The 57,671-nt window shown below is 61.2% G+C and carries 47 protein-coding genes, 2 tRNA genes and 2 pseudogenes (1 of these 51 cut by a window edge); 37 read left to right on the top strand and 14 right to left on the bottom strand.

Annotated features, from left to right (window positions below; all coding sequences use genetic code 11):
- The 4 genes from HX815_RS17980 to HX815_RS17965 form a co-directional block, all read left to right on the top strand.
- Window positions 1–941, top strand: partial view of an esterase-like activity of phytase family protein gene (locus HX815_RS17980; protein WP_177028653.1) — the 3' portion only. 55 nt of this gene lie to the left of the window's left edge; only the last 941 of its 996 coding nucleotides appear in the window; the start codon falls outside the window, past its left edge; it ends in the stop codon at window positions 939–941.
- Complete coding sequence (locus tag HX815_RS17975) at window positions 938–1,459, top strand: TIGR02281 family clan AA aspartic protease (protein ID WP_177028652.1); 522 nt, start codon at window positions 938–940, stop codon at window positions 1,457–1,459. The genes HX815_RS17980 and HX815_RS17975 overlap by 4 nt, the downstream gene beginning before the upstream one ends.
- Before the next feature lie 10 nt (window positions 1,460–1,469).
- On the top strand, window positions 1,470–3,734 hold the full coding sequence (gene parC / locus HX815_RS17970) for a DNA topoisomerase IV subunit A (protein WP_003217539.1): 2,265 nt from the start codon (window positions 1,470–1,472) through the stop codon (window positions 3,732–3,734).
- Window positions 3,735–3,911: 177 nt separating this feature from the next.
- Window positions 3,912–4,619, top strand: coding sequence for a membrane integrity-associated transporter subunit PqiC (locus HX815_RS17965; protein ID WP_003217538.1), 708 nt, complete (start codon window positions 3,912–3,914; stop codon window positions 4,617–4,619).
- 187 nt (window positions 4,620–4,806) lie between these two features.
- Here the strand turns inward: HX815_RS17965 and HX815_RS17960 are convergent, their stop codons facing one another.
- Window positions 4,807–6,339 (bottom strand): AhpA/YtjB family protein, encoded by a 1,533-nt coding sequence (locus HX815_RS17960; protein ID WP_008439111.1) that lies wholly within the window; start codon window positions 6,337–6,339, stop codon window positions 4,807–4,809.
- A 134-nt stretch (window positions 6,340–6,473) separates the two neighbouring features.
- Between HX815_RS17960 and serB the strand changes: the two genes are divergently transcribed.
- Window positions 6,474–7,688, top strand: a complete 1,215-nt coding sequence (gene serB / locus HX815_RS17955; protein WP_003217536.1) for a phosphoserine phosphatase SerB — start codon at window positions 6,474–6,476, stop codon at window positions 7,686–7,688.
- A gap of 120 nt (window positions 7,689–7,808) precedes the next feature.
- On the opposite strand, the gene asd is transcribed toward serB, so the two are convergent.
- From asd to HX815_RS17940, 3 genes are read right to left on the bottom strand one after another with little or no spacing between them, the layout of a single operon-like run.
- On the bottom strand, window positions 7,809–8,669 hold the full coding sequence (gene asd, locus HX815_RS17950) for an archaetidylserine decarboxylase (RefSeq protein ID WP_177028651.1): 861 nt from the start codon (window positions 8,667–8,669) through the stop codon (window positions 7,809–7,811).
- A 16-nt stretch (window positions 8,670–8,685) separates the two neighbouring features.
- A complete protein-coding gene (locus HX815_RS17945) occupies window positions 8,686–9,501 on the bottom strand; it encodes a rhodanese-like domain-containing protein (protein ID WP_102367974.1) in 816 nt (271 codons plus the stop codon).
- A gap of 58 nt (window positions 9,502–9,559) precedes the next feature.
- Window positions 9,560–11,095: an HDOD domain-containing protein gene (locus tag HX815_RS17940; RefSeq protein WP_177028650.1), complete on the bottom strand. Its 1,536-nt coding sequence runs from the start codon at window positions 11,093–11,095 to the stop codon at window positions 9,560–9,562.
- 166 nt (window positions 11,096–11,261) lie between these two features.
- Between HX815_RS17940 and motA the strand changes: the two genes are divergently transcribed.
- The 3 genes and pseudogenes from motA to HX815_RS31955 all read left to right on the top strand — a co-directional run.
- The gene (gene motA / locus HX815_RS17935; RefSeq protein ID WP_003217532.1) at window positions 11,262–12,113 is read left to right on the top strand and encodes a flagellar motor stator protein MotA; all 852 of its coding nucleotides are present in this window, start codon (window positions 11,262–11,264) and stop codon (window positions 12,111–12,113) included.
- A gap of 3 nt (window positions 12,114–12,116) precedes the next feature.
- On the top strand, window positions 12,117–13,139 hold the full coding sequence (gene motB / locus HX815_RS17930) for a flagellar motor protein MotB (RefSeq protein ID WP_003217531.1): 1,023 nt from the start codon (window positions 12,117–12,119) through the stop codon (window positions 13,137–13,139).
- Between the two features lie 20 nt (window positions 13,140–13,159).
- Window positions 13,160–13,291 (top strand): annotated as a pseudogene (locus tag HX815_RS31955) (outer membrane lipoprotein carrier protein LolA); the annotation flags it as partial.
- Between the two features lie 2 nt (window positions 13,292–13,293).
- Here HX815_RS31955 and rsgA read toward each other — a convergent pair.
- Complete coding sequence (gene rsgA, locus HX815_RS17925) at window positions 13,294–14,325, bottom strand: small ribosomal subunit biogenesis GTPase RsgA (RefSeq protein ID WP_177028649.1); 1,032 nt, start codon at window positions 14,323–14,325, stop codon at window positions 13,294–13,296.
- A gap of 106 nt (window positions 14,326–14,431) precedes the next feature.
- On the opposite strand from rsgA, the gene orn reads away from it, so the two are divergent.
- Window positions 14,432–14,974, top strand: coding sequence for an oligoribonuclease (gene orn / locus HX815_RS17920; protein WP_003217529.1), 543 nt, complete (start codon window positions 14,432–14,434; stop codon window positions 14,972–14,974).
- 208 nt (window positions 14,975–15,182) lie between these two features.
- A complete protein-coding gene (locus HX815_RS17915) occupies window positions 15,183–15,797 on the top strand; it encodes a trimeric intracellular cation channel family protein (protein ID WP_003217528.1) in 615 nt (204 codons plus the stop codon).
- Here the strand turns inward: HX815_RS17915 and queG are convergent.
- Window positions 15,776–16,858 (bottom strand): tRNA epoxyqueuosine(34) reductase QueG, encoded by a 1,083-nt coding sequence (gene queG, locus HX815_RS17910; protein WP_003217527.1) that lies wholly within the window; start codon window positions 16,856–16,858, stop codon window positions 15,776–15,778. The genes HX815_RS17915 and queG overlap by 22 nt on opposite strands.
- A 62-nt stretch (window positions 16,859–16,920) precedes the next feature.
- Here queG and HX815_RS17905 point away from each other — a divergent pair, with 62 nt between their 5' ends.
- The 12 genes from HX815_RS17905 to HX815_RS17850 all read left to right on the top strand — a co-directional run bounded on the left by HX815_RS17905 (window position 16,921) and on the right by HX815_RS17850 (window position 31,276).
- On the top strand, window positions 16,921–17,781 hold the full coding sequence (locus HX815_RS17905; RefSeq protein ID WP_003217526.1) for an NAD(P)H-hydrate dehydratase: 861 nt from the start codon (window positions 16,921–16,923) through the stop codon (window positions 17,779–17,781).
- A complete protein-coding gene (tsaE, locus tag HX815_RS17900; RefSeq protein WP_003217524.1) occupies window positions 17,769–18,239 on the top strand; it encodes a tRNA (adenosine(37)-N6)-threonylcarbamoyltransferase complex ATPase subunit type 1 TsaE in 471 nt (156 codons plus the stop codon). Before HX815_RS17905 ends, tsaE begins: the two co-directional genes overlap by 13 nt.
- 3 nt (window positions 18,240–18,242) lie before the next feature.
- On the top strand, window positions 18,243–19,676 hold the full coding sequence (locus tag HX815_RS17895; protein ID WP_202948682.1) for an N-acetylmuramoyl-L-alanine amidase: 1,434 nt from the start codon (window positions 18,243–18,245) through the stop codon (window positions 19,674–19,676).
- Window positions 19,677–19,690: 14 nt separating this feature from the next.
- Window positions 19,691–21,589: a DNA mismatch repair endonuclease MutL gene (gene mutL, locus HX815_RS17890; RefSeq protein ID WP_173883027.1), complete on the top strand. Its 1,899-nt coding sequence runs from the start codon at window positions 19,691–19,693 to the stop codon at window positions 21,587–21,589.
- Window positions 21,589–22,560 (top strand): tRNA (adenosine(37)-N6)-dimethylallyltransferase MiaA, encoded by a 972-nt coding sequence (miaA, locus tag HX815_RS17885; RefSeq protein WP_177028648.1) that lies wholly within the window; start codon window positions 21,589–21,591, stop codon window positions 22,558–22,560. Before mutL ends, miaA begins: the two co-directional genes overlap by 1 nt.
- 93 nt (window positions 22,561–22,653) lie before the next feature.
- Window positions 22,654–22,917, top strand: a complete 264-nt coding sequence (hfq, locus tag HX815_RS17880; RefSeq protein ID WP_003217515.1) for an RNA chaperone Hfq — start codon at window positions 22,654–22,656, stop codon at window positions 22,915–22,917.
- A gap of 12 nt (window positions 22,918–22,929) precedes the next feature.
- Window positions 22,930–24,231, top strand: a complete 1,302-nt coding sequence (gene hflX / locus HX815_RS17875; RefSeq protein WP_003217514.1) for a ribosome rescue GTPase HflX — start codon at window positions 22,930–22,932, stop codon at window positions 24,229–24,231.
- 96 nt (window positions 24,232–24,327) lie between these two features.
- The gene (hflK, locus tag HX815_RS17870; RefSeq protein WP_177028647.1) at window positions 24,328–25,503 is read left to right on the top strand and encodes an FtsH protease activity modulator HflK; all 1,176 of its coding nucleotides are present in this window, start codon (window positions 24,328–24,330) and stop codon (window positions 25,501–25,503) included.
- Window positions 25,503–26,369: a protease modulator HflC gene (hflC, locus tag HX815_RS17865; RefSeq protein ID WP_003217510.1), complete on the top strand. Its 867-nt coding sequence runs from the start codon at window positions 25,503–25,505 to the stop codon at window positions 26,367–26,369. The genes hflK and hflC overlap by 1 nt, the downstream gene beginning before the upstream one ends.
- A gap of 301 nt (window positions 26,370–26,670) precedes the next feature.
- Entirely contained in the window at window positions 26,671–27,858 is a 1,188-nt protein-coding gene (locus HX815_RS17860; protein WP_177028646.1) for an ATP phosphoribosyltransferase regulatory subunit, read from the top strand.
- Window positions 27,859–27,912: 54 nt separating this feature from the next.
- Window positions 27,913–29,202, top strand: a complete 1,290-nt coding sequence (locus tag HX815_RS17855) for an adenylosuccinate synthase (protein WP_003217505.1) — start codon at window positions 27,913–27,915, stop codon at window positions 29,200–29,202.
- Between the two features lie 139 nt (window positions 29,203–29,341).
- Window positions 29,342–31,276, top strand: coding sequence for a methyl-accepting chemotaxis protein (locus tag HX815_RS17850; protein WP_008439098.1), 1,935 nt, complete (start codon window positions 29,342–29,344; stop codon window positions 31,274–31,276).
- Between the two features lie 108 nt (window positions 31,277–31,384).
- Here the strand turns inward: HX815_RS17850 and HX815_RS17845 are convergent, their stop codons facing one another.
- The 4 genes from HX815_RS17845 to HX815_RS17830 form a co-directional block, all read right to left on the bottom strand.
- A complete protein-coding gene (locus tag HX815_RS17845; RefSeq protein WP_177028645.1) occupies window positions 31,385–32,950 on the bottom strand; it encodes an iron ABC transporter permease in 1,566 nt (521 codons plus the stop codon).
- Complete coding sequence (locus HX815_RS17840) at window positions 32,950–33,975, bottom strand: extracellular solute-binding protein (protein WP_008439094.1); 1,026 nt, start codon at window positions 33,973–33,975, stop codon at window positions 32,950–32,952. Before HX815_RS17840 ends, HX815_RS17845 begins: the two co-directional genes overlap by 1 nt.
- A 145-nt stretch (window positions 33,976–34,120) precedes the next feature.
- Window positions 34,121–34,207: transfer RNA gene (locus HX815_RS17835), tRNA-Leu, on the bottom strand.
- A 173-nt stretch (window positions 34,208–34,380) separates the two neighbouring features.
- Window positions 34,381–34,467, bottom strand: a tRNA-Leu gene (locus HX815_RS17830).
- 224 nt (window positions 34,468–34,691) lie between these two features.
- On the opposite strand from HX815_RS17830, the gene rnr reads away from it, so the two are divergent.
- The 14 genes from rnr to HX815_RS17760 all read left to right on the top strand — a co-directional run bounded on the left by rnr (window position 34,692) and on the right by HX815_RS17760 (window position 53,489).
- On the top strand, window positions 34,692–37,325 hold the full coding sequence (gene rnr / locus HX815_RS17825) for a ribonuclease R (protein ID WP_003217496.1): 2,634 nt from the start codon (window positions 34,692–34,694) through the stop codon (window positions 37,323–37,325).
- Complete coding sequence (rlmB, locus tag HX815_RS17820) at window positions 37,322–38,077, top strand: 23S rRNA (guanosine(2251)-2'-O)-methyltransferase RlmB (RefSeq protein ID WP_003217493.1); 756 nt, start codon at window positions 37,322–37,324, stop codon at window positions 38,075–38,077. The genes rnr and rlmB overlap by 4 nt, the downstream gene beginning before the upstream one ends.
- A gap of 307 nt (window positions 38,078–38,384) precedes the next feature.
- A complete protein-coding gene (gene rpsF, locus HX815_RS17815; RefSeq protein WP_003217491.1) occupies window positions 38,385–38,807 on the top strand; it encodes a 30S ribosomal protein S6 in 423 nt (140 codons plus the stop codon).
- A 28-nt stretch (window positions 38,808–38,835) separates the two neighbouring features.
- The gene (gene rpsR / locus HX815_RS17810; protein WP_002551829.1) at window positions 38,836–39,066 is read left to right on the top strand and encodes a 30S ribosomal protein S18; all 231 of its coding nucleotides are present in this window, start codon (window positions 38,836–38,838) and stop codon (window positions 39,064–39,066) included.
- 36 nt (window positions 39,067–39,102) lie between these two features.
- Window positions 39,103–39,990 (top strand): hypothetical protein, encoded by an 888-nt coding sequence (locus tag HX815_RS17805; RefSeq protein ID WP_003217488.1) that lies wholly within the window; start codon window positions 39,103–39,105, stop codon window positions 39,988–39,990.
- A gap of 18 nt (window positions 39,991–40,008) precedes the next feature.
- The gene (gene rplI / locus HX815_RS17800; RefSeq protein ID WP_003171376.1) at window positions 40,009–40,455 is read left to right on the top strand and encodes a 50S ribosomal protein L9; all 447 of its coding nucleotides are present in this window, start codon (window positions 40,009–40,011) and stop codon (window positions 40,453–40,455) included.
- A gap of 120 nt (window positions 40,456–40,575) precedes the next feature.
- A complete protein-coding gene (gene dnaB, locus HX815_RS17795) occupies window positions 40,576–41,970 on the top strand; it encodes a replicative DNA helicase (RefSeq protein ID WP_003217484.1) in 1,395 nt (464 codons plus the stop codon).
- A 99-nt stretch (window positions 41,971–42,069) separates the two neighbouring features.
- Complete coding sequence (locus HX815_RS17790; protein ID WP_008439091.1) at window positions 42,070–44,373, top strand: YgiQ family radical SAM protein; 2,304 nt, start codon at window positions 42,070–42,072, stop codon at window positions 44,371–44,373.
- Between the two features lie 221 nt (window positions 44,374–44,594).
- A complete protein-coding gene (locus tag HX815_RS17785; RefSeq protein ID WP_008439090.1) occupies window positions 44,595–45,515 on the top strand; it encodes a hypothetical protein in 921 nt (306 codons plus the stop codon).
- A complete protein-coding gene (locus HX815_RS17780) occupies window positions 45,512–45,964 on the top strand; it encodes a hypothetical protein (RefSeq protein ID WP_008439089.1) in 453 nt (150 codons plus the stop codon). Before HX815_RS17785 ends, HX815_RS17780 begins: the two co-directional genes overlap by 4 nt.
- A gap of 45 nt (window positions 45,965–46,009) precedes the next feature.
- The gene (locus HX815_RS17775) at window positions 46,010–46,459 is read left to right on the top strand and encodes a hypothetical protein (protein ID WP_102367983.1); all 450 of its coding nucleotides are present in this window, start codon (window positions 46,010–46,012) and stop codon (window positions 46,457–46,459) included.
- A gap of 187 nt (window positions 46,460–46,646) precedes the next feature.
- Complete coding sequence (locus HX815_RS17770; protein WP_177028644.1) at window positions 46,647–49,937, top strand: transglutaminase family protein; 3,291 nt, start codon at window positions 46,647–46,649, stop codon at window positions 49,935–49,937.
- Window positions 49,938–50,112: 175 nt separating this feature from the next.
- Complete coding sequence (locus HX815_RS17765; protein WP_102367985.1) at window positions 50,113–52,599, top strand: circularly permuted type 2 ATP-grasp protein; 2,487 nt, start codon at window positions 50,113–50,115, stop codon at window positions 52,597–52,599.
- Complete coding sequence (locus HX815_RS17760; RefSeq protein ID WP_003217471.1) at window positions 52,599–53,489, top strand: transglutaminase family protein; 891 nt, start codon at window positions 52,599–52,601, stop codon at window positions 53,487–53,489. The genes HX815_RS17765 and HX815_RS17760 overlap by 1 nt, the downstream gene beginning before the upstream one ends.
- 130 nt (window positions 53,490–53,619) lie before the next feature.
- Here the strand turns inward: HX815_RS17760 and HX815_RS17755 are convergent, their stop codons facing one another.
- Both HX815_RS17755 and HX815_RS17750 read right to left on the bottom strand, forming a co-directional pair.
- Window positions 53,620–53,799 carry a hypothetical protein gene (locus HX815_RS17755; RefSeq protein ID WP_003217470.1) on the bottom strand — a complete coding sequence of 60 codons (180 nt, stop codon included), beginning with the start codon at window positions 53,797–53,799 and terminating at the stop codon, window positions 53,620–53,622.
- A 68-nt stretch (window positions 53,800–53,867) separates the two neighbouring features.
- Window positions 53,868–54,454: pseudogene (locus HX815_RS17750) on the bottom strand (TIGR00730 family Rossman fold protein).
- 337 nt (window positions 54,455–54,791) lie between these two features.
- On the opposite strand from HX815_RS17750, the gene azu reads away from it, so the two are divergent.
- Complete coding sequence (gene azu / locus HX815_RS17745) at window positions 54,792–55,238, top strand: azurin (RefSeq protein WP_008439083.1); 447 nt, start codon at window positions 54,792–54,794, stop codon at window positions 55,236–55,238.
- Between the two features lie 251 nt (window positions 55,239–55,489).
- Here azu and nadE read toward each other — a convergent pair whose 3' ends face one another.
- Window positions 55,490–56,317, bottom strand: a complete 828-nt coding sequence (nadE, locus tag HX815_RS17740; RefSeq protein WP_003217462.1) for an ammonia-dependent NAD(+) synthetase — start codon at window positions 56,315–56,317, stop codon at window positions 55,490–55,492.
- Window positions 56,318–56,320: 3 nt separating this feature from the next.
- Complete coding sequence (gene pncB / locus HX815_RS17735) at window positions 56,321–57,535, bottom strand: nicotinate phosphoribosyltransferase (protein ID WP_003217456.1); 1,215 nt, start codon at window positions 57,533–57,535, stop codon at window positions 56,321–56,323.
- Window positions 57,536–57,671: the final 136 nt, after the last annotated feature.

The following is a 57,671-nucleotide window of genomic DNA, read 5'->3' as shown; positions in this document are numbered from 1 at the left end:
CGGTGGTCGCAGCGCCTGCGGCTGAGCTGAAGCTGTTGTCGGAACACCCGGTGGAAGGCATGCGCGGCGGTAACCTGTCGGGCCTGGCCATGTGCGGCAAGGAGTTGTGGACGGTGTCCGACCGCGACGACGATCAGATCTACCATCTCGATATCAGTGCCGATACCTGGCAGGCCGAAACGGTGAAGATCGACGTACCGCCGGTGCCGGAGTCCGGCTTGCCCTTTGGCTTGCGCTCGCGCACCAAGGCGGCGTCGTTGATTCGCGGTGGTGACCTGGATTTTGAAGGCATCAGCTGCGATGCGGCGGGCAACCGTTACATCGTCAGCGAAGCCCATGCGGCGGTGCTGCAAGTGCCGGTGAGCGGTGCGCCGGAGTGGTTGAAGATCGCCCCGGGCATGGTGCGTGAGGCTCGGGCCAGTGGCATGCTGCTGCACTTCAATGCGTTGTTTGAAGGCCTGGCGGTGAACCCTGAGGGCAATCAAATCTGGCTGGCGGCTGAACGCGAGCGGCGCGGGTTGATTTCGATCAAGCGTCCGCAATCGCTCTGGGATTGCGACGGTCCTTGTGTGTTGTTGAGCGAGGCGGGCACCGAGATGCAGCCGGCACAGATGCCCAAGGCCAAGGCGGTTTCGCGCAATTTCTCTGACGTCGCGCTGTTCGAGGGCAAGCTGTTCACCCTCGAAAGCAGCCAGTTTCAGTTGTGCCGTCGTGATCCCGTGACGGCGAAGGCCGAACAATGCTGGTCCTACGCCGATGAAATGCTGGCGCCGCAGCGCCAATACAACCAGCCCTACGGCCTGGCCGAAGCGTTGGTGGTGGAGGCCGATGGCGCGTGGATCGGCCTGGACAACAACTTCGGTGCCCGCGCCGATGGCGAAAAGCGGCCGGTGGTCTATCGTTTCGCCGCCCCTGCGGGTGGCTGGAGCGCCAAGCCATGAGTGCGCAACCACCCGGCAAGCGCGCCGGGCGTGTGTTGATGTTCGTCGCGTGGGGTGCCGGCCTGTTTTTGGCGACACGATTTTTTGGGCAGTGGGAAGCGCGACAGGAAAACCCCAATGCCGTGGTGACCTCGGAGCAGCACGAGGGTTATATCGAAGTAAAACTGCTGGGCAACGGCCAAGGGCATTTTGTCGCCACTGGCCAGATCAACGGCAAGCCGGTGCAGTTCATGCTCGACACCGGGGCCACCGACGTGGCGGTTCCGGCTGAATTGGCCGACCGTCTCGGGCTTGAACGCGGCATGCCGGTTGGCGTGAGTACGGCCAACGGGCGAACCCAGGGCTTTCGGACCGAGTTGGGCCGCCTGCAACTGGGCAATATCGTCCTTCGGGACGTGCGCGCCATCGTGGTACCGGGTTTGGGCGATGAACAGGTATTGCTGGGCATGAGTGCATTGAAACAACTTGAATTTACCCAGCGCAGCGGCACTTTGCTGCTGCGCCAGACCAAACAATGATGAGGCCCGCATGAGTGACATCCTTGCAGACAGCTTAGATGGCGTTGAACGCCGGTCGCTGGCTGACTTCACCGAAAATGCCTACCTCAACTACTCGATGTACGTGATCATGGACCGTGCCTTGCCGCATATCGGCGACGGCCTGAAGCCCGTACAGCGGCGCATTATCTATGCGATGAGTGAGTTGGGCCTGGACGCTGACTCCAAGCACAAGAAGTCGGCGCGTACCGTCGGTGACGTGCTCGGTAAATTCCACCCTCACGGCGACTCGGCGTGCTACGAAGCCATGGTGCTGATGGCCCAGCCGTTCAGCTACCGCTACACGCTGGTGGACGGCCAGGGTAACTGGGGTGCGCCGGATGATCCGAAGTCCTTCGCCGCCATGCGTTACACCGAAGCGCGTCTGTCGCGGTATTCGGAAGTGCTGCTCAGCGAACTGGGCCAGGGCACGGCCAACTGGGGCCCGAACTTTGACGGGACCCTCGACGAGCCGCTGGTGTTGCCGGCACGTTTGCCGAATATCCTGCTCAATGGCACCACGGGTATCGCCGTGGGCATGGCCACTGACGTACCGCCCCACAACCTGCGGGAAGTGGCCAGCGCCTGCGTGCGCCTGCTGGATGAGCCGAAGGCTACGGTCGAACAGCTCTGCGAGCATATCCAGGGCCCGGATTACCCGACCGAAGCAGAAATCATCACGCCTCGCGCCGACCTGCTGAAAATATACCAGACCGGTAAAGGCTCGGTGCGCATGCGCGCCGTGTACCACATCGAAGACGGCGACATCATCGTCACCGCGCTGCCGCATCAGGTATCCGGGGCCAAGGTGCTGGAGCAGATTGCCGCGCTGATGCAGGCCAAGCCGTCGAAGCTGCCGCAAGTCGCCGACCTGCGTGACGAGTCCGACCACGAAAACCCGTGCCGCATCGTGATCATCCCGACCAACAGCCGGGTCGACCATGAAGTGCTGATGCAGCATCTGTTCGCCAGCACCGAGCTGGAGTCCAGCTATCGGGTCAACATCAACATCATTGGCCTGGACGGCAAGCCGCAGTTGAAGAACCTGCGGGCTTTGCTGGTGGAATGGCTGGAATTCCGGGTGCAGACCGTGCGTCGCCGCCTGCAATTCCGCCTGGACAAGGTCGAACGCCGCCTGCACCTGTTGGACGGCTTGCTGATCGCTTATCTCAACCTGGATGAAGTGATCCATATCATCCGTACCGCCGAGCACCCGAAGGCCGAGCTGATCGCGCGCTTCGAACTCAGCGAAATCCAGGCCGACTACATCCTCGACACCCGTCTGCGTCAGTTGGCGCGACTGGAAGAGATGAAGCTACGGGACGAACAGGACGCGCTGCTCAAGGAACAAGCCAAGCTCCAGGCCCTGCTGGGCAGCGAGGCCAAGCTGAAGAAGCTGGTGCGCACCGAGCTGATCAAGGACGCCGAAACCTATGGCGACGACCGCCGCTCGCCGATTGTCGAGCGCGCCGAAGCCAAGGCCCTGACCGAAACCGAGCTGCTGCCCAACGAGAAAATTACCGTCGTTCTGTCGGAAAAGGGTTGGGTTCGCTCAGCCAAAGGGCATGATATTGACGCCACCGGCCTGTCTTACAAGGCTGGCGACGGTTTCAAAACCGCGGCGGCGGGGCGTTCCAACCAGTTTGCGGTGTTTATCGACTCCACCGGTCGCAGTTACTCGGTGCCGGCGCACACCTTGCCATCGGCGCGGGGGCAGGGCGAGCCGTTGACCGGGCGCCTGACACCGCCGCCGGGTGCGAATTTTGAATGCGTGCTGCTGCCGGACGATGACTCGTTGTACGTTATCGCTTCCGATGCGGGCTATGGGTTCGTGGTCAAGGGTGAAGACCTGCAGGCCAAGAACAAGGCGGGCAAGGCGTTGTTGAGCCTGCCGAACAACGCCAAGGTGATCCTGCCGCGTCCGGTGGAAGACCGTGAAGGCAACTGGCTGGCGTCGGTGACGACCGAAGGGCGCCTGCTGGTGTTCAAGATCAGCGATTTGCCGCAGTTGGGCAAAGGCAAGGGCAACAAGATCATTGGTATTCCCGGGGAGCGGGTGGCCAGTCGCGAAGAGTACGTGACCGACATCGCCGTGATCCCGGAAGGCTCGACCCTGGTGTTGCAGGCCGGCAAGCGCACGTTGTCACTGCGCCCTGACGACCTCGAGCACTACAAGGGTGAGCGGGGTCGTCGTGGCAATAAACTGCCGCGCGGCTTCCAGCGAGTGGACGCTTTACTGGTGGAAACGCCCGTTTAAGGCGATATAGAGCGCCCGATCTACGATTTAACCCGTAGATCGACGCTTTCGCGCTGGAGTCATGGCGCATATTCACGGATGATATGGCCTTTCCAGCGCCGGCGTGGCTGAGCGCGTACAGGTTATTTTTGAGTATTACATTGTGGTTCGCCTTGTGGCAGCCACCTGGATGGGATGATGACTGCTCCGCGCCTTCCTTTATTTTTGTTGCTCGCTGGCCTTTTGGGCCTGGCGGGTTGCAGCACACACCAACCGGTGTCGCTGTATCAGCTGGACAGTGGAAGTCCGGCTCAGCCTGCACAAAGTGCCGGCATGGCTGTATTGCTTGGCCCTGTTGTAGTGGCCGACTACCTGCAACGTGAAACCCTGCTGCAACGTCAGAACGACGGCAGCCTGCAAGGTTCCACCGATGGCCGCTGGGCCGGTAGCCTTTCGTCCGACATCAATCAGTTGATGTTGCGCCAGGTGGCTGGCCACCTGGACAGCCAGCGTGTGGTATTGGCGCCGGCGCCGTTGGGTTTTGCCCCGGACGTACAGGTGCTGCTGACCATTACGCGACTGGACTCGGGCGTTTCGCAGCCCGCTATCCTCGACGCGCAATGGCGCTTGATCGACCGTCGTGGCCAGGTGCGGGATAACCGCATCGTGCACTTGCAGGAAGAGCACAGCGGCAGCACCGCGTCCCAGGTCCAGGCCCAGGGTGTGTTGCTGCAACGTTTGGCTGACCAGCTGTCGGTGGCCCTCAAGCCATTGGCCAATCAGCCAGCGGTGGCAGAAGCGCCACGCAAACAGGCCCCGGCGCAGCCCAAGGCTGCGGCACCGGAGAAGCCGAAGATGCCGATGGCCGTGCCGATTCGCACCGATATGGAAGTGTTCAGGTTCTGACCTGAATACAGACCAACAAAAAGGCCCGCTTATGAGCGGGCCTTTTGTTTGTGCGGGATTTGAGCGGTACGCAGATCTAATGTGGGAGCGGGCTTGCTCGCGAAGGCGGCGGATCAGTCGATACATAGGCTGACTGACAGGCCGCTTTCGCGAGCAAGCCCGCTCCCACATTGATTTGCGTTGTTCTTTAGTTCTTCGCCCGCGTCTCATGCATCCGCGCCAGCTGGCGCTCAAGCATCGACGGGTAAGGCTCCATCAACCGCTCCACACAGCACGCACCTTCAGGGCTGGCAATCGGGCGGATCCGCGCACGCTGGCGAATCAGCACGTCGTCACTGATCTTGCGTTCCACCAGCAGCAGGTTGCGGCTGTGTTGCGACAAGGCCAGCGCATCCTGGGCAATCTCGGTCAGCAGCAGATCGATCTGGCTCATGCCATACAGATCGTCGCCCACCGTCAGGCCCAATTGCAGTTGCAGAGTGATGCCGCTGTCGGCCACTTCGATTTGCAGCGCATGGCCCAGGGCCCGCAGCAGTTCACCGCAGCAGATGGCGTTGGTCAGGTAGTCTTCGCCGCTGTCTTCGCTGTGGAACAGCATCAAGGTGCTGCCGTCGTTCAGGGTGTGCAGTTCGCTCTGATACAGCGAGGCCGCCTGGTCGAGGCAGTCACGATAACGTTCCAGCAGCTCGGTCAGGCGTGCCCGCGGCAAGCGACGCAGTTGATCCTGTGCGCCCAGTTGCACGGCCAATACGGCGCTGTGCTGGGGCTGGGTGCTGCGCACCGGAGCAGGCTGCACAGCAGGAGCGGTTGGCACTGAAGTATCGCGAAGATCGGCGAACGGGTCTTCTTCGTCCAGTTCGTCTTCTTCTGCCTTGATCACATGACGGGTCGCCGGCTTTTGGGCCGCCACCGGCGCAGACTCGTCGAAGCTCGGGTCCCGCAGGTTGCGCACTTCAAACTCGGGCTCGTCGTCTTCGTAGTCGGTGTCGTCGAACTCGGGCTCGGGTTCAACCTCGGGCACTACGGGCTCCGGCGCGAAGCTGGTGTGCAGTTGGCGGGCGAGGTCGCCGATTTCGTCCTGGCGGTCGGTGGCCGGGGTGTGTTCATCGATATCCCGCAGCCAGATGCGCAGTTGCATCAGTGGCGTGGAGATATGCCGGCCCAGGCGCAGGCTCAAGGCCAGGGACAGTGCCAGCAGGATCGCACTCAAGATACCCATGCTTTGCAGGCTGATGGTCATCGGCTGCTGGAACTGTTGCATGTCCAGGCTGATGCGCAGTTGGCCGGCCTTCACGTCCTGAAACGTGATATTGCTCTGGTACAGGCCTTCGGCTTCACCCAGCAGGCCGTTTTTCGGGCGTTGCCCGGCTTCGGCCATGATCCGGTTGTCCACGCTATAGATAGCGGCGTGGGCCACCAGCGGGTTCTTGGTCAGGTTGTTGAGCAGCACGTTGAGGCTGAGGATGTCGTTGGACACCAACAACTCAGTCGCCGAGGTGGCGGTCTGGGTGGTCAGGCTCTCGCCCAAAGCGTCGGCTTGCTCGTGCATGGCCTGCTTGAACTGCAAACCCATCACGCAGGCGTAGATGACCAGGGCCAGGGCGACCAGGATCACGTTATGGCTGGCGATGCGTAATGCGATCGGTACACGGCGGTGGCGCAGTGCCCGGAAGATCAGCAGGAAGAAGTTATCGGTTTTTACTGGCGTGGGCCGGTTCACTTAAGCTCGGCTCTTTAGTCCGTGAAGTTGACGCGCAGTATAGCGACAGGCCCAAGACCGGCAAAGCGCTGGCTGTGCCCGATGGTCACTGAAAGTGGGTAGAATGCGGTTTTTTTCCAGCTCGGGGGTGCGCTTTGCGCGAAATTGTCCTGATTAACATCACAGGTGAGGACCGTCCGGGTCTCACCGCAGCCATTACCGGTGTTCTGGCCCAGGGTGGTGTGAACATTCTCGACATCGGCCAGGCAGTGATTCACGACACGCTGTCGTTCGGCATCCTGGTGGAAATTCCCAGCACCGAGCAGGCCTCGTCCGTGCTCAAGGACATCCTGTTTACGGCGTATAAGCTGGATCAGCAGGTGCGTTTCACCCCGGTGTCCGAAGAGGATTACCAGAGCTGGGTGGCCGGCCAGGGCAAAAAACGCCACATCGTGACCCTGTTGACCCGCAAGGTGACGGCCGAGCAATTGCAGCGTGTCAGTTCGATCACGGCTCAGTACGGTTTGAATATCGACCACATTGACCGTCTGTCGGGTCGTATGCCGTTGGACACGCCAGCAGACAAGGGCAAGGGCTGCATCGAGTTCTCCGTACGCGGTGAGCCGGCAGATCCCCAGGCCCTGCGTGCCGAATTCCTGAGCGTTGCCCAGGAGCTGAATGTCGATATCGCCTTCCAGGAAGACTCGCTGTTCCGCCGCAATCGCCGCCTGGCGGTGTTCGACATGGACTCGACGCTGATCGAAGCCGAAGTCATCGACGAATTGGCCAAGGCTGCCGGTGTAGGTGAGCAAGTCTCGGAAATCACCGAGCGTGCCATGGCCGGTGAGCTGGATTTCCGTGCCAGCTTCAAGGAGCGCCTGGCGCTGCTCAAGGGCCTGGATGTGAGCGTACTGGACTCCATCGGCGCCTCGCTGCGCCTGACCGAAGGCGCCGAAACCCTGTTCGCCGAACTCAAGCGCCTGGGCTACAAGACCGCGATCCTGTCGGGCGGTTTCACCTACTTCGCCAAGCAATTGCAGGCCAAGCTGGGTATCGACTATGTGTTCGCCAACGAGCTGGAAGTGGTAGACGGCAAGGTGACGGGCGTGGCCGTGGAGCCGATTGTCGACGCACAGCGTAAGGCTGACCTGTTGCGGGAATTGGCGCACAAGGAAGGGTTGCGTCTGGAGCAGACCATTGCGGTCGGCGACGGGGCAAATGACTTGCCGATGCTGGCGATTGCCGGGTTGGGTGTGGCGTTCCGGGCCAAGCCGCTGGTCAAGCAATCGGCCAAGCAGGCGATTTCGACTTTAGGGCTGGATGGCGTGTTGTACCTGTTGGGCTTTCGCGACCGCGACGGTCAGCTCTGAAGATCGTTCCCACGCTCTGCGTGGGAACGCCGCCCTGGACGCTCCGCGTCCGATTTTGAGGTTGGGACGCGGAGCGTCCCGGGATGCATTCCCACGCGGAGCGTGGGAATGATCGCTAGGTCAGGCTTTCGGCAAACCCATGCCCTGGCCCATCTGCACCGGCGAACCCGCCAACAGTGCTTCCGACCATTGCACCTGGTCCGGCCCAAACAGCACGATTGCCGTCGAACCCAGCTTGAAGCGCCCCAGTTCCGCACCTTTTTCCAGGTGGATCGGCCCACGGGCAGCTTCGTCATAACGGAAGGTTTTCAGCTCGCGTTTTGGCGGCGTTACCAAGCCTGCCCAAACCGTTTCAATCGACGCCACGATCATCGCGCCAACCAGCACCACGGCCATCGGGCCGCGTTCGGTGTCGAAGATGCAGGCAACACGCTCGTTACGCGCAAACAGTTCCGGCACATTTTCGGCCGTGGTCTGGTTCACCGAGAAGATTCGGCCAGGGATATAAACCATTTCCCGCAGGGTGCCGGCCAATGGCATATGCACCCGGTGGTAGTCCTTCGGCGACAGGTAAACAGTGGCGAAATCGCCGCCCATGAACGGCGCAGCCACCGCCGCATCGCCGCCCAGCAATTCCAGCACGCTGAAGCTGTGGCCCTTGGCCTGGAACACCCGGCCATGTTCAATCGGGCCCAACTGGCTGACCGCGCCATCGGCCGGGCTCAACACCGCGCCTGGGGTCTGATCCAGCGGGCGTGCACCGTCTTTCAGTGCGCGGGTGAAGAAGGCGTTGAAGTGCTCGTAAGCGGTCACGTCTTCAACCAGGGCCTGGGACATGTCCACTTGATAACGCTTGGCAAACCAGCTGGTGAACGCATTCTTGAACCAGCGCACGCGGCATTCGGCAATGCAACCGGCCAGACGCGACAGCAGGTGGTGGGGCAGCAAGTACTGGCTGAGGATGAACAACTGCTTTTTCATTAACTGTCCTTAAACCTTAAATCTCAACGGGGGTGTCGGGGTGGTTGCCCCATTCGCCCCAGGAACCGGCATAACCTTTGACTCGCGGATAACCGAGCGCCTTGGCCACCAGGTAGGTGAAGCCAGAACGATGGTGAGTCTGGCAGTGGGTGATGATTTCTTTGTCGCGGGTCAGCCCGAGGTCTTCGAGGATCTGCGGCATGTCGCGGCGGATGCGCAGTTGGCGTGCCTTGTCCATGCCGGCGGTCCATTCGAAGTTCACCGCGCCCGGGATGTGTCCACCCTTGGCCGCGAGGACTTTCTCGCCGGAGTATTCCAGCGGGCCACGGGCGTCCCAGATGCCGAGGTCGGCAGCGCCGAGACGGCTTTGCAGGTATTCGCGGGTGGCGGTGGGTTCTTCATGCAACGTCAGGCTGACCGGGCCGCCGGCGCTGGCCGGTACCTCGGTGGACACTGGGTGTTTTTCTTCCAGCCACGCCAGCAGGCCGCCGTCGAGGTAGTGGTATTTCTTGTGGCCGATGACGTCGAGCATCCAGATGAATCGCCCGGCCCAGCCACCGCCTTCGTCGTCATACACCACGTAAGTGGCATCCGGGGTGTGGCCCAGTTCGCCGAACAGCTTTTCAAGATCGGCCTTGCCCGGCAGCAGGCCCGGCGCTGGTGGCTGGCCCAGTTGAGTGCGTTTTGGATCAACGAAACGTGCGCCGGGGATATGCCCTTCGGCGTAACGCGCAGCGCTGGTGAGGTCCACCAGGATCAGGTGTTCGGCATCGAGGCGACCGAGCAGGTCACTGGCCTCGATGACCAGCGGCAAGCCAGAGAAGTCAGGCATGTGAGGTCTCCTGGGCATAAAAATTGGGCGCTAAGGGAGGGCGATTGTAGCGCAAGCGTCAGGCACTGCGGTTGGTAAAGCTGTGCAGGGCCTTTTCGATGCATTGGGCGGTTTTGCCGAAGGCCTGCACGGTGGTTTCCGAGAACGGCCCGCCGCCCTGGTCGGCCACCATCAGCATCACCACCCGGCCATTGCAGCTCAGGGAGCGCAGCAGCAGGTGTTCGCCCTTGAACAGGCGGCGCAGTTCCGGCGGCAGCAGTGCCGAGAACTGGGCGTGGTTGTCGGGGTTGAGGCGCACCTGGGCAGACTTGGCCAGCAGGCGTTGCAGCAGGGTGCTTTGCGCCACGTCGAGGCTCATGTGGTCGGCGTCCTTCGGCAGGCCGTCGACTTGATGCACACGCAAGGTGCTCAGGGTTTTGTCCGCCATCAGCAGCATCACCCGTTGCATGCCGCAGGCCACGAGGGCTTCCTTGGCGCAGGTGGTCAGGTGCATGGCATTGGCAAAGCGGCTCGGCTCTACGAGCAATTCGGTGCAGCGCTTGCGCCAGATCGCCAGGGCTTCGGCGGTGGGCGGGGGGGCCGGCAGCAAGCCGTGGTGAACGCGCTGCACATCCCATGGCCAGATCAACGACAGCGCCGGGTGCCACAGGTCGCGCATCAGGGTGCTGCGGGCGCTGATCGCCGCGTGTTGGTGGGACTGTTGCTGCACTTCGGCCAACGGTTGTTGAAGGTAAAGCGCAGTGAGGTATTGCCAGCGCTGGGTGTGCGGGCAGGTCCAGGACTCCTGCGCCGCCAGCGCCAGGCCGTTGGCCAACAGCACAGTGTTGGCCGGCTGGTTCAGCCAGCGGCGCAGGTTCGGGTCGGCATCCAGCAACTGCTGTTGGCGCAACGGCTCGTCTTCACGGGCAATGCTCAGCGCCTTGACCAGCAAGCGTTGTTCCGTCAGCAGTAACGTATAACCCTGAGATACCCAGATCGGCAGGCGCCAGGTGTTGGTCAACCCGAGGCACAGGTCCAGCAGGCGTACGCCGAACAGCTCCTGTTCGACTGTGCGGGCCGATTCACCCTTGTGGATCACCCGCAGCTCCCATTCTTCCAGCAGCTTGGGATAGGCAATCGCCATCGGCCACAGCGGCGAAAGGAACAGCAGGCTGCCCCAGTGAATGTCTTGCCATAATCGCGCCAGGCGGCTGGCGAACAGGCCGCTGGCTTGTTGCGAAGCGTGCTGGCTGATCATCTGCAGCTGGCGCAGGGCCACGGGGATCTCATTCAGCGGCACGGAAGGCAGGCGCCGCAGCAACTCCTCGGTGCGCTTGAGGCCGAGGCGATTGATCGCCACTTCGAGGTTTTCTGCCGGCTCCGCGAGGCTGCCGTGGGCCTGGTTGTTGGCCTCGCGCATCACGCTCAGCACCAGCGCCGGGCTGTTCTGCATCAGCTCTGCAATATCCCGCAACGAACTGCGGTTGTCGCCGATGGCCTTGCAAACCCGGTCGTGGCTCGCCTGTGGAACAGGCAACAGCACATCGTCCAGGCGCTTTATCCAAGCGGCGAGGGTGGCGGGTTTTTGAGTTGGGACTGTCGTTTCATTTGCCATGATTGGGGCGCGATCATCACTTGCGGTCAACACGCCCGGGACGGGCCGAACTGGTTTTTCGCCATAACGGGCTATAGTCTGGCGCAGATTTGCCGATAAGTAGAACAAGAGTTTTCAACTCTTGCGAATATGACCCTGAACCCGACGGCGCAAGTACTCATCCCCTATGGCTAAAATTATCGGCATCATCGTCGTCATCGCGAGCGTGCTCGGCGGATACGTCCTTTCCCACGGCAAGATTGCGGCGCTGATCCAGCCTTTCGAAGTGCTGATTATCGGCGGTGCGGCGTTCGGCGCATTCCTGCAGGCCAACCCCGGCTACATGACGATGCACGTGATCAAGAAGTCGCTGGGCATGTTCAGCTCGCGCTTCTCCCACACCTTCTACCTGGAAGTGCTGGGGCTGATCTACGAGATCCTCAACAAGAGCCGCCGCGAAGGCATGATGGCCATCGAAGGCGACATCGAGGACGCCGCGGCGAGCCCGATTTTCGCCAAGTACCCGGCCGTGCTCAAAGACGAGCGCATGACCGCCTACATCTGTGATTACCTGCGCATCATGTCGTCCGGCAACATGGCGCCCCATGAGCTGGAAGGCCTGTTCGACATGGAACTGTTCAGCCTCAAGGAAGAGCTGGAGCACCCATCCCACGCCGTGACCGGCATCGCCGACGGCATGCCCGGTTTCGGTATTGTTGCCGCGGTGCTCGGGATCGTGGTGACCATGGCCTCCCTCGGTGAAGGCGACCAGAAAGCCATCGGCATGCACGTAGGTGCGGCACTGGTAGGTACCTTCTTCGGTATTCTCGCGGCCTACGGTTTCTTCGGCCCGCTGGCCACGTCCCTGGCCCACGATGCCAAGGAAGAAGTGAATCTGTACGAAGCCATCAAGGCCTGCCTGGTGGCTTCGGCTTCCGGCATGCCGCCGTCGTTGGCAGTGGAGTTCGGGCGCAAGGTTCTGTATCCGAAGCACCGTCCAAGCTTCGCTGAGCTGGAACAAGCGGTTCGCGGTCGCTAAGCCATGGAAAACAACCAGCCGATCATCATCAAGCGCGTCAAGCGCTTCGCTGCGGGGCACCATGGCGGCGCCTGGAAAATCGCCTTCGCCGACTTTGCGACGGCGATGATGGCGTTCTTCCTGGTGCTGTGGCTGATGTCCACTGCCACGCCGGAACAGAAGATCGCCATCGCCGGTTACTTCAAGGACCCCATCGGTTTCTCCGAGAGCGGCACGCCTTTTGTGATCGACCTCGGTGGTTCGCCGCAACTGGCGCCCGAGCGCACCATCAACCCGGAAATCAAGACCGACTCGCCCCAAGAAAAGATCCCGATCGAGCGCGACACCGTCGAGAGCATGGCCGAACAGGTCGAGCAGGAACGCCTGGAATTGCTGCTGCAGGAACTGCAAACCAAGGTTGAGGAAAACCCGCAACTGCTGAAGTTCAAGGACCAGATTTCCTTCGAGATCACCCCGGATGGCTTGCGCATCCAGATCACGGACGCCGCCAACCGGCCGATGTTCGATTCCGGCAGTGCACGCTTGAAGCCGTACTTTGAAGACATCCTGCTGGCCATGGCCGACACCATCAAGGCGGTGCCGAACAAGATCAGCATCAGCGGCCACACCGACGCCAAGCCGTATGCAGGCCAGGGCGACTTCGGCAACTGGGAGCTCTCGGCCAACCGGGCCAATGCCGCGCGTCGTGCACTGGTGGCCGGCAGCTATCCGGACCCGCAAGTGGCACGGGTGGTGGGGTTTGCTTCCTCGCAGCTGTTTGATCCCAAGGATCCGTTCAATCCGATCAACCGACGCATCGATATCGTCGTGCTGACCAAAAAGGCCCAGCGTGCAATTGAAGGTGACCCGCCTGCGACGCCACCGGTACCGACCCAGGGTGAAGGCGCGCCGGGCGAGGTGCCGGCAGACCCGAACGCACTGCCGCCGGAGCAGGAGCCTTTGCCGGCCCATGAGCTGCGACAGAAGCTGAACCTGTTTGACGATGGCGGTGTGAAGGATCCGACTCAGCCAGCCACTGGCTCGTAAGCAGGTACAAAAAGGCCGCGATGATCGCGGCCTTTTTGTATCTGCTACATCCTGTAGGAGCGAGCTTGCTCGCGATGGACGTTAACGATGACGCGTGCTCTCTGAATGCACGCGGCGCCCTCAAGCTTTTCGCGAGCAAGCTCGCTCCTACATGTTAATAGCTGGTCTCGGGCAAGCTGGCGATGATCGAGCGATAGCTGTTCATTCGCTGCTGCTGCACGCGGCCGTCTTCCAGTGCCTTGAGCAGGGCGCAACCCGGCTCGCGGTCATGTTTGCAGTCACGGAAGCGGCAGGTGCCGATCAAGTCGTTGAACTCGATAAAGCCCGCTTCAACATCGGCACGGCTCACATGGCCCAGGCCGAATTCACGGATGCCGGGGGAGTCGATCAGTTCACCGCCGCCCGGGAAGTGGAACAATCGCGCGGTGGTGGTGGTGTGGGTGCCCTGGCCGGACAGCTCCGACAATGGACCCACACGGGTTTCGACCTCCGGCAACAGGCTGTTGACCAGGGACGACTTGCCCACACCCGACTGGCCGACGAACACGCTGATGCGCCCGTCCAGTTCAGTCTGTAACTGTTCCATGCCATTGCCGTGATGCGCCGAGACTTCCAGCACCGGGTAGCCGAGGGTGCGGTACACCGCCAGCAGCGCGTTGAGCGCCGGGGCGTTCTGTTGGTCGATCAGGTCGAATTTGTTCAGCAGCAACAGCGGGCGAATGCCGGCGTGTTCGGCGGCTACCAGGTAGCGGTCGATCAGGTTGGCATGGGGTTCGGGCAGTGGCGCGAAGACAATGACGATCATGTCGACGTTGGCCGCTACCGGCTTGAGCTGGCCACGGCTGTCGGGGCGACGCAGTTCGGTGGTGCGCGGCAACTGGGCGACGATCACGCCGATGCCCTGGTTGCCGGCACGCCATACCACCTTGTCGCCGGTCACCAGCGCAGGCAGGTTGGCGCGCAGGTGGCAACGGAACACCTGGCCGGCGTGATCGCCTTCGGTGGCCTCGACTTCGACCTGCACACCGAAGTGCGCGATCACCAGGCCCGTTTGCTCGGGGCCCAGGTCGCCGCCCTCAAGCGCTTCCACGGCGGAGGATTCACGTTTGGCGGCGCGGGCAGCGCGTTCGCCCTGAATCTTTTCGATGCGCCAGTTTTGGCGACGGTTGAGCTGGCGTTTGGCCATTGGTGTTCCGTGTCGATAATGCAAAGGTTAGGTGAAACGGTCGCGAGTCTAGCACGCCCTGCCTGCTAAACTGCGCAGCTACGCCAAGGTGCCAAGGAACCACGACATGCAAAACCCACAGAACCTGATTTGGATCGATCTGGAAATGACCGGTCTGAACCCTGACACCGACGTCATCATCGAGATGGCGACCATTGTCACCGACAGCAACCTCAACACCTTGGCCGAAGGTCCGGTGATCGCCATTCACCACAGCGACGCGGTGCTGGCCACCATGGACGAGTGGAACACCCGCACCCACGGCAACTCGGGCCTGACCCAGCGTGTGCGCGACAGCCGCGTGAGCATGGCCGAGGCTGAAGCCGAAACCATCGCCTTCCTGGAAAAGTGGGTGCCCAAGGGCAAGTCGCCGATCTGCGGCAACAGCATTTGCCAGGACCGCCGCTTTCTCTATACCCACATGAAGGCGCTGGAAAGCTACTTCCACTACCGCAACCTGGACGTGTCGACCTTGAAGGAGCTGGCCGCGCGCTGGGCGCCGGAAGTCAAAGACAGCTTCCACAAGGGCAGCACCCACCTGGCGCTGGACGATATTCGCGAGTCGATTGCCGAGCTGCAGCATTACCGCAAGCATTTCATCAAGTTCTGACTTGAGGCGTGGTGAGGCGTTTTTGTGGCGAGGGAGCTTGCTCCCGCTGGGCTGCGAAGCGGCCCTGAAAAATGGGACTGCTGCGCAGTCCAACGGGAGCGAGCGCCCTCACCACATCAGCAAGAGCTTTAAACTCTTCAGCGCTCGCCCCCTTTTGGTGCCATCACCAAATGATTAGACTGCGCGCCTCTTTGCAAGGATCGCCACCATGCTGCTGATGCTCTACCTCATCGCCATCACCGCCGAAGCCATGACGGGCGCCTTGTCCGCCGGGCGGCGCGGGATGGACTGGTTCGGTGTGGTGCTGATCGCCTGCGTGACGGCGCTGGGCGGCGGTTCGGTGCGTGACGTGTTGCTCGGCCACTACCCGCTGACCTGGGTCAAACACCCGGAGTACCTGGTGCTGACCTCCGTCGCGGCCCTGGTGACCATCTTCATCGCTCCATTGATGCGCCACCTGCGGTCGCTGTTCCTCGCGTTGGACGCCGTGGGCCTGGTGGCCTTCACCCTGATCGGCAGCATGACCGCCCTGGAAATGGGCCACGGCATGCTGGTGGCGTCAGTCAGCGGTGTGATCACCGGGGTATTCGGCGGCATCCTGCGGGATATCTTCTGCAACGACATTCCGTTGATCTTCCGCCGCGAGCTGTACGCCAGCGTGTCGTTCCTGGCCGCCTGGTTCTACATGCTGTGCATCTACCTTGAGCTGCCAAGTGAGCAATCGATCCTGCTGACGCTGTTCAGCGGCTTTCTATTGCGCCTGCTGGCGATCCGTTTTCACTGGGAAATGCCCAAGTTCGTCTACAACGACGACGTGCACTGACGTTCGGCGTGCTGGTTCAGCGCCCATTCCACATGTTCGCGCACCAGTTCCGAGGGGTATTCCCGACGCGCCTTCAGCGCTTCCAGCACCGGAATGCTTGATGGCGCATTGCCCAGGCCCACCGCCAGGTTGCGCAGCCAGCGCTCATAGCCGGCGCGGCGCAGGGGAGAACCTTCGGTGCTGCTGAGGAATTTGTCCTCGTCCCACATAAACAACTCGGCGAGCTCTGCGTTATCCAGATTGTGCCGTGGCTTGAAATCGCCTTCGTCGGTAGGCCGCGCGAAACGATTCCACGGGCAAACGATCTGACAGTCATCGCAGCCGAATACCCGATTGCCGATCAGTGGGCGCAGTTCTTCGGGGATCGCGCTTTTCAGCTCGATGGTCAGGTAGGAAATGCAGCGCCGGGCGTCCAGCACGTAGGGCCCGACGAAGGCGTTGGTAGGGCAGATATCCAGGCAGGCGGTGCAGCGGCCACAATGTTCGGTGGCGTGGGGTGGGTCGACCGGCAACGGCAGGTCGACAAACAGCTCGCTCAGGAAGAAGTAACTGCCCGCCTTGCGATTGAGTACCAAGGTGTTCTTGCCGATCCAGCCGAGCCCGGCTTGCTCGGCGATGGCTTTTTCCAGCACGGGGGCGCTGTCGACAAAGGCGCGGAAGCCGAACGGGCCGATTTGCGCCTGGATGCGGTCGGCCAGTTGCTGCACGCGCTTGCGGATCAGCTTGTGGTAGTCGCGGCCCAAGGCGTAGCGGGAGATGTAGGCTTTTTCGGGTTTGGCCAGCAGTTGGGCCATTTGGGTGTCGCCCGGCAAGTAGTCCATGCGCAGTGAGACCACGCGCAAGGTGCCGGGTACCAGCTCCTCCGGGTGTGAGCGCTTGCTGCCGTGGGCGCCCATGTAGTCCATTTCGCCGTGGTAGCCGGCGTCGAGCCAGCGTTGCAGGTGCTGTTCATGCTCGGCGAGGTCGAGGCCGCTGATGCCCACTTGTTGAAAGCCCAGCTCGCGGCCCCAGTCTTTGATCGATTGGGCGAGGGCGGGCAGGTCGTAGGTAATAGCAGGCATGAACAAGAGAAACCGCAGGTTAGATGCGTATAATTCTGCCAGACATCGGAGCTTGAAGACGCATGCCGCAGACAAAACACGAAATACCCGACGTTCAGCACCTGTTGCCCGGCCAATTGCCGCAACTCGCTGCGCGTTCCCCGGACGCCCATAAAGGCCAGTTCGGCCATGTATTGCTGATCGGCGGCGACCGAGGTTTTGGCGGCGCCGCCTTGCTCAGTGCTGAAAGTGCCCTGCGCAGTGGTGCCGGCATGGTTTCCCTGGCGACCCGTAGCGAACACGTCGGTGCGGCGCTGGCGCGGTTGCCGGAAGTGATGACGGTGGGCGTGCACTCGGCCAATCAATTGATGGGCCTGCTGGAAAAGATTTCCGTGATCGTCATCGGCCCGGGCCTGGGCGAGGTCTCCTGGGGCAAAAGCCTGCTGTCGGTAGCGGCCAATGCCAGGCAGCCGCAAGTCTGGGACGCCGATGCCTTGAACCTGCTGGCGGCGGGCAGCGTCAGCTTGCCGGCCAATTGCGTGATCACTCCGCATCCTGGCGAAGCGGCCCGCTTGATGGGTATTTCGACAGCCGAGGTTCAGGCCGACCGCCTTAACGTGGCGCGCGCCTTGAGTCAGAAATTCAATGCGGTGGCCATCCTCAAGGGCGCCGGCAGCTTGATCGCCAGCCCGGACGGTCGGGTTGCCCGCTGCGATCAGGGCCATCCTGCAATGGCAACCGCTGGCCTTGGCGATGTGTTGGCCGGCCTGGTCGGTGCTTTGCTGGCGCAAGGCATGCCGGCATTTGATGCCGCCTGCCTGGCGGTCTGGCTGCATGCCACTGCCGGAGATCGCCAGGGTACCTACGGTCGCGGGCTGGCCGCCAGTGACCTGATTCCTGCCATTCGTCAGTTGCTGGAGGAGCAATCGCCGTGTCTGAAGTAGTCCTTTTCCTGCCTGATGAAGACGCCATGGTCGCCTTGGGCAACCGTATTGCCCGGGTCACTCAAGGCTCAGGGCTGATCTTTCTGGAAGGCGATCTCGGCGCCGGAAAAACCACCTTGTCCCGGGGCATCATTCGCGGGTTGGGGCACGCGGGTGCTGTGAAAAGCCCTACGTTCACCTTGGTAGAACCCTACGAAATCGGTGACGTACGAGCGTTCCACTTCGACCTGTATCGCCTGGTGGACCCGGAAGAACTGGAATACATGGGCATTCGTGATTACTTCGATGAGGACGCCTTGTGCCTGATCGAGTGGCCAGATAAAGGCACAGGCTTTTTGCCAAAGCCGGACCTGACCATTACCATTACCCCGCATAAGCAAGGACGTCAGCTGAAGTTGTTGTCCCAGAGCGCGCGCGGCGAGTCGTGGTGCGCCGCCTTGGCATTGGAATTCAAATAATTGATGGGGTTAGGTATGCGCTTTCGCGCGTTGGTTACTGTCGTAGGGGTGTTGCTTGCGGCAATGACTTTCAATGCACTGGCGGCCTCACAGGTGAAAAGTGTTCGCCTGTGGCGGGCACCGGATAACACGCGACTGGTATTCGACCTGTCTGGCCCGGTTCAGCACAGCGTCTTCACCCTCACGGCGCCTGATCGCCTGGTGATTGATATCAACGGTGCGACCCTGGCCGCGCCGTTGAAAGTCGCCATGGCCAATACCCCGATTACCGCGATGCGCTCGGCCCAGCGTACGCCGACCGACCTGCGGGTGGTCATCGACCTGAAAAAGGCCGTGACCCCGAAAAGCTTCGTGCTGGCGCCCAACGCGCAGTATGGCAACCGGCTGGTGGTCGACCTGTTCGACAACGCCGCCGATGCCGCGCCGCCGCCTGCGCCAACTCCAAGCGTCGCGACGATACCTGCGGTGCCGGTCAACCAGTCGCAACCCCAGGTCAAATTGCCGCCGCTGCCACCGGCTCCGGCGGGCAAACGTGACATTATCGTGGTCATCGATGCCGGTCACGGCGGCGAAGACCCGGGTGCCTCGGGCTCGCGCGGCCAGCATGAAAAAGACGTAGTACTGGCTATCGCCCGCGAACTGCAGCGCCAGATCAATGGCATGAAAGGCTACCGCGCCGAGCTGACCCGGACCGGCGACTACTTTATTCCGCTGCGTGGCCGTACCGAAATCGCCCGCAAGAAGGGCGCCGACCTGTTCGTCTCGATCCACGCCGACGCCGCACCTTCGGCCGCGGCGTTTGGTGCCTCGGTGTTTGCCCTGTCTGATCGCGGCGCTACGTCCGAGACCGCCCGCTGGCTGGCGGACAGTGAAAACCGTTCCGACTTGATCGGCGGGGCTGGCAACGTATCCCTCGACGACAAGGACAAGATGCTCGCTGGCGTATTGCTCGATCTGTCGATGACTGCCTCGCTGACCTCCAGCCTGAACGTGGGGCAGAAAGTCCTGAGCAACATTGGTCGCGTCACCTCGCTGCACAAACAGCGCGTGGAACAGGCCGGGTTCATGGTGCTCAAGTCGCCGGATATTCCGTCGATCCTGGTGGAAACCGGGTTTATCTCCAACTCCAACGAAGCTTCGAAACTGGCCTCGGCCAGCCACCAGCAGGCGTTGGCGCGGTCCATCAGCGCCGGTGTTCGCCAGTTCTTCCAGCAGAACCCGCCGCCGGGCACTTATATAGCCTGGCTGCGTGACTCCGGGAAAATCGCCCAGGGCCCGCGTGACCATCGCGTGCAGCCGGGCGACACCCTGGCGATGCTGGCGGTGCGCTTCCAGGTGTCAGCGGCAACCTTGCGCAGTGCCAACAACCTCAAGACCGATGAATTGAAGGTCGGCCAGGTGTTGACCATCCCGGGCACTGAACTGGCGGCGCAATAATGAGCGAAACAGTCTTGAGCAATACCTCGCGCATCGAGCTGCTAAGCCCGCGTCTCGCCAACCAGATCGCGGCGGGTGAGGTGGTCGAGCGGCCAGCGTCGGTGATCAAGGAGTTGCTGGAAAACAGTATCGACTCCGGCGCCAGGCGCATTGATGTCGATGTTGAGCAAGGCGGCGTCAAGCTGCTGCGAGTGCGCGACGACGGCAGCGGGATTTCCTCCGATGACCTGCCGCTGGCCCTGGCCCGTCACGCCACCAGCAAGATTCGCGACCTGGAAGACCTGGAACGGGTGATGAGCCTCGGGTTTCGTGGTGAGGCCCTGGCTTCCATCAGCTCGGTGGCTCGCCTGACCCTGACGTCCCGCACCCGCGACGCCGATCAGGCCTGGCAGGTTGAAACCGAAGGCCGCGACATGGCGCCCCGGGTCCAGCCGGCGGCACATCCGGTGGGCACCTCGGTGGAAGTGCGCGACCTGTTCTTCAACACCCCGGCCCGGCGTAAATTCCTCAAGGCCGAAAAAACCGAATTCGATCACCTGCAGGAAGTCATCAAGCGCCTGGCCCTGGCGCGGTTTGATGTGGCTTTCCACCTGCGCCACAACGGCAAGACCATCCTCAGCCTGCACGAGGCCCATGATGATGCGGCCCGTGCGCGGCGTGTCTCGGCCATCTGCGGCGCGGGGTTCCTGGAGCAGGCGCTGCCGATCGAGATCGAACGCAATGGCCTGCGACTGTGGGGTTGGGTGGGTTTGCCGACTTTCTCCCGTAGCCAGGCGGACATGCAGTATTTCTTCGTGAATGGCCGGGCGGTGCGCGACAAGCTGGTGGCCCACGCGGTGCGCCAGGCGTATCGCGACGTGCTGTTCAACGGGCGGCATCCGACGTTTGTGCTGTTTTTCGAGGTCGACCCGTCGGTGGTCGACGTCAACGTGCACCCGACCAAGCACGAAGTGCGCTTCCGTGACGGTCGCATGGTCCACGACTTTCTTTACGGCACCCTGCACCGCGCCTTGGGCGATGTGCGGCCGGATGATCACCTGGCGGCGCCGATTGTCACGGCTGTTGTCCGTCCTTCAGGGCCGGAAGCCGGCGAGTTCGGGCCTCAGGGCGAAATGAGCCTGGCGGCCAACCTGCTGCAATCGCCGCAAGCCCAGCCGAGCTATACCGCACCAGGCTCAGGCGCCGGCGCCGGTTATCAATACCAGTACACCCCGCGTCCGCAATCGGCGGTGCCGGTGGCCGAGGCCCAGGCGGCCTATCGCGAGTTTTTCGCGCCGCTGCCCGGCGCCGAGCCAGGTGCTGCCGCGTTGCCGGAAGGCCAGGGCGACGTGCCGCCGTTGGGTTACGCGCTGGCACAGCTCAAGGGTATCTATATTCTTGCGGAAAACGCCCATGGCCTGGTGTTGGTGGACATGCACGCCGCCCACGAGCGGATCATGTACGAGCGCCTGAAGATCGCCATGGCCAGCGAAGGCCTGAGCGGTCAGCCGCTGCTGGTGCCGGAATCCCTGGCGGTCAGCCAGCGGGAAGCGGATTGCGCCGAAGAGCACGTCAGCGTGTTCCAGAAGCTGGGCTTTGAGTTGCAACGCCTGGGGCCGGAAACCCTCGCTATCCGCCAGATTCCGGCTTTGCTCAAGCAGGCAGAGGCCAACCGGCTGGTGGCCGACGTCCTGGCGGACCTGATGGAATACGGCACCAGTGACCGGATCCAGGCCCACATCAATGAACTGCTCGGCACCATGGCCTGTCACGGCGCCATCCGCGCCAACCGCCGGCTGGCCTTGCCGGAAATGAACGGCCTGCTGCGGGACATGGAAAACACCGAGCGCAGCGGCCAGTGCAACCATGGCCGCCCGACCTGGACCCAGATGGGCCTGGACGACCTGGACAAACTGTTCTTGCGCGGCCGTTGATGAGTGCCTTGCCCCCCGCAATCTTCCTGATGGGCCCGACGGCCGCCGGCAAGACCGACCTGGCCATCGAGCTGACCAAGGTCTTGCCGTGCGAGTTGATCAGTGTCGACTCTGCACTGGTTTACCGGGACATGGACATCGGCACTGCCAAACCTTCAAAAGAGCTGCTGGCCCAGTATCCGCACCGGTTGATCGACATTATTGATCCCAGCGAGAGCTATTCGGCGGCGGATTTTCGCACCGATGCGCTGGCCGCCATGGCCGATATCACCGCGCGGGGCAAGATTCCGCTGCTGGTCGGCGGCACGATGCTCTACTACAAGGCCTTGCAGGAAGGTCTGGCTGATATGCCGCCAGCTGATCCACAGGTGCGCGCCGAACTTGAAGAAGAGGCTGCGCGCCTTGGCTGGCAGGCCTTGCACGATCAGTTGGCCATTGTGGATCCGGTTTCCGCCGCGCGAATTCATCCCAATGACCCCCAGCGCCTGACGCGAGCGTTGGAAGTCTGGCGGGTCAGTGGCCAGACCATGACTGAACACAGGCTGAAACAAACTGCGCAAAGTGCTGAAGCAGGCGCCTCGGGACACTCACAATTGCCCTATACTGTGGCGAATCTGGCCATCGCTCCGACGGATCGCCAGGTGCTGCATGAACGAATTGCACAAAGATTCACAATTATGTTGGAACAGGGGTTTGTGGAGGAGGTCGTAGCACTGCGTTCAAGAGGTGACCTGCATCCAGGGCTGCCTTCGATACGTGCTGTAGGCTACCGCCAAGTCTGGGATCATCTGGATGGCAAGCTGACGTCAGCCGAAATGCAGGAGCGCGGCATCATTGCCACGCGCCAATTGGCGAAGCGTCAGTTCACCTGGTTGCGCAGTTGGAGCGATTTGCACTGGCTGGACAGCCTGGACAGCGACAATCTGTCACGCGCCTTGAAATACTTGGGAACGGTCTCCATATTGAGCTGAGTCCTTGCAATTGCCGTCTATCCTTGGGGGTGTGACGGCCATGAGCTATCTATTTTCCGATTTTTATTATTGATCCTTAAAGGAGTGCGGCACATGTCAAAAGGGCATTCGCTACAAGACCCTTACTTGAATACTTTACGTAAAGAGAAAGTTGGGGTTTCCATCTATCTGGTCAACGGTATCAAGCTGCAAGGTACGATCGAGTCGTTCGACCAGTTCGTGATCCTGCTGAAAAACACCGTAAGCCAAATGGTTTACAAGCACGCTATCTCGACCGTAGTGCCGGTTCGTCCAATTCGTCTGCCTAGCGCAACCGAAGAACAGGGTGACGCCGAGCCTGCACCAGGTAACGCCTGATAGGAGTCTCCTTTGTTCTTTGAGCGCCACGGTGGTGGTGAGCGAGTAATCCTCGTTCACTTGGATGGACAGGACCCTGAGGCGCGCGAAGATCCGCAGGAGTTTCAGGAGTTGGCAAATTCGGCCGGCGCCGAGACCGTCGCGTTTTTTAACGTGCCGCGTCATCGGCCAACCGCCAAATTCCTGATCGGCAGCGGCAAGGTCGAGGAACTGCGCGACCTGGTCCACGCCGAAAAGGCCGATCTGGTGATTTTCAATCACATCCTCACGCCCAGTCAGGAACGTAACCTCGAACGAGTTTTCGAGTGTCGCGTGATCGACCGCACGGGTCTGATTCTCGATATTTTCGCTCAACGCGCCCGTACCCATGAAGGCAAGCTCCAGGTAGAACTGGCCCAGCTTGACCACATGAGCACCCGGCTGGTTCGTGGCTGGACTCACCTTGAGCGCCAGGGTGGCGGCATCGGCATGCGCGGCCCGGGTGAAACCCAGCTGGAAACCGACCGGCGTCTGCTGCGGGTCCGCCTGCGACAGATCAAGGGCCGCCTGGAGAAGGTGCGCAGCCAGCGCGAACAATCGCGACGTGGCCGTATGCGTGCGGATATCCCGACCGTTTCCCTGGTGGGCTATACCAACGCCGGCAAATCCACACTCTTCAACAACGTGACGAAATCGGACGTGTACGCGGCCGACCAACTGTTCGCGACCCTCGACCCGACCTTGCGCCGTCTGGAACTGGACGACCTGGGGCCGATTGTCCTGGCCGATACCGTGGGTTTCATTCGTCACTTGCCCCACAAGCTGGTCGAGGCATTTCGGTCTACGCTCGAAGAGTCGAGCAATTCCGACCTGCTGTTGCACGTGATCGATGCGGCCGAACCGGATCGCATGTTGCAGATTGAACAGGTCATGGTGGTGCTGGGCGAGATTGGTGCCCAGGACTTGCCGATCCTCGAGGTCTATAACAAACTCGATTTGCTTGAAGGCGTTGAGCCACAAATCCAGCGCGACGAAAACGGCAAGCCCCAGCGGGTCTGGCTGTCGGCGCGTGATGGCAGTGGCCTGGAATTGCTTGAACAAGCCATTGCCGAGCTGTTGGGCAGCGATTTGTTCGTCGGCACCTTGCGCTTGCCGCAGCGTTTTGCTCGACTGCGTGCACAGTTTTTCGAGCTGGGCGCGGTACAGAAAGAAGAACACGACGAAGAAGGTGTCAGCTTGCTGGCCGTTCGATTGCCGCGCTCGGAGCTGAATCGGCTGGTCAGCCGTGAAGGCGTTGTGCCGACAGAGTTCATCGAACAACACACTTTGCAATAAAAGCCTGAGAAAGCGGTTGTGCCGCTGTGACAGGCATTCTGTAGCATTGGTCGGCGCGCCGTGGGTGCGTCTTTGCTTTATCAGATGGAGAGCGCTATGGCTTGGAATGAGCCGGGTGGCAACTCGAATAATCAGGATCCTTGGGGTGGTAAACGCCGCAATAATGGCGACCGCAAGGGGCCACCAGATCTCGACGAGGCCTTCCGAAAGCTGCAGGAAAGCCTGAATGGGTTGTTCGGTGGTGGAAAAAAACGTGGTGGTGACGAAGGCGGTCGTACGAGCAAGGGCGGTGGTTACGGCCTGCTCGGCATCGGCCTCGTCGTGCTGGCGGCCGTCTGGCTGTACAGCGCCGTCTATGTGGTGGACGAGCAGGAGCAAGCCGTGGTGCTGCGCTTCGGCAAGTACTACGAGACTGTCGGCCCTGGCCTGAACATCTACTTCCCGCCGATCGACAAGAAGTACATGGAAAACGTCACGCGTGAGCGTGCCTACACCAAGCAGGGCCAGATGCTGACCGAAGACGAGAACATCGTCGAAGTGCCGCTGACCGTGCAGTACAAGATCAGCAACCTGCAGGACTTCGTGCTGAACGTCGACCAGCCGGAGATCAGCCTGCAACATGCGACCGAAAGCGCCCTGCGCCACGTGGTGGGTTCCACCGCAATGGACCAGGTGCTGACTGAAGGCCGTGAATTGATGGCCAGCGAAATCAAGGAGCGCCTGCAACGGTTCCTCGACACGTACCGCACCGGTATCACCGTGACCCAGGTCAACGTACAGAGCGCAGCGGCACCGCGTGAAGTGCAGGAAGCCTTCGATGACGTGATCCGTGCCCGTGAAGACGAGCAGCGTTCGCGCAACCAGGCTGAAACCTACGCCAACGGCGTGGTGCCGGAAGCCCGTGGCCAGGCCCAGCGCATCCTTGAGGATGCCAACGGTTACCGCGACGAAGTGGTCTCCCGCGCCAAGGGTGAGGCAGATCGTTTCACCAAGCTGGTGGCCGAGTACCGCAAGGCACCGGAAGTCACCCGTGAGCGTCTGTACCTGGACACCATGCAGGAAGTCTTCAGCAACACCAGCAAGGTTCTCGTGACCGGCAGCAAGGGCGGGCAGAACAATCTGCTGTACCTGCCGCTGGACAAGATGATCGAAGGTGGTCGTAGCAGCACCAGCGCACCGGCTACCGGTCCCAATGCTGCTGCCAACGAAGCGAGCGCCCGTGCGGCCGCTGACCTGCTGCAACAGCAAACACGTACCAGGGAGAGTCGTTGATGAGCAATAAATCGCTGACCGCCCTGATTGTGGGCGTCGTCGTGGTCATCGCTGCCTGGAACTGCTTCTATATCGTGTCTCAGACCGAGCGCGCGGTGTTGCTGCAATTCGGTCGCGTGGTCCAGGCGGATGTCCAGCCGGGCCTGCATGTGAAAGTCCCCTACGTCAACCAGGTGCGCAAGTTCGACGGCCGCCTGATGACCCTGGATGCACCGACACAACGCTTCCTGACCCTGGAAAAGAAAGCTGTGATGGTTGACGCCTACGCCAAGTGGCGCGTCAAGGATGCCGAGCGCTTCTACACCGCGACCTCCGGCCTCAAGCAGATTGCCGACGAGCGTTTGTCGCGCCGTCTGGAATCGGGCCTGCGTGACCAGTTTGGTAAGCGCACCCTGCACGAGGTGGTATCCGGTGAACGTGACGCGCTGATGGCGGACATCACGCGTTCGTTGAATGCGATGGCGGAAAAAGAGCTGGGCATCGAGGTGATCGATGTTCGGGTCAAGGCCATCGACCTTCCGAAGGAAGTGAACCGCAGCGTGTTCGAGCGTATGAGCACCGAGCGTGAGCGCGAGGCTCGTGAGCACCGCGCCAAGGGTAACGAACTGGCAGAAGGGATCCGCGCGGATGCCGACCGTCAGCGTCGCGTACTGTTGGCTGAAGCCTATCGCGAGTCTGAAGAGGCCCGTGGTGATGGTGATGCTCAAGCCGCTTCGATCTACGCCAAGGCCTATGGCCAGGATCAGGAGTTCTACGCGTTCTACCGTAGCCTGCGTGCCTACCGTGAAAGCTTCGCGAACAAAACCGACGTCATGGTGCTGGACCCAAGTAGCGATTTCTTCCGCTACCTGGAAAAGTCCAAGTAACCCGCATGTAGTCTGAGAATCACTCCGTCGGGCGGCTAAAATGCCGGGCGGGGTGATCCTTTCAGAAAACGGGTGTATGATGCGGCAGCCGGGAAATTCCCGGCTTTTTTGCGTCTGCATGTTTGATTGTGGTTTTGCTCCGCAGGCGCCACAGGTTTTTCGAGGAAAGTGCCCGACGAGGCCGATTGTTGGTCGTTCGTCACGTCGCTCTTGCGCGTGGTTTATGCAGGGGCCGGGTATTTTCTGCTTCACTCAAGGCTCGCCCGAGGGCTGGCCGCCCGGATCATAGGGGAATGGCGTAATGGCAACGGTAGACCGCTGGCTGCTGCCAGATGGCATCGAAGAAGTACTGCCACCAGAAGCTGCGCGCATTGAAATCGCGCGCCGCCAGGTGTTGGATCTGTTCCAGAGCTGGGGTTACGAGTTTGTCGTGACTCCGCATATCGAGTACCTGGAATCCCTGCTGACCGGCGCGGGCCAGGACCTGGATCTGCGCACCTTCAAGGTCATCGACCCGCAATCGGGCCGGCAAATGGGCTTTCGTGCCGACATCACGCCGCAAGTAGCGCGCATTGATGCGCACACCCTGCGTCGCGAAGGGCCAAGCCGCCTGTGCTACGCCGGCAGCGTGCTGCATGCGCAACCGCGTGCGTTGTCGTCGTCCCGCAGCCCGATCCAGTTGGGCGCCGAGTTGTACGGTGATGCGAGCCCGAGCAGCGACGTGGAAGTCATCAGCCTGATGCTGGCCATGCTGCAATTGGCCGATGTGCCGGATGTGCACATGGACCTTGGGCATGTCGGTATCTACCGCGGCCTGGCCCGTGCGGCCGGCTTGTCGGGTGAAGTGGAACAACAGTTGTTCGATGCCTTGCAGCGCAAGGCCATCGATGAAGTGATTGCCCTGACGGCGAGCGTGCCTGCCGACCTGGCCGGCATGCTGCGTGCGCTGGTGGATCTGTGTGGCGGCCGTGAAGTACTGACCGCCGCCCGTGATCGCCTGGCGAATGCGCCGGCTGATGTATTGGCGGCCCTGGACGATGTGCTGGCGATTGCCGAGCAGTTGTCTGCGCGCTTCCCGCAGTTGCCGCTGTATTTTGATTTGGGTGAGTTGCGCGGCTACCACTACCACACCGGTGTGGTGTTCGCGGTGTTTGTCCCGGGTGTTGGCCAGGCCATCGCCCAGGGCGGTCGTTACGACGATATCGGCGCCGACTTCGGTCGCGCTCGTCCGGCGACCGGTTTTTCCACCGATTTGAAGACCCTGGTGACCCTGGGGCGTGCTGAGGTCGAACTGCCGTCTGGCGGTATCTGGATGCCCGACAGTACGGACGCAGCACTCTGGCAGCAGGTTTGCCAGTTGCGCAGTGAGGGTCAGCGTGTGGTCCAGGCCTTGCCTGGGCAGCCATTGGCCGCCGCCCGTGAAGCGGACTGCGACCGGCAATTGATTCAGCAGAACGGGCTTTGGCAAGTATCGCCACTGGCTTCTTGAGTTTTCCTGCCGGCCACTGCCGGCACCAAGTTTGCGCGAATGAGGACAAGTGTTATGGGTAAGAATGTCGTAGTCCTGGGCACCCAATGGGGTGATGAGGGCAAAGGCAAGATCGTTGATCTGCTGACCGAACATGCTGCCGCCGTAGTGCGCTACCAAGGTGGCCACAACGCTGGCCACACCCTGGTCATCGATGGCGAAAAAACCGTCTTGCACCTGATCCCGTCGGGTGTACTGCGCGAAGGCGTGCAGTGCCTGATCGGCAACGGCGTGGTGGTTGCACCTGACGCCCTGTTGCGCGAGATCACCAAGCTGGAAGAGAAAGGCGTGCCAGTGCGCGAGCGCCTGCGTATCAGCCCTTCCTGCCCGCTGATCCTGTCCTTCCACGTTGCGCTGGACCAGGCCCGTGAAAAGGCCCGTGGCGAGCTGAAGATCGGCACGACCGGTCGCGGCATCGGCCCGGCCTACGAAGACAAGGTTGCACGTCGTGGCCTGCGTGTGGGCGACCTGCTCAACATGCCGCGCTTTGAAGACAAGCTGCGTGAACTGGTGGATTACCACAACTTCATGCTGGTGGGTTACTACAAAGAGCCGGCCATCGAGTTTGAAAAGACCCTGGCCGAGTGCAAGGAATACGCCGAGCTGCTCAAGCCGCTGATGCTGGACGTGACTGCCGAGCTGCACGACCTGCGTCGCGCCGGCAAAGACATCATGTTCGAAGGCGCCCAGGGCTCGTTGCTGGACATCGACCACGGCACCTACCCGTACGTCACCAGTTCCAACACCACCGCTGGCGGCGTTGCGACGGGTTCGGGCGTTGGCCCGATGTTCCTGGACTACATCCTCGGCATCACCAAGGCATACACCACGCGTGTAGGTTCGGGTCCATTCCCGACTGAACTGTTCGACGACGTCGGCGCGCACCTGGCCAAACAAGGCCACGAGTTCGGCGCGACGACCGGCCGTGCCCGCCGTTGTGGCTGGTTCGACGCCGTTATCCTGCGTCGCGCTATCGATGTGAACAGCATCTCGGGCATCTGCCTGACCAAGCTGGACGTACTCGACGGCCTGGAAACCATCAACATCTGCATCGGCTACAAGGATGCGGAAGGCAAGGACGTTGCCCCGACTGACGCGGACAGCTACGTAGGCCTGCAGCCTGTGTACGAAGAAGTGCCAGGCTGGACCGAATCGACCGTGGGCGCCAAGACCCTGGAAGAACTGCCAGCCAACGCTCGTGCTTACATCAAGCGCGTTGAAGAGCTGATCGGTGCGCCAATCGACATTATTTCGACGGGCCCGGACCGCAACGAGACCATCGTTCTGCGTCACCCGTTCGCTTAATAAGCTGTTGATGTAAAAAGCAAAGGGCTCCTTCGGGAGCCCTTTGTCGTTTCCGCCTGGTAAACGGCACGACCCTTGCTATGGTTCTTTCTTTCGCGGTGCTATCAAATTAATGGCACCCGTGGTGGAGGGATTCCCAGTGTCTGCCGTTCTCTCATTGTTACAAAGCCGGCTGTTGCGGCCGGTGTTCGTTACCCTAGGTATCGCTCTTTTGGTGCAAGTACTGGTGGCCGTCGCCCTGACGCGAAGCACCGTCACTGCATTGGAAGCTGATTTGGGCAATCGCCTGGGCGTCGACAGCCAGAAACTGTCCGGCGAGTTGGCGCAAGCCGGCAAGGAAGTGACATCCAGCCTGGACAGTCTGTCTTCCAGCACGCGCCAGCGTCTGACGGCGGGGCTTTCCACGCGCCTGCAGGAAGAGCAGAAGCAACTGCGTGCGACCCTGGAAAAAGACCTGCAGGACTCTGCCAATGACATGGCGCAACTGCTCGCCTCGGTGGCGCCGCGCGCCATGTGGGACAGCGACGTGCCGACGCTGTCTGAGTTTGCCCGCAGAGCCCAGCGCAATCCCAACGTGTTGTTTGTGGTGTATGACGACGCGGCTGGCGAGCACCTGACCCGTTACCTCAACCGTGAGAACCCGATCAACCAGGCGCTGCTGGAAAAGGGCAAGGGCGAACGTGCCCTGGATAAAGTGCTGGATGCGGCGAAGAATGATCCCTCGGTGTTCTACGTCGAAGCGTCCATCAGCCCCAATGGCGTAGAGATCGGCAAGGTCCGCATGGGGGTTTCGACTGCCTCGGTCGAGGCTGACCTGGCCGCGCTGGACAAGCGTTTTGCTGCACTGATTGCCAGCGGTGACCAGTTGGTGGGCGACAGCCTCAAGGGTGCCGCGGCTGACAGCGCGGCGGCCATGGGCGCGCGTTTGCAGTCGGCGCAAGCCACCGCCACCCAGATGACCGCCAATACCACCAGCGCCGTGCAAGAGGCGGCGGGCACCTTGCGCTGGCGCATCGGCATGGGCCTGGCGGTGGTAGGTTTTGGTGTATTGCTGTTGATTGCTGTAGTGCTCGGCCGTCGGGTGGTCAATCGCCTGAAGCTGCTGATTGCAGCGATGGACGATCTGGCGGCAGGCGAGGGCGACCTGACCAAGCGTGTGCAAATCAACAGCCGGGACGAAATCGGCGACATGGCCTCGGCGGTCAATCGCTTTGTGGATAAGTTGCAGCCGATCGTGCGTGAAGCCGGTGATGTGGCCCAGCGTACCGGTGTGGAAATCGGCGCGATGACCCTGCGCAATGCGGGTGCCGATGCGGCCGCCGGCTTGCAGCGTGATGAGGTTGCCGAAAGCCTGCGGGCGCTGTCGCAAATGGCGGATGAGGCCCAGGCGGAAAGCCATGCGATGCAGGCGGCCTTGCAGCAGGTGGTGGATATTCGCCAGGCGACTGATGAAAATTCCCGCACTTCAGCCGAAGTCGGCAGCTTGATCGAGGCGTTGGCGGGGCAGGTGCAGGCCGGTTCCAAGGTGATCGAGCGGCTGGCGCAGCAGAGCGAGCAGATCGAGGTGGTGTTAACGGTGATCCACGGGATTGCCGAGCAAACCAACCTGCTGGCGCTCAACGCGGCTATTGAGGCGGCGCGAGCCGGTGAGACCGGGCGCGGCTTTGCGGTCGTGGCGGACGAGGTTCGCGCCCTGGCCAGTAAAACCCAGAGTTCTACCGGCGACATCCAGGCCCACATCGTGGCCTTGCAGCAAGGCGCCCGTGAGGCTGTGGAAACCATCGGCAAGGCCGGGCGCCAGGCCAGCGAAGGTTTGCTGGTATTACGCGACAGCGTGCGCCTGCAGCAGTCGGTGCAGGCCTCGGTGGAGCAGGTGCATGCAGCGATTGGCCTGGCGACGCGGGCGGCTGAGCATCAGGCGCAGGGTGCGCATGCGGTGCGTGGGCGAGTCGAGATCATTCATGCCCAGGCTGAGCGAGCGGCGCAGGCGGTGGTAGAGACTACAGCCAGTGGCAAAGTGCTGGATGGGTTGGCTGCGCAGTTGAAGGCGAGCTTGGGGCAGTTCCGGGCTTGATGTCGCCTGGTGCGGCCCTTTCGCGAGCAAGCCCGCTCCCACATTCGACCGAGTTCCACTTCTGGAATGCGAGCAAATGTGGGAGCGGGCTTGCTCGCGAAAGCAATTTCAGCGGCTCAGGTACATCCGCGTCGTAAGCAAATACACCGGCAGTCCCGACACCAAAATCAACAATGCCGCATAGGGCGCCGCTGCCGCGAATTCCACATTCGAGGTGTGCGCCCACACGGCAGTTGCCAAGGTGTTCAGCCCGGTAGGACTAAGCAGCAATGTCGCCGTCAATTCCTTCATCGCATCCAGGAATACCAGCGCAAACGCCGCCCCCAATGCCGGGAAAATAATCGGCAGCGTCACCCGGCAAAACGCACTGAACGACGACGCGCCCAGCGTTCTCGCCGCCTCTTCCAGCTGTGGTGCTGCCTTGTTCAGCGCCGTGCGGATCGGCGCCTGGGCCAGGGGCAAAAACAGCAGCGCATAAGCGATCAGCAGCAACGCCGACGTTTGATACAGCGCCGGCACGTAATGCAGGGCGAAATACACCAGTGTCAGCGCAATCACCAGGCCGGGCAGGGCGTGCAGCAGGTACGGCAGGCGCTCGGCCCACAGTGCGAGCTGGCCCTTGTAGCGCACCACCAGCAAGCCCACCGGCACGGCAAACAACAGGCAAAGCGCGGCGCCGCCCAGGGATAGCGCCAACGAAGAAAGCAGCGCCTCGCTGATCTCGGCTATCGGAAATGCCGCCGAACTGCCCACTGCCAGCCAATAACCGAGCATGCCCAGTGGAATGCCGCTGCCGATGATCGCCAGGAGCAGGCAATACAGCTGCCCCAGCGCCGCCCATTTGCCGAGTCGAACCTGTTCGGCATGCCGCGCCGCGCCCTGGCCGGTACGCACGTGTCGGCCCTTGCCGCGCACCCGCAGCTCCAGCCAGAGCAGCGTCAGGCACATCACCAGCAGCACCGCCGAGAGCATCGCCGCATTGGCGTTGCTGAACTCCAGCTCGAATTGCTGGTAGATCGCGGTGGTAAACGTCTGCAAGCCGATGATCGACAGCGCGCCGAACTCCACCAGCATATGCAGGGCAATCAACAGTGCCCCGGCCAGCAGCGACGGCCACAGCAGCGGCAAGGTGATGCGAAAGAATACGCCCCAGCGATTCAGTCCGAGGGTGCGGGCCGATTCTTCCAGGGATGGATCAAGATTGCGCAGGGTTGCCGCCACCGGCAGAAACACCAGTGGGTATTTGGACAGGGTCATCACCAGGATCGCTCCGCCCAACCCTTCAAAGTTGGCGCTTAACGAAACCCAGGTAAAGCTGCTGACAAACGCTGGCACCGCGAACGGCAGGCACAGGATCACTCCCCAGATCCGCCGCCCCGGCAGGTTGCTGCGTTCCAGCAGCCAGGCCAGGGACAAGCCGATCACGCCGCAGGCCACGGTGACGCCGACCATCAGCGCCAGGGTGTTGCGCAGCAACCCGAATACATAGGGTCGCCACAGCAAACGCACCGCCTCGGCCCATCCTGCCTGCCAGGCCTTGAGGCCGACATATGCCAGCGGCAACAGGCTCAGGCCTACCAGCAGCAGGACTGGTAGCAGCAACCAGATCGAAGGGCGTTTGCGTCTCGGCGTAAAACCCCCGCGCAAGGCGGGGGCGGGGAGCGATGGGTTCATCAGTTCAAGCCAACGTCACGTTCCAGTTCCAGGGCTTCTTCGGCGTTGCCCAGGTCGGCAGGGGTGACTTTCGGCGGTTGCAGCTCGCTGAAAGGCTTGAGTCCGCGGTTGGATTCCATGCCCTTGCGCAGCGGGTATTCGGCGGAAGTGTTGGTGATCACCCGCTGGCCTTCTTCGCTGGCCATGAATGCCAGCAGTTGCTGGGCTTCCTTTGGATGCTTGCTGGATTTCAGTGCAGCCGCGGCAGACACGGTGATCAGGCCACCGGCATCGCCGTTGGTGAAGTAGTGCAGCTGCGAATCCAGGTTGGTTTTTTCTTTCTTCAGGGCGAACCAGTAGTAGTTGTTCACCAGCACGGTGGCGACTTCGCCATTTTCCACGGCCTTGAGCGCAACCATGTTGTTGCTGTAGACCTTGCCGAAAGCGCGCAGGCCGGTCAGCCACTCTTCAGCCGCTTCGCGACCGTGCAGCTTGATGATCGCTACGGCTTGTTCCTGGAACGCGCCGCTGGTGGGCACGAAACCGACCTTGCCTTGCCACTCGGGCCCGGCGAAATCCAGTACCGACTTGGGCAGGTCTTTCTCGGCGATCAGCTTCGGGTTGAAGGCCACGACGCGGGTGCGTGCGGTTACGCCCATCCAGGCGCCGTTGGCGGCCACGTATTCCTTCGGCAGGACGTCGAGGGTGCTGGCGTCGATGGTTGCCAGCAGGCCTTGCTCGCCGAGTTTATTCAGCGGCGGCGATTCTTCGGTGTAGATCACGTCGGCAGGGGAGCGGTCACCTTCTTCGACGACCTGGCTGGCCAGCTGGTTGCTGCTGCCCTTGCGCACATTGACGTGGATGCCGGTCTTGGCTTCGAAGGCCTTGGCAAGTTCATCGCCGACCTCCTTGTGTTGGCCGTTGTACAAGGTCAGTGCAACCTTGTCGGCAGAATAGGCAGCGGGCGAGAGCAGGGTCAGGCCGAGCAGAGTGATGGTCAGGCCACGCAGAAGGGATGTCTTGAGACGGGTATCGCGGATCATCATCCGGGGTTTTCCTCACTTGAGTGCAACAAATCCTTACAAGGATAAACGATAAAACTTCTCAAGTGCGGACGAGGGGGGAAATCACCGGTCAGGTTTTCAAACCCCGGAAACGAAAAAACCCGCTTTCGCGGGTTTGATCTGAATTTGGTGCCCAGGAGAAGACTCGAACTTCCACGACCTTGCGATCACCAGCACCTGAAGCTGGCGTGTCTACCAATTTCACCACCTGGGCATTATCAACGCTTGCGCTGTTGATGGAGCGAACTATACGGAGGGCTTTTTGATCTGTAAACCCCTGATTCAAAAATATAAATCAAGATTCTTGTTAAAAATCAAAGGCCTGAAACGCAAAAACCCGCTTTCGCGGGTTTTTGGAGACTCAAGGCATAACCTTGAGTTTGAAATTGGTGCCCAGGAGAAGACTCGAACTTCCACGACCTTGCGATCACCAGCACCTGAAGCTGGCGTGTCTACCAATTTCACCACCTGGGCAGCATCAACAACGTTGCCGTCGTCGATGGCGCGCACTATACGGAGGCTATTTTGAGCTGTAAAGCCCTGCCATGAAAAAAGTCTGGAATATTTCGCCGACGGTCGCGCAAGGTGCATTCCAAGGGCTACAAAGTGCTTTTACGGGCTTGTTGACACCTGAAATTTCCCGTTTCAATACGCGTATGCCAAACTAACCCGCATATAGACAAGGTGAAAACTCTCTAATGGCCGATTGGCAGTCCCTCGATCCCGAGGCCGCTCGTGAAGCGGAAAAATATGAAAACCCTATTCCTAGCCGCGAACTGATCCTGGCGCACCTCGCCGATCGGGGTTCGCCTGCTAGCCGCGAGCAGCTGGTTGAAGAGTTCGGTCTGACCACCGAAGACCAACTCGAGGCCCTGCGTCGTCGCCTGCGCGCCATGGAGCGCGATGCCCAGTTGATCTACACCCGCCGCGGCACCTACGCGCCGGTGGACAAGCTCGACCTGATCCTCGGCCGCATCGCCGGCCACCGTGACGGTTTCGGCTTCCTGATCCCGGACGATGGCAGCGACGACCTGTTCATGAGCCCGGCGCAAATGCGCCTGGTGTTTGATGGCGACCGTGCCCTGGCCCGCGTTTCCGGCCTCGACCGTCGCGGTCGCCGTGAAGGCGTGATCGTCGAAGTGGTGTCCCGTGCCCACGAGTCCATCGTCGGCCGTTACTTCGAAGAAGGCGGCATCGGCTTCGTGGTGCCGGATAACCCCAAGGTCCAGCAGGAAGTGCTGATCACCCCGGGGCGCAATGGCGCCGCCAAAGTGGGCCAGTTCGTCGAGGTGAAAATCACCCACTGGCCCACTGCGCGCTTCCAGCCACAGGGCGATATCGTTGAAGTGGTCGGCAACTACATGGCGCCGGGCATGGAGATCGATGTTGCGCTGCGCACCTACGATATCCCTCACGTCTGGCCTGAGGCTGTGCTCAAAGAAGCCGCCAAGCTCAAGCCGGAAGTCGAAGAAAAAGACAAAGAGAAGCGCATCGACCTGCGTCATCTACCGTTCGTCACCATTGACGGCGAAGATGCTCGCGACTTCGACGATGCGGTCTACTGCGAAGCCAAGCCTGGCAAACTGCGCCTGTTCTCCGGCGGCTGGAAGTTGTTCGTCGCGATTGCCGACGTGTCCAGCTACGTGAAGATCGGTTCGGCCCTGGACAACGAAGCCCAGGTGCGCGGCAACTCGGTGTACTTCCCCGAGCGCGTCATCCCGATGCTGCCTGAGCAGCTGTCCAACGGCCTGTGCTCCCTGAACCCGAAAGTCGACCGTTTGGCCATGGTGTGCGAGATGACCATCTCGAAAACCGGCGAAATGACCGACTACCAGTTCTACGAAGCGGTGATTCACTCCCAGGCGCGCCTGACCTACAACAAGGTCAGCACCATCCTGGAACAGCCGAAAACCAGCGAAGCCAAGGCCCTGCGCGGTGAGTACGGGCATGTCGTGCCGCACCTCAAGCAGCTCTACGCGCTGTACAAGGTGCTGTTGGGCGCTCGTCACGTGCGTGGCGCGATCGACTTTGAAACTCAGGAAACCCGGATTGTCTTCGGTTCCGAGCGCAAGATCGCCGCGATCACCCCGACCACGCGCAACGATGCTCACAAGCTGATCGAGGAGTGCATGCTGGCGGCCAACGTGGCCACCGCAGAATTCCTCAAAAAGCACGAGATTCCTGCGTTGTACCGGGTGCACGACGGCCCGCCGCCGGAGCGTCTGGAGAAGCTGCGCGCGTTCCTCGGTGAACTCGGCCTGTCCCTGCACAAAGGCAAGGACGGCCCGACGCCGAAGGACTACCAGGCTCTGCTTGCGAGCATCAAGGACCGTCCGGATTACCACGTGATCCAGACCGTTATGCTGCGCTCCCTGAGCCAGGCGGTGTACAGCGCTGATAACCAGGGCCACTTCGGCCTGAATTACGAGGCGTACACCCACTTCACCTCGCCGATTCGCCGTTACCCGGACTTGCTCACGCACCGGGCGATCCGCAGCGTGATCCATTCCAAGCAGAACACCCCGCACGTCAAGCGCGCCGGTGCCATGACCATTCCGAAGGCACGGATCTATCCGTACGACGAAGCGGCCCTGGAACAGTTGGGCGAGCAGTGCTCCATGAGCGAGCGCCGTGCCGACGAAGCCACCCGCGACGTAGTGAACTGGCTCAAGTGCGAGTTCATGAAAGACCGCGTGGGCGAGTCGTTCCCGGGTGTGATCACTGCCGTGACCGGTTTTGGTTTGTTCGTCGAGCTGACCGACATCTACGTCGAGGGCCTGGTGCACGTCACCGCCTTGCCGGGTGACTACTACCACTTCGACCCTGTGCATCACCGCCTGGCGGGCGAGCGCACCGGTCGCAGCTTCCGTCTGGGCGATACCGTTGAAGTGCAGGTCATGCGCGTCGACCTCGACGAGCGCAAGATCGATTTCGGCATGCCTGACAAGCCGGCTGAACCGACTGGCCGTAAAAAACGTGGCAGCGAAACTGCAGCCCCGGCCAGCAAAGGCAAAGGCGCTCCTGCGAAAGCGGCGGTCGCCGAGCCTGCGCCAGCCAAGCCTGCGCGTCGTTCGTCTGCCAAGGACAAGGCCCCCGAAGCCTACCGCCCTAGCGATGCCGCGGCGAAAAACGCCGAGCTGCGCAAGAGCCGCGAGTTGAAGCAGCAGTTGCTCAACGAAGCCAAAAGCGGTGGTAAAGCGGCGTCTGGGGGAAAGTCCCGCGAGGCGGAAAAGCCGTCGAGCAAGCCGAGTAAACACCGTAAAGGCCCGCCAAAAGCGGGTTCGGCCCCCGCGAAAAGCGGCGGGTCGCGCAAACCTAAGGCCAAGTCATGAGTCTGGAAAAAATCTACGGCGTGCACGCCGTAGAAGCATTGCTGCGTCACCACCCGAAACGCGTCAAGCAGGTGTGGTTGGCAGAAGGCCGCAGTGAGCCGCGTGTTCAAGCGCTGGTCGAACTGGCCAATCAGAACAAAGTTGCCATCGGCCAGGCCGAGCGGCGCGAGATGGACGTCTGGGTCGAAGGCGTTCACCAGGGCGTGGTAGCCGACGTCAGTCCAAGCCAGGTCTGGGGCGAAGCGATGCTCGACGAGCTGCTCGACCGCACCGAAGGCGCACCGCTGTTGCTGGTGCTCGACGGCGTGACCGATCCGCACAACCTCGGCGCCTGCCTGCGTTCGGCGGATGCCGCCGGTGCGTTGGCGGTGATCGTGCCTAAAGACAAGTCGGCAACCTTGACGCCTGTAGTGCGTAAAGTCGCCTGCGGTGCGGCGGAAGTGATTCCGTTGGTGGCCGTGACCAACCTGGCGCGTACCCTCGAGAAACTCCAGCAGCGCGGCCTGTGGGTTGTGGGTACGGCGGGGGAGGCTGAGGTCAGCATTTATGACCAGGACCTCACCGGCCCGACCATCCTGATCATGGGTGCCGAAGGCAAGGGCATGCGCCGCCTGACCCGCGAGCATTGCGATTACCTGGTGCACCTGCCGATGGCCGGTAGCGTCAGCAGCCTCAACGTTTCAGTCGCAACGGGCGTCTGCCTGTTCGAAGCCCAGCGCCAGCGCGGCGCCAAGGCTAAAGCCAAGAAATAACCAAGTCTGGCGCAGGTCAAAATGTGGGAGGGGGCTTGCTCCCGAATACGGTGTATCAGTCAGTGCATTTGGTGACTGGCACATCGCTTTCGGGAGCAAGCCCCCTCCCACATTTGTTTTTGTGGTGTATGGGGGCTGTTCAAATAATCACCAATCACCTTGCGCCCTTTCTCCCCCTTCTCTACAATTGCGCCCCTTGCCTTCATGGCAGGCACGCATGTGCCTCCCTTCGGCAAGATCCATAAGTGTCATTCACTCCTTGTCTGACCGTTTTTGAGCGGCAGGCTACAACCCGTAAGGAGCATTCATGCGTCATTACGAAATCATCTTTTTGGTCCACCCGGATCAAAGCGAGCAAGTCGGCGGCATGGTAGAGCGTTACACCAAGCTGATCGAAGAAGACGGCGGCAAAATCCACCGTCTGGAAGATTGGGGCCGTCGTCAACTGGCCTACGCAATCAACAATGTTCACAAGGCTCACTACGTGATGCTGAACGTTGAGTGCACTGGCAAGGCCCTGGCCGAGCTGGAAGACAACTTCCGCTACAACGATGCAGTGATCCGTAACCTGGTCATCCGTCGCGAAGAAGCCGTTACCGGCCAATCCGAGATGCTCAAGGCTGAAGAAAACCGCAGTGAGCGCCGTGAGCGTCGCGACCGTCCTGAGCACGAAGGCGCTGAAAGCGCTGATAGTGATGACAGCGACAACAGCGATAACGCTGACGAGTAATCCACGGACCTTTTAAGGAGCCTATCAAATGGCACGTTTCTTCCGTCGTCGTAAATTCTGCCGCTTCACCGCTGAAGACGTGAAGGAGATCGATTACAAAGATCTCAACACTCTGAAAGCCTACGTATCCGAGACCGGCAAAATTGTTCCAAGCCGCATCACCGGTACCAAAGCTCGTTATCAGCGTCAGCTGGCCACCGCTATCAAGCGCGCCCGCTTCCTGGCCCTGCTGGCCTACACCGACAGCCACGGCCGCTGAGACCGGGCAGTCGACAAGTAGTAAGGGATTGAATGCATGCGCGCCTTAGCTGAGTTCATCATGCGCGGTCGTGTGCAGGCCACTCTGGTAGTGGCTGGATGTGCAGCATTGCCGTTGTTGTATTGGTTGGGTGCTGCCGCGGGTTGCCTTGTGCTTCTGCGGCGCGGTTTGAAGGACGCCCTTGGCGTTCTTGCCCTGGGAATACTGCCGGCCTTGGTCTGGTGGTTGAAATTCGATGATCCACGGGTACTTCTGGTACTGCTCGGTTCATCGACCCTTGCGTTGGTTTTGCGCGCAAGTGAGTCCTGGGTCCGTACGCTGCTGGTCAGCGTGGCATTGGGGTTGGTGTATTCACTGGCGCTTGGCGCGGCTTTCCGCCCGCAAATCGAGGCGCTGGCGCAGGAGATCATCAAGATCCTGCCGCTGGCCCTCGGGGATCTCTACCAGCAGTTATCGGTAGAGGAGCGAGCGCGCTTTGCGTCAGTGGTTGCACCGATGCTTACCGGCCTGATAGCGGCACTGTTGCAGATTGTCAGCTTGCTGAGCCTGATTCTTGGGCGTTACTGGCAGGCGTTGTTGTATAACCCGGGTGGTTTTGGTCGCGAGTTTCGCAGTATCAGAATCCCCGCTGGACCGGCGATGTTGCTGCTGGCGTTCATGGTGGTCGGGCCGACTTTTGGCCTGGCGCTGTTGGTGCCGTTGTGCAGCGTACCGCTGGTATTCGCCGGCCTGTCCCTGATTCATGGGCTGGTGGCGCAAAAGCGACTGGGCAGATTCTGGCTGGTGGGGTTGTACGTGACGCTGTTGCTGTTCATGCAGCTGATCTATCCGTTACTCGTGGTCTTGGCCATTGTCGACGGCCTGATTGATTTTCGCGGTCGTCTGGCGCCGAAAGACGCCGATAACGCGAACGGTGAAGGTTAAAAGTTAGAGGATTTTCACATGCAACTGATCCTTCTGGAAAAAGTCGCCAACCTGGGCAACCTGGGCGACAAAGTGAACGTTAAGGCCGGCTACGGTCGTAACTACCTGCTGCCATACGGCAAAGCCACCGCTGCAACCGCTGCCAACCTGGCTGCGTTTGAAGAGCGTCGTGCTGAGCTGGAAAAAGCAGCAGCAGACAAAAAAGCTTCGGCCGAAACTCGCGCTGCCCAACTGGCTGAGCTGGAAGTGACTATCACTGCCACCGCCGGTGACGAAGGCAAGCTGTTCGGTTCGATCGGCACCCACGACATCGCTGATGCACTGACCGCCTCCGGCGTTGAAGTGCAGAAGAGCGAAGTTCGTCTGCCGAACGGCACCATCCGCAACGTTGGCGAATTCGATGTAGCCGTGCACCTGCACGCTGAAGTCGAGGCAACCGTACGCGTTGTTGTGGTAGCAGCTTAAGCAACACCTAACTGACTGGCACCTCGCGTGCCAGGCAGTTAACATCGGGCACGATCCTGTTCACAGGTCGTGCCTTTTGTTTTTCTGTAGCTCCTGATTCTCCAACTATTCCAAGTGGCCATGAACGATATCTCCGCTCCTGAGCAATATGACCTGCAAACCGCTGCCCTGAAGGTGCCGCCGCATTCCATCGAGGCCGAACAGGCCGTGCTCGGTGGCTTGATGCTGGACAACAACGCCTGGGAGCGCGTGCTGGATCAAGTCTCGGACGGCGATTTCTACCGTCATGACCACCGCCTGATCTTCCGCGCCATTGCCAAGCTGGCCGACCAGAACTCACCGATCGACGTGGTGACCCTGGCCGAGCAGTTGGACAAGGAAGGCCAGACGTCCCAAGTGGGCGGCCTGGGTTACCTGGGCGAGCTGGCGAAAAACACGCCATCGGTCGCCAACATCAAGGCGTATGCGCAGATCGTCCGTGCGCGGGCCACGTTGCGCCAGTTGATCGGCATCGCCACCGAGATCGCCGACAGCGCGTTCAACCCGGAAGGCCGCACTGCCGAAGAGATTCTCGACGAAGCCGAACGGCAGATCTTCCAGATCGCCGAGGCCCGGCCGAAAACCGGCGGCCCGGTCAGCGTCAACGACTTGCTGACCAAGGCCATCGACCGTATCGACACCTTGTTCAACACCGACAACGCCATCACCGGCCTGTCCACCGGCTACACCGACCTCGACGGCATGACCAGCGGCCTGCAGCCAGCCGACTTGATCATCGTCGCCGGCCGTCCGTCCATGGGTAAAACCACCTTCGCCATGAACCTGGTGGAAAACGCCGTGTTGCGCAGCGACAAGGCCGTACTGGTTTACTCCCTGGAGATGCCAGGCGAATCGCTGATCATGCGTATGTTGTCGTCCCTGGGCCGCATCGACCAGACCAAGGTGCGTGCCGGCCGCCTGGAAGACGACGACTGGCCGCGGCTGACCTCGGCGGTCAACCTGCTAAACGATCGCAAGCTGTTTATCGATGACACCGCGGGCATCAGCCCGTCGGAAATGCGCGCGCGTACCCGACGCCTGGTGCGTGAGCACGGCGATATTGCCCTGATCATGATCGACTACCTGCAGTTGATGCAGATCCCGGGCTCCAGCGGTGACAGCCGGACCAACGAGATTTCCGAGATTTCCCGCTCGTTGAAAGCCCTGGCCAAGGAATTCAACTGCCCGGTGGTTGCCCTGTCGCAGCTCAACCGATCTCTTGAGCAGCGTCCGAACAAACGCCCGATCAACTCCGACTTGCGGGAATCCGGAGCGATCGAGCAGGATGCTGACGTGATCATGTTCGTATACCGGGACGAGGTGTATCACCCGGAGACCGAGCATAAAGGCATCGCTGAAATCATTATCGGTAAACAGCGTAACGGGCCAATCGGCACCACGCGCCTGGCCTTCATCGGTAAATACACCCGCTTCGAGAACCTGGCGCCGGGCAGCTATAACTTCGAAGACGAGTAAAAGCGCTGCCCGCCAATTCCGACTGCAAAGGTCGGAATTGGTCAAATTTTGTGCTATATTCCGCGCCCGCGATTTTTCATCTCAACACCGGTCACCGTCATGCAAACAGCCAAGCCGTTATTTGACTATCCCAAGTACTGGGCCGAATGTTTCGGTCCTGCGCCATTCCTGCCGATGAGCAGGGAGGAGATGGATCAGCTTGGCTGGGATTCATGCGACATCATCATCGTCACCGGTGACGCGTACGTGGACCATCCGTCGTTCGGCATGGCAATCATCGGCCGGCTGCTGGAGTCCCAGGGCTTTCGCGTCGGGATCATTGCCCAGCCCAACTGGCAGTCCAAAGACGACTTCATGAAGCTCGGCGAGCCGAACCTGTTCTTCGGCGTCGCGGCCGGCAACATGGACTCGATGATCAACCGCTACACCGCCGACAAGAAAATCCGCTCCGATGACGCCTACACCCCAGGCGGCATGGCCGGCAAACGTCCGGACCGCGCGAGCCTGGTCTACAGCCAGCGCTGCAAGGAAGCCTACAAGCACGTGCCGATCGTGCTCGGCGGCATCGAAGCCTCCCTGCGCCGCATCGCCCACTACGACTACTGGCAGGACCGTGTACGCAACTCGATCCTGATCGACGCCTGCGCCGATATCCTGCTGTACGGCAACGCCGAGCGGGCCATCGTCGAAGTCGCCCAGCGTCTGTCGTGGGGCCACAAGATCGAAGACATCACCGACGTGCGCGGCACTGCGTTCATTCGCCGTGACACGCCTGAAGGCTGGTACGAGGTGGACTCCACCCGTATCGACCGTCCGGGCAAGATCGACAAGATCATCAACCCGTACGTGAATACCCAGGACACCCAGGCCTGCGCCATCGAGCAGGAAAAGGGCCCGGTGGAAGACCCGGAAGAGGCCAAGGTGGTACAGATCCTGGCCAGCCCACGCATGACCCGTGACAAGACCGTGATCCGTCTGCCGTCCGTGGAAAAAGTCCGTGGCGACTCGGTGCTGTATGCCCACGCCAACCGCGTGCTCCACCTGGAAACCAACCCGGGCAACGCCCGCGCGCTGGTACAGAAGCACGGCGAAGTGGATGTGTGGTTCAACCCGCCGCCCATTCCCATGACTACCGAAGAAATGGACTACGTGTTCGGCATGCCTTACGCCCGTGTTCCACACCCGGCGTACGGCAAGGAAAAGATCCCGGCCTACGACATGATCCGCTTCTCGGTGAACATCATGCGTGGCTGCTTCGGCGGCTGCACCTTCTGCTCGATCACCGAGCACGAAGGCCGAATCATCCAGAACCGTTCCGAAGAGTCGATCATTCGCGAAATCGAAGAGATCCGCGACAAGGTGCCAGGCTTCACCGGCGTCATTTCCGACCTCGGCGGCCCGACCGCGAACATGTACCGCATTGCCTGCAAGAGCCCGGAAATCGAATCCGCGTGCCGCAAGCCATCCTGCGTGTTCCCGGGCATCTGCCCGAACCTGAACACCGACCACTCGTCGTTGATCCAGCTGTACCGCAGCGCCCGTGCGTTGCCGGGTGTGAAGAAGATCCTGATCGCTTCCGGCCTGCGCTACGACCTCGCGGTCGAGTCGCCGGAGTATGTGAAGGAGCTGGTGACCCACCACGTCGGTGGTTACCTGAAGATCGCCCCGGAACACACCGAGGAAGGTCCGCTCAACCAGATGATGAAACCGGGCATCGGCAGCTATGACAAGTTCAAGCGCATGTTCGAGAAGTACACAAAGGAAGCGGGCAAGGAGCAGTACCTGATTCCTTACTTCATCGCCGCCCACCCGGGCACCACCGATGAAGACATGATGAACCTGGCCCTGTGGCTCAAGGGCAACGGCTTCCGCGCCGATCAGGTGCAGGCGTTCTACCCGTCGCCAATGGCCACCGCCACGGCGATGTACCACTCGGGCAAGAACCCGCTGCGCAAGGTCACCTACAAGAGCGACGCGGTGACCATCGTCAAGAGCGAAGAACAGCGCCGCCTGCACAAGGCCTTCCTGCGCTACCACGACCCGAAGGGCTGGCCGATGCTGCGTGAAGCATTGACTCGCATGGGCCGTGCAGACCTGATCGGGCCGGGCAAGGAGCAACTGATCCCGTTGCACCAACCGTCCACCGACAGCTACCAGAGCGCCCGTCGCAAAAACTCGACGCCGGCTGGCAGCCACAAGGTTGCGAAGGAAACCACCACCAGGATCCTCACCCAGCACACCGGCCTGCCGCCGCGAGGCAGTGATGGCAGCAACCCGTGGGACAAGCGCGAGCAAGCCAAGGCCGCAGCCATGGCGCGCAACAAGCAGGCCGCCAAGGAGCGCACCGACGCCGCCAAGGGCAAAGGCAAGAAGCCAGCCCGCAAGCCGGTGGTGCCGCGTTGATCGCCGCCTGAAACGCAAAACGCCAGCCTCGTGCTGGCGTTTTGCTTTCTAGCGGGTGGGTAGCCTGTTTGTTAAGGTGGCGCCCATTCGAGCGCCATCGCAGGCAAGCCAGCTCCCACATGTGACCGGGTTTCAGCATGAGAATGCGGTCGAATGTGGGAGCGGGCTTGCTCGCGAAAGCGCCAGTTCAGACACCATCCATTTCAAGGAAGAACACCCCCATGAGCAGCCCCCTGCTTGGCATCGGCATGGACTCCAACCGCTCCCAGTTCATGGCCCGCCAGCGCATCGAAAGCCAGATCAACCTGCCACGCCTGTTTGCCGCCATCGACGCCGACCCCGGCATCGTGGGGGCGGGTGTGGTGTATATCGATGCCGACTTCAACATCGTGACCCTGCGTGAATTCAAACCCCTCTGCAGCATTAAGCCCAAGCGCGTGATTCTGCGGGAGGCGCAGAAGTACATTGCCCCCACGCAATTTGCTGAACATGTTGTGAGTAATCCGCGCGAATCCCGCCTGATTGGTGAGGCCGTGAATACCGGCATTTCTTGTTTTGGCGCCGTCATCAGTTGGGCGGCTATTGCCAGCGGAACCATTTTGGTTCCATTCAGCGCCGGCGCGAGTTCGGTCATCGTCGTGGTCGGATACGCGGCTGCTGGTGCAAGCGCACTCCAGTGTTTCAATGGCATTACTCGAACGGTACTCGAGGTGGCAAGGCCAGAGGGAAATGATTGGCTCGACAGCGAGGCGTGGTATCAGAACACCTCAACGGTTTTGGACGCAGTATCGTTAGCTGGAGTGGGTGCCTCCGCCCTGACGACAATAAAACTTGTCAATGTCGCGAAGGCGGCCACAGGCAAGACGTTGCGCGAAGTGCTTCGTGGCTTGAATCGACAAGAAAGAGCGAAGCTCACAAAAGAACTGCTGACCATCAATGACCCTCGCCTCACATCGAAGATGCTCAAGCTCAAGCAGTTGTCGGGCGAACTGCCCAAGCGTTTTACCCCGACCCAACTTAAACACAGTACCAAAACCCAGATTAAAGACGCCTTAGGCGCAACGGCGGGCCTTATAGGGAGTGCTTACACGGGCAACGTAAAAACCATCGCATTGGGGTTGTATGAGGAGGTCGGAGAATGAGCGAGCTGATGACGCTTCGTGATTTTTTCAGGCATTACTTCCTTACTTTTATCGGTGGTGTATTTGCGGCCTATTTTTCTTTGGGCTTCGCTACAGCGCTTTCCTTTGCGACCTATTTTCGTGATTCGCCTCTCGCTGGCGGCTTGGGCTTTTCGATCATGCTCATCGGAGCATTGCTGATCCTGTTAACGGTCCATAGCAATTTCATGATTTTGCGCGGGCGCCCGTCGTGGGTGTGGGTAATGGTGGGTATTTACTTCGCCTGCTTTCTGTTTGTGCTTCCCATGATTCAGTACGCGCCGCACGCCGTTCTTTATGGCCTGGCGTTGGTTTTTCCGCTGTTTGGCCTCTTGATACTCAACAGCTCTGTTCAGCGAGATATGCGCATTAAACTCGTGGGAATTCGCCACATTCGGCAGTCTTTGAAGACCAAGAGCCGAACCCGATAGGTATCAGGACATCACTCCTGTCGATTTTTATCAGGGAATCGAGCAATGAACCAAGCACCGAGCATTCGCGGTTTTCTATCTCGGTATTTTCCTGTTTTCATGGGGGCGATATTGGCATCGGTATTTTCCCTGGCCTTTGCGGTGCCATTGTTTTTTGAAAGCTATTTCCGGGATCTTTCTGTGGCCGATACCGCTAAGTACTCCTTTATCGGCGGAATCGCTTTAACGATGGTCATCGTGCACTGCAACTTCATGATTGCGCGCGGGCACCCGCAATGGGTCTGGCCACTGGTGGTGTTACTGGGGCTTTGTTTCGCGTGTGTGCTGCCCACTATCGTGTATCAGCCGCATGCGTTCATTTATGGCGTGAGCGTGCTTTTACCCTTGCTTGCACTGCTATTGCTTAACAGCAAGCGCCACCGCGAAATGCGCCAGAAACTGGTCGAAGTTCGCCACCTGCGTGAAGCCGTGATCGCCAGGCACAAAGCCCGTTGACTGGGTAGATTCACCACCCACCCTCACACTCCCGCCACAAATATGTGCAACCCTCGCACCACGACGGCAGCCATCGCGCCGTTTTGGTGCTGTACTGCACCGGGTCCCACGATAAAGCGCAATGACCACTGCTCTGGCATAAGTCTTGCGCGCTTTGTTTCCATGCCCTGGCTCGCAGGAGGCCGCCGTGTCGATTCATGTCGCGTTGCACCACGTTACGCATTACCGCTACGACCGCGCGGTCGAACTCGGCCCACAGATTGTTCGTCTGCGTCCGGCGGCCCATAGCCGCACGCGGATTCTTTCCTACGCGCTGAAGGTGCTGCCGGAACAGCACTTCATCAATTGGCAGCAAGATCCCCAGGGCAATTACCTGGCGCGTCTGGTGTTCCCGGAAAAAACTGACGAGCTGCGCATCGAAGTCGACCTGGTCGCGGAGATGGCGGTATTCAATCCGTTCGATTTCTTCCTGGAACCCTACGCCGAAAAAATCCCGTTCAGCTACGCCGCCGATGAGCAGCGCGAGCTGGCGCCGTACCTCGAAACATTGCCGCTGACCCCGCGATTCGCCGCGTATCTGGCGGGTATCGACCGCACGCCGTTGCCGGCGGTGGATTTCCTGGTGGGCCTGAATCAGCGTCTGGCCGCCGACATCGGCTACCTGATCCGCATGGAGCCGGGGGTACAAACTCCGGAATTCACCCTGGAAAACGCCTCCGGTTCCTGCCGGGATTCGGCGTGGTTGCTGGTGCAACTGCTGCGCAACCTTGGGTTGGCGGCACGATTTGTGTCCGGTTATCTGATCCAGCTGACCGCCGACGTCAAAGCCCTCGACGGCCCGTCCGGCACCGAGGTGGATTTCACCGACCTGCACGCCTGGTGCGAAGTGTATTTGCCCGGCGCCGGCTGGATCGGCCTCGATGCCACCTCCGGTTTGTTCGCCGGTGAAGGTCATATCCCGTTGGCCTGTAGTCCTGATCCTTCTTCCGCGGCGCCCATCAGTGGCCTGGTGGAACCCTGCGAGTGCGAATTTACCCACGAGATGTCCGTGGAGCGGATTTGGGAAGCCCCCAGGGTTACCAAGCCCTACACCGAAGAGCAGTGGCTGGCGATCCAGGCCCTGGGCCGGCAGATCGACGGTGACCTGCACAAGGACGACGTACGCCTGACCATGGGCGGCGAACCCACCTTCGTTTCCATCGACGACCCCGACGGCGCCGAATGGAACACCGCCGCCCTGGGCCCGGACAAACGCCGGCTGTCCGCCGAGCTGTTCCAGCGCATGCGCAAGCACTACGCACCCAAGGGCCTGGTGCATTTCGGCCAGGGCAAGTGGTACCCCGGCGAGCAACTGCCGCGCTGGTCCCTCAACTGCTACTGGCGCCGCGACGGCGTGCCGATCTGGCACAACAGCGCGCTGATCGCCGATGAGCAGGAAAGCTATGGCGCCGACGGCGTGATGGCCGGGCGTTTTCTGGCCAGCGTTGCCGAGCGCCTGAAACTGCCCGCGCAGTTTGTATTCCCGGCCTACGAAGACAATTTCTATTACCTGTGGCGCGAAGGCGCCTTGCCGCAAAACGTCAGCGCCGAAGATCCGCGCCTGGAGGACAAGCTTGAGCGCGAGCGCCTGCGCAAGGTCTTCAGCCAGGGCCTGGATAAAGTCATCGGCCAGGTGCTGCCGCTGGCGCGCACGGCGGCCAATGACCGCTGGCAGAGCGGGCGCTGGTACCTGCGGGACAACCATTGCCGCCTGGTGCCGGGCGATTCACCGTTGGGTTATCGCCTGCCACTGGCCTCGCAACCGTGGGTAACGGCGGCGGACTATCCGTTCGTGCACCCCACCGATCCCAATCAGGACCTGGCAGACCTGCCGACCACCTCGCAACTGCAAAGCCATGGCGAGGCAGCTGCCAGCCAAGACCGTATTCCGAAGATCGACGAGTCTGCCGACTGGCTGACCCGCACCGCCCTGTGCGCCGAGGCACGGGACGGCCGCTTGTACCTGTTCATGCCGCCGCTGGAACGGGTCGAGGATTACCTGGAACTGGTGGCCGCCATCGAAGCCACCGCCGAAGAACTGTATTGCCCGGTGTTGCTGGAAGGTTATGAGCCGCCGAGCGACCCACGCCTGAGCAACTTCCGGGTGACGCCGGATCCGGGTGTGATCGAGGTCAACGTGCAGCCGTCCGCCACCTGGGACGAGTTGGTGGAACGCACCGAGTTTCTCTACGAAGAAGCCCGGCAAACCCGCCTCACCACAGAAAAATTCATGATCGACGGGCGCCACACCGGCACCGGCGGCGGTAACCACTTTGTGCTCGGTGGCGCTACGCCCAAGGATTCGCCGTTCCTGCGGCGTCCCGATCTGCTGCGCAGCCTGATCAGCTATTGGCATAACCACCCGTCGCTGTCCTACCTGTTTTCCGGCCTGTTCATCGGCCCGACTTCCCAGGCACCACGGGTCGACGAAGCGCGCAACGATGCGTTGTATGAGCTGGAAATCGCCTTCGCGCAGATGCCCGAAGCGGGCGAAGAATGCCCGCCATGGTTGGTGGACCGCCTGCTGCGCAACCTGCTGATCGACGTCACTGGCAATACCCACCGTGCCGAGTTCTGCATCGACAAGCTCTACTCGCCGGACGGTGCCACCGGCCGCCTGGGCCTGCTGGAATTGCGTGCCTTTGAAATGCCGCCCCACGCCCGCATGAGCCTGACCCAACAATTGCTGCTGCGGGCACTGGTCGCGCGGTTCTGGCGTGAACCCTATGCGCCGCCGAAGCTGGCGCGCTGGGGCACAGAGCTGCATGACCGCTTCCTGCTGCCGCACTTTATCGAGCAGGATTTTGCCGACGTGATCGTCGAGCTGAACGCTGCCGGTTATCCGCTGCGGGCCGAATGGTTTGCCGCGCACCTGGAGTTCCGTTTTCCCAAGGTCGGTGACTACGCCGTCAGCGGTATCGAACTGGAATTGCGCCAGGCCCTGGAGCCCTGGCATGTGCTGGGCGAGGAGGGCGCGGTGGGCGGTACGGTGCGTTACGTGGATTCGTCCCTGGAGCGCCTGCAGGTCAAGTTGAGTGGCCTGCCGCCCCAGCGTTACCTGCTGACCTGCAATGGCATCCCGGTGCCGCTGCAACCCACCGGGCGCGTCGGCGAGTTTGTGGCTGGCGTGCGTTATCGCGCCTGGCAACCGGCCAACTGCCTGCAGCCAACGATCCCGGTGCATGCGCCACTGGTGTTCGATCTTTTGGATACGTGGATGCAGCGCTCGCTGGGCGGTTGCCAGTACCATGTCGCCCATCCGGGCGGGCGCAATTACGACAGTCTGCCGGTGAATGCCAATGAAGCTGAAAGCCGGCGGATGGCGCGGTTTTTCCGCTTGGGACACAGCCCCGGGAAACTGCCGGTGCCGAGTGTGGTGATCAATGATGAATTGCCGATGACCCTGGATTTGCGGCGCTTCTCCAATAAGAATGACTAAACGCGATTCAAAATGTGGGAGCGGGCTTGCTCGCGAATACGGTGTCTCAGAAACACATTAAGTGACTGACACTCCGCTTTCGCGAGCAAGCCCGCTCCCACACAAGCCCGCTCCCACAGTTGGATCGCGTGGTTTGTGAGTTAATTCGACTTCCCTTGCCTCAGCCGAGCGTTCCATGCCCGACTTGCTCGACCGTTACCCGCTGACCGCGGGCACTTATCACGAACTGCTGGACGACAGCGGCGCGGTTCGCGCCCATTGGCAGCGGCTGCTCGATCACTTGCAACGCAGCACCCCGGCGCAACTGGCCCAGCGCCAAGCCTTGCTGACTCGGCAGATCCAGGAAAACGGCGTGACCTACAACGTCTACGCCGACCCCAAGGGCGCCGATCGTCCCTGGGAGCTGGACCTGCTGCCCCACGTGCTGGCCGCCGATGAATGGAAGCAACTTGCCGCCGGCATCGCCCAGCGTGCGCGCCTGCTGAATGCAGTACTGGCCGACCTCTACGGCCCGCAACGCCTGATCGCCGAAGGCTTGCTGCCGGCAGAACTGGTGTTCGGCCATAACAATTTCCTGTGGCCGTGCCAGGGCATCCAGCCGCCCGACGGCGCGTTCCTGCACCTGTACGCCGTGGACCTGGCGCGTACGCCGGATGGCCGCTGGTGGGTCACCGCCGACCGGACCCAGGCCCCGTCCGGCGCCGGTTATGCTTTGGAAAACCGCACCATCGTGTCCCGCGCCTTCCCGGACCTGTACCGCGACTTGCAGGTGCAGCACCTCACCGGGTTCTTCCGCACCCTGCAGGAAACCCTGGCCCGCCAGGCGCCGAGCGACGACCAGCCACCGCTGATCGTGCTGCTGACCCCGGGCCGTTTCAACGAAAGCTATTTCGAGCATCTGTACCTCGCCCGCCAGCTTGGCTACCCGCTGGTGGAAGGCGGCGACCTGACCGTGCGCGACGCCACGGTGTACCTCAAGACCCTCAGCGGCCTGCGCCGGGTGCACGCGATCATGCGCCGCCTGGACGACGATTTCTGCGACCCGCTGGAACTGCGCACCGACTCGGCCCTCGGCGTGCCCGGCCTGCTGGATGCCGTGCGCCAGGGCAATGTGCTGGTGGCCAACGCCCTGGGCAGTGGCGTGCTGGAATCCCCTGGCCTGTTGGGATTTCTGCCGAAGATCAATCAATTCCTGTTTGGCGAAGAGCTGATCCTGCCGTCCATCGCGACCTGGTGGTGCGGTGAGCCGCCGGTGCTGGCCGAAGCCCTGGAGAAACTGCCGGAGCTGCTGATCAAGCCGGCGTTTCCGTCGCAAAGCTTTACCCCGGTATTTGGCCGCGACTTGAACGACGAACAACGCGAGGCCCTGGCTGAGCGCATGCGCGCGCGGCCTTACGCCTATGTCGCCCAGGAACTTGCGCAGTTGTCCCAGGCGCCGGTCTGGCACACCGTTGACGATCACCTTCAGCACCGCGCCATCGGCATGCGTGTGTACGCCGTAGCCAGCGCCGACGGTTATCGGGTACTGCCCGGTGGCCTGACCCGTGTGGCCGCCGATGCCGATGCCGAAGTGGTGTCGATGCAGCGCGGCGGTGCGAGCAAGGACACCTGGGTGCTCGGCGAACGCGCCCATGGCACCGAGCAATGGCGCGCCCAACGGGCCATCGGCGCCCATGACCTGGTGCGGCGTGATCCGTACCTGCCGTCGCGGGTGGTGGAAAACCTGTTCTGGTTTGGCCGTTATTGCGAGCGCTGTGATGACAGTGCGCGCTGGTTGCGGATCGTCCTCGCCCGCTATGTCGACGGAGACGACCCGCTGGCGCTGCAGGCGGCGGTTGAACTGGGTGAGAACCTGCGACTGTTGCCGGAGGAGGGCGAGTTGCCTGAGCGGCTTCAGGCGGCGTTGCTCGGTGACGACTGGCCGTCGAGCCTGCGGGCCAACTTGCAGCGCTTGCAGTGGGCGGCGTCCCAGGTGCGCGGCAAGCTGTCCCGGGAAAACTGGCAGGCGCTGGTGGAGTTGCAGCGCGAAGCCCTGGACCTGGAAAGCGAAGAGCCGGACTTCGGCGAACTGCTGGATTTCCTCAACCGCCTGGTGATGTCCCTGGCCGCGCTGTCGGGCTTTGCCCTTGACGACATGACCCGCGACGAAGGCTGGCGCTTCCTGATGATGGGCCGGCGCATCGAGCGCCTGCAGTTTCTCAGCAGCAGCCTGGCGGCGTTCCTGCGCGGCGTGGCGGTGTTCGATCAGGCCGGGCTGGAGTGGTTGCTGGAACTGGGCAACAGCAGCATCACCTATCGTTCGCGCTACCTCGCGGTACCGCAGCTGATTCCGGTGCTGGACCTGTTGCTGCTGGATGAGCAAAACCCTCACGCAGTGCTGTTCCAGCTGAAACTGGTGAGCCGCACCTTGCGTCGCTTGAATGACGATTTCAGCGTGCCCCGGGAAACCGGGTTGGCGCCGTTGGTGGAGCGCCTGGCGCGCTTTGACCTGGGCTGCCTGGAGAATCCGCTGTTCGGCGAGTCCAGTGTGCGCGCTGCGCTGGACGGCCTGGCCGACCTGCTGCAAGCGGTGGCCGATGAAAGTGGGCAAGTCTCGGATCGCCTGGCCTTGCGCCATTTTGCCCATGTGGACGATGTCAGCCAGCAAACGGTGTCTGTGTGATGAGTGCCCGCTACCAGATTTTCCACGATACCCACTACCACTACGACAGCCCGGTGTCCCTGGCCCAGCAGCTGGCGCACCTGTGGCCGCGGCCTTGCGCCTGGCAGCGCTGCAGCTCGCAGCAACTGGAGATCAGCCCCGAGCCGACCTCGCGCCGGGATGAACTGGATGTGTTCGGCAACCCGATCACTCGGCTGGCATTCGAGCGGCCCCATGATGAACTGCTGGTGAACGCCGGGCTGACAGTGGAGGTGTTGGCGCGGCCGCTGCTGGATTTCAGCCTGTCGCCGGCCTGGGACCAGACCCGCAACGGCCTGACCTACAGCAGCCAGCCGCTGTCGGCCGAAGTGATCGAGGCGTGCCGCTATCGGTTCGAATCGCCCTATGTGCATTTGAAGAAAAGCTTCGTGGAGTTCTCCGAAGACTGTTTCCCGGCCGGTCGTCCGTTGCTGTTGGGTGTGCAGGCGCTGATGCAGAAGATCTTCAGCGAATTTACTTTCGATGCCGAAGCCACCCAGGTCGCCACGCCGTTGGTGGAAGTGCTGGAGCGCCGGCGCGGCGTGTGCCAGGACTTCGCCCACCTGATGCTCGCGTGCCTGCGTTCCCGGGGCCTGGCGGCGCGGTATATCAGTGGTTACCTGCTGACCCAGCCACCGCCCGGCCAACCACGGTTGATCGGCGCGGATGCGTCCCACGCGTGGGTGTCGGTGTTTTGCCCGGTGTCGGGTTGGGTGGATTTTGACCCGACCAACAATGTGCAGCCGGCACTGGAACACATCACCCTGGCCTGGGGCCGGGACTTTTCCGATGTTTCGCCGTTGCGGGGGGTGATTCTGGGGGGAGGGAGCCATGACCCGGAAGTGCGGGTGACGGTGATGCCGCTGGAGTAATGCACAAGATCGTTCCCACGCTCCGCGTGGGAATGCCTGTTGTGACGCTCTGCGTCACCCTGCACATATCTCAAATCGGGACGCGGAGCGCCCCAGGATGCATTCCCACGCGGAGCGTGGGAACGATCACCTATTCAGCGTCTTTCGGTGCTTCGGTTTCGTCTGTAGCCACTGTACCTTCAGCATCCGGGTTCAGTGCACCGGCTTCTTCGTCGGCTGCAATTTTCTTGCGCTGCAGCTTTTCCTCTTTCTTCTGCTCTTTGGCCAAGTCTCTCTGACGTTTGGCGAAGGAGTAATTAGGTTTTGCCATGGGCGATCCTCTGGGGTCGAAGGTGAGGTTGAGCGGCGCGTATTCTGCCTTTAATCGCGTCCCAAGGGTTAATCGGGTTTTTGGTCCACCCATTTGGGCAGGACCAGCGGTTGCCAGGCATCCAGTACGTCAAGCAGCTCAGCCGGCGATTCGCTCATTTGCAGCATGGCACGATGCGGTGCCCGGACGAAGCCTTCGCCGACGATATGATCAAGAAAATCGGTCAACTTGCGGTAAAAACCGTTCACTTCGAGCAAACCCAGCGGTTTGCCGTGGTAGCCGAGCTGGCCCAGGTCCAGACTTCGAACAGTTCTTCCAGGGTGCCCAGGCCGCCCGGCAGCGCAATAAAGGCGTCGCTCAGCTCGGCCATGCGTGCCTTGCGGGCGTGCATGCCGTCGACCACCTCCAGGCGGGTCAGGCCTTTGTGGCCGATTTCGAGGTTTTTCAGGCTTTCGGGAATAATTCCGATCACCTCGCCGCCGGCTTCCAGCGCCGCATCGGCGACGATACCCATCAGGCCCACGGCGCCGCCGCCGTACACCAGGGTCAGCTTGCGCTCCGCCAGCGCGCGCCCGAGGACCACGGCTGCTTCACGGTAGGCCGGGTTGGTGCCGCTGCTGGCACCGCAAAACACACAGACAGACTTCAAGGACATACCTGACTCCACTCAGTTGTGGCTAAAGAGTAAAGGCTGGCTTGCGTCTCTCAAAGGATTAAACCTCGCGTTGAGGTGTTTCGCAGGTGCCGCTGGCACCACAGGCATAGGCGGCAAGCAGGCTGCGGAACAGGCTATTGAGGTGCATGGCTGGGACTCCGGATGGGTGATGGACCGATCATAGGCCGGCACCCGCACTTTGGCCGGTAGATTGTGTCGATGAGTCTGATAGCCTAAAGTTGTATACAATCTGTTGATACAGATCATATGAAGTCCTGCCTGACTCAGGCACCCTTGTCGCAATATGCGTTTTTTAAACCCTGCCCTGGAGATTCACATGTTTGCCAAACTCGTTGCTGTTTCCCTGCTGACTCTGGCTAGCGGCCAGTTGCTTGCTGCAGAGTGCAAGGTCACTGTCGACTCCACTGACCAGATGTCCTTCAACACCAAGGCCATCGAAATCGACAAGAGCTGCAAGACGTTCACCGTTGAGTTGACCCACTCCGGCAGCTTGCCGAAAAACGTCATGGGCCATAACTGGGTGCTGAGTTCCGCCGCCGACATGCCTGGCATCGCCAGCGACGGCATGGCCGCCGGTATCGACAAGAACTACCTGAAAGACGGCGACACCCGCATCATCGCCCACACCAAGATCATCGGTGCCGGCGAGAAAGACTCCGTGACCTTCGATGTGTCGAAGCTGGCGGCAGGCACTGACTACGCGTTCTTCTGCTCGTTCCCAGGCCACATCTCGATGATGAAAGGCACTGTGACCCTGAAGTAAGCAATCTTCAGGCAAAAAAAAGCGCCCTTCGGGGCGCTTTTTTTTGCCTGTAGGCAGGCTGCTCTTGTGGCGAGGGAGCTTGCTCCCGCTGGGCTGCGGAGCAGCCCCAATAAGCTCACCGCGTAGCATCAGAAAAAGCAGTAAGCAGGTTTCAGGGGCCGCTTCGCGCCCCAGCGGGAGCAAGCTCCCTCGCCACAGCAAGCTCTTTCACCACAACAAGCCCTTTTGCCAGAATGAGCTGCTACGTCAGATCAGGGTGCAAACGGCATCACTCGCTTGTGCTCGGTCTTGCGATAGGTGTCGCAGATGATCTTGAAGGCTTCCTCGCGCACCGGCTCGCCGTGCAGGAACGCGTCGATCTCGGCATAGGTCACGCCATGGGACGCTTCGTCCGGCTTGCCCGGCGACAGGTCTTCCAGGTCGGCCGTCGGGATCTTCTCTACCAGCGATTCCGGAGCACCAAAGTGCCGGGCAATCGCGCGCACCTGGTTCTTCACCAGCCCGCTCAGCGGTGCCAGGTCGCAGGCGCCGTCACCGAACTTGGTGAAAAAGCCCATCACGGCTTCCGCCGCATGGTCGGTACCGATCACCAAACCACCGGCCGCGCCGGCGATGGTGTACTGCGCCACCATGCGCATGCGCGCCTTGGTGTTGCCCAGCACGAAGTCCCGGGAGACTGCGGCCTTGCCTTCAAACGCCGCCACTTCATTGGCCAGGGATTTCACCGCCGGGCCGATGTTCACTGTGTGGCGTTCGTCGGGTTCGATAAAGTCCACGGACGCCTGGGCGTCGTGTTCGTCGAACTGGGTTTCGTAGGGCAGGCGCACCGCGATAAAGCGGTACGCATCGTCACCCTTGGCAGCCCGCAACTCTTGCATTGCACGCTGGGCCAGCAGGCCGGCGGTCAGGGAGTCGACGCCGCCGCTGATGCCCAGCACCAACGTCTTGAGGCCTGAATTGAGCAGGCAATCCTGGATAAAGGTAACGCGCCGGGCGACCTCCGCCTCAAGGGCGGCCTGGTCCTTGAACGGTGGTTGGACCTTGAGCTGTTCAGCAATCTCGCGCTGTACGGCTTGCATGATTCACTCCTTGCTGGGTAGGGCAGGTACTTTGAAAACGTGGCGCAAATAGGCGACAAAGTTCGGATCGGTGCAGTGGGTCTTGCCCGCTTCATCGGAAATCTTCGCGACGGGCTGGCCATTACAGGCAGTCATTTTAAGCACGATGCTCATCGGTTCCACACCTGGAATATCACAGGTCAGGTTGGTGCCGATGCCGAAGCTCACATTGATCCGACCACGCAGCGCGCGGAAAATCTCCAGCGCCTTGGGCAGCGACAGGCTGTCGGAGAACACCAGGGTCTTGCTCATGGGCTCGATCCCCAGCTTGTGATAGTGGGCGATCGCCTTTTCGGCCCATTGCACCGGGTCACCGGAGTCGTGGCGCAGGCCGTCGAAGAGCTTGGCGAAGTACAGGTCGAAATCGCTGAGAAACGCATCGGTGGTGATGCAATCGGTCAGGGCGATGCCCAGCAGGCCACGGTACTCGCGCACCCAGCAGTCGAGGGCGGCGATCTGGCTGTCGATCAGGCGCGGGCCGAGTTGCTGGTGGGCCATGATCCATTCGTGGGCCATGGTGCCCAGCGGCTTCATGTTCAGCTCGCGGGCCAGGTGCACGTTGCTGGTGCCGACAAAACGCCCGGGGAAGTCGTGCTTGAGCACGTTCACCACTTCTTCCTGCACGCGGTAGGAGAAGCGTCGACGCGTGCCGAAATCCGCGACCTGCAGTTCGGACAGTTCTTCGACGCTGGCGTTGGCCGTCAGCCAGTCGAACTTGCGATACAGCTGCTCGCGGGCCTGTTCGAGGATCACGCTTTGGTAGCGATAGCGGTTACGCACTTCGCTGACGATGGCCAGCATCGGCACTTCAAACAGGATCACGTGCAGCCATGGCCCGCGCAGGCGGATAAACAGCTCACCGTTTTCGATACCGGTGTGCACGTAGCGCAGGTTGAAGCGAAACAGCCCGAGGAAGCGCAGGAAATCCGGCTTCATGAAGCTGATGCGTTCCAGGAAGCCCAGTTGGTCGGGGCTCAGGCTCAGCTCGGCGAGGCGCTCGATCTGGTAGCGGATCTCCGCCAGGTACGGGCGCAGGTCTTCACTGTTGCGGCAACGAAACTCCCATTCAACTTCCACGTTCGGGTAGTTGTGCAGCACCGCCTGCATCATGGTCAGCTTGTAGAAGTCGGTGTCGAGCAGGTTCTGCACGATGCGATCGGCAAACACACTCTCGCTCATAACGGGAATCTCCAGACGGGTCGGCGATGGGCGCCGACCTTTACGCACAATTAAGGAATGGCGCTAGTGGCGCATAGACCCGTGCTGTTTTGCCAGTGATTTTTTTGGGGATGACTACTGGCGCCATCGCAGGCAA

Source organism: Pseudomonas sp. E6002, assembly GCF_013385565.1.
Classification (GTDB): domain Bacteria; phylum Pseudomonadota; class Gammaproteobacteria; order Pseudomonadales; family Pseudomonadaceae; genus Aquipseudomonas.
Note: the sequence above shows the minus strand (reverse complement) of the source record. Positions and strands in the feature narration are given on the sequence as shown.

Excerpts from the sequence above, each read along its gene's own strand:
- HX815_RS17975 (WP_177028652.1), top strand. The coding sequence starts at position 938 with ATGAGTGCGCAACCACCCGGCAAGCGCGCCGGGCGTGTGTTGATGTTC.
- parC (WP_003217539.1), top strand. The coding sequence starts at position 1,470 with ATGAGTGACATCCTTGCAGACAGCTTAGATGGCGTTGAACGCCGGTCG.
- HX815_RS17965 (WP_003217538.1), top strand. The coding sequence starts at position 3,912 with ATGACTGCTCCGCGCCTTCCTTTATTTTTGTTGCTCGCTGGCCTTTTG.
- asd (WP_177028651.1), bottom strand. The coding sequence starts at position 8,669 with ATGAAAAAGCAGTTGTTCATCCTCAGCCAGTACTTGCTGCCCCACCAC.
- HX815_RS17945 (WP_102367974.1), bottom strand. The coding sequence starts at position 9,501 with ATGCCTGACTTCTCTGGCTTGCCGCTGGTCATCGAGGCCAGTGACCTG.
- HX815_RS17940 (WP_177028650.1), bottom strand. The coding sequence starts at position 11,095 with ATGGCAAATGAAACGACAGTCCCAACTCAAAAACCCGCCACCCTCGCC.
- motA (WP_003217532.1), top strand. The coding sequence starts at position 11,262 with ATGGCTAAAATTATCGGCATCATCGTCGTCATCGCGAGCGTGCTCGGC.
- motB (WP_003217531.1), top strand. The coding sequence starts at position 12,117 with ATGGAAAACAACCAGCCGATCATCATCAAGCGCGTCAAGCGCTTCGCT.
- rsgA (WP_177028649.1), bottom strand. The coding sequence starts at position 14,325 with ATGGCCAAACGCCAGCTCAACCGTCGCCAAAACTGGCGCATCGAAAAG.
- orn (WP_003217529.1), top strand. The coding sequence starts at position 14,432 with ATGCAAAACCCACAGAACCTGATTTGGATCGATCTGGAAATGACCGGT.
- HX815_RS17915 (WP_003217528.1), top strand. The coding sequence starts at position 15,183 with ATGCTGCTGATGCTCTACCTCATCGCCATCACCGCCGAAGCCATGACG.
- queG (WP_003217527.1), bottom strand. The coding sequence starts at position 16,858 with ATGCCTGCTATTACCTACGACCTGCCCGCCCTCGCCCAATCGATCAAA.
- HX815_RS17905 (WP_003217526.1), top strand. The coding sequence starts at position 16,921 with ATGCCGCAGACAAAACACGAAATACCCGACGTTCAGCACCTGTTGCCC.
- HX815_RS17895 (WP_202948682.1), top strand. The coding sequence starts at position 18,243 with ATGGGGTTAGGTATGCGCTTTCGCGCGTTGGTTACTGTCGTAGGGGTG.
- miaA (WP_177028648.1), top strand. The coding sequence starts at position 21,589 with ATGAGTGCCTTGCCCCCCGCAATCTTCCTGATGGGCCCGACGGCCGCC.
- hfq (WP_003217515.1), top strand. The coding sequence starts at position 22,654 with ATGTCAAAAGGGCATTCGCTACAAGACCCTTACTTGAATACTTTACGT.
- hflK (WP_177028647.1), top strand. The coding sequence starts at position 24,328 with ATGGCTTGGAATGAGCCGGGTGGCAACTCGAATAATCAGGATCCTTGG.
- hflC (WP_003217510.1), top strand. The coding sequence starts at position 25,503 with ATGAGCAATAAATCGCTGACCGCCCTGATTGTGGGCGTCGTCGTGGTC.
- HX815_RS17860 (WP_177028646.1), top strand. The coding sequence starts at position 26,671 with ATGGCAACGGTAGACCGCTGGCTGCTGCCAGATGGCATCGAAGAAGTA.
- HX815_RS17855 (WP_003217505.1), top strand. The coding sequence starts at position 27,913 with ATGGGTAAGAATGTCGTAGTCCTGGGCACCCAATGGGGTGATGAGGGC.
- HX815_RS17845 (WP_177028645.1), bottom strand. The coding sequence starts at position 32,950 with ATGAACCCATCGCTCCCCGCCCCCGCCTTGCGCGGGGGTTTTACGCCG.
- HX815_RS17840 (WP_008439094.1), bottom strand. The coding sequence starts at position 33,975 with ATGATGATCCGCGATACCCGTCTCAAGACATCCCTTCTGCGTGGCCTG.
- rnr (WP_003217496.1), top strand. The coding sequence starts at position 34,692 with ATGGCCGATTGGCAGTCCCTCGATCCCGAGGCCGCTCGTGAAGCGGAA.
- rlmB (WP_003217493.1), top strand. The coding sequence starts at position 37,322 with ATGAGTCTGGAAAAAATCTACGGCGTGCACGCCGTAGAAGCATTGCTG.
- rpsF (WP_003217491.1), top strand. The coding sequence starts at position 38,385 with ATGCGTCATTACGAAATCATCTTTTTGGTCCACCCGGATCAAAGCGAG.
- rpsR (WP_002551829.1), top strand. The coding sequence starts at position 38,836 with ATGGCACGTTTCTTCCGTCGTCGTAAATTCTGCCGCTTCACCGCTGAA.
- HX815_RS17805 (WP_003217488.1), top strand. The coding sequence starts at position 39,103 with ATGCGCGCCTTAGCTGAGTTCATCATGCGCGGTCGTGTGCAGGCCACT.
- rplI (WP_003171376.1), top strand. The coding sequence starts at position 40,009 with ATGCAACTGATCCTTCTGGAAAAAGTCGCCAACCTGGGCAACCTGGGC.
- dnaB (WP_003217484.1), top strand. The coding sequence starts at position 40,576 with ATGAACGATATCTCCGCTCCTGAGCAATATGACCTGCAAACCGCTGCC.
- HX815_RS17790 (WP_008439091.1), top strand. The coding sequence starts at position 42,070 with ATGCAAACAGCCAAGCCGTTATTTGACTATCCCAAGTACTGGGCCGAA.
- HX815_RS17785 (WP_008439090.1), top strand. The coding sequence starts at position 44,595 with ATGAGCAGCCCCCTGCTTGGCATCGGCATGGACTCCAACCGCTCCCAG.
- HX815_RS17780 (WP_008439089.1), top strand. The coding sequence starts at position 45,512 with ATGAGCGAGCTGATGACGCTTCGTGATTTTTTCAGGCATTACTTCCTT.
- HX815_RS17775 (WP_102367983.1), top strand. The coding sequence starts at position 46,010 with ATGAACCAAGCACCGAGCATTCGCGGTTTTCTATCTCGGTATTTTCCT.
- HX815_RS17765 (WP_102367985.1), top strand. The coding sequence starts at position 50,113 with ATGCCCGACTTGCTCGACCGTTACCCGCTGACCGCGGGCACTTATCAC.
- HX815_RS17760 (WP_003217471.1), top strand. The coding sequence starts at position 52,599 with ATGAGTGCCCGCTACCAGATTTTCCACGATACCCACTACCACTACGAC.
- HX815_RS17755 (WP_003217470.1), bottom strand. The coding sequence starts at position 53,799 with ATGGCAAAACCTAATTACTCCTTCGCCAAACGTCAGAGAGACTTGGCC.
- azu (WP_008439083.1), top strand. The coding sequence starts at position 54,792 with ATGTTTGCCAAACTCGTTGCTGTTTCCCTGCTGACTCTGGCTAGCGGC.
- nadE (WP_003217462.1), bottom strand. The coding sequence starts at position 56,317 with ATGCAAGCCGTACAGCGCGAGATTGCTGAACAGCTCAAGGTCCAACCA.
- pncB (WP_003217456.1), bottom strand. The coding sequence starts at position 57,535 with ATGAGCGAGAGTGTGTTTGCCGATCGCATCGTGCAGAACCTGCTCGAC.